Raw genomic sequence first — 56,534 nt, forward strand, 5'->3', positions numbered from 1 at the left:
CCTTGGCCGCAAAGCACCTCAACCTGCCGTAACTTCGTGACAATCTCTTCAGGCTTGTGTCGTTTGATTCCCATATCTGATCCTCCGTTTCCTAACTATAGGGGCGGACCACTTCAGTGGGGGAGGATCAGGTCGACCAACCGAAACCTCAGACTTTACAGTCATTTATAGCAAATGATTATGTTTTGAGGGGATTACACTATGCGCCAGGCACAAACACTCAACGAAGCCCAGCTGCGTCGAGTTTTACACTACTGCCGTAGCCGCCGTCATCCAACTCGCGACGAAACCATCGTCCTGTTCAGCTTTTACGCAGGACTAAGGGCCAAGGAGCTGGCAGCACTCAAACGCGGTGATGTATTTGATGAAGAGGGCAATGTGCGTGAGCAGTTCATCCTGAGCGCGGCGCAGAGCAAAGGCGGCAAAACGCGAACCGTGTATCTCAACCAACGTTTGCGCAAAGCATTGGCAGAGTTTGCTGCTGGACTAAACCTCAGTGATCCAAATCGGGCTCTGTTTGAAAGCCAAAAAGGTGGACACTTCTCGGCCAATACCATGTGCCAGCTGTTCTTGGATATCTATAAAGCAGTAGGGCTAAAGGATGCATCAAGTCACTCGGGACGCAGAACATATATCACGCGGCTAGCAAACAAAGGCGTTGGTGTGCGCTTGCTGGCTGAGCTTGCCGGGCATTCTCATATCTCAACAACACAGCGCTACATTGATGTGAATGCGGAGCAACTCAGTGCAGCGGTGGAGCTACTTTGATTGTCACTTACGGCCCAAAGCTGCCGTTCGGTCTCTGGCCGATCGCTGCGCCGCAGCTTCTCAGAAGCGTACAAGGCTCTCCTCTATCTGCGTAGCAGCCCCATTTGTACGTCAAACAAGCGCAATCCTTCATCAACGAGAGAAAAGCCACGTGCTCCAAGGGTCCATCGGATTGCGATACCCTGCACAAGCGAGGTTAGCAAAATGGCGATGTCTTCGGGACTTTCGTCACCCTGCAGATCCCCAGACGCCTGCTGATCTCGGATCGCAGAAACCAATCGACTTTGATACGCGCTGAGAATTTCGCGAAACACATTGCGCAAGCCAGGATTTTCTACCTGCAATTCGCGGGAGAATAAGATTGATGGCAAGGCCGGCGTGTGGGCAATTTCTGATAGCTGCGCTTCGATCAAAGCCTTCAATCGATCATTCGGCCCATTAGCAAAGAGTTCTGCTGCGCTCCAAGCTGTATTTAGCTGTTCCGCGATATACTCGGCCACTTCCAGCCAGAGTTCGTTTTTGGTCGGGAAGTGGCGAAAGATCGCAGGCTGGCTGAGGCCAATGGCGCGTGCGACATCTGTTGTACTTAACCGATCAGGGCCAATCTCATCGGCTAATTTTAACACCGCAGCCACGATCTGCGTCTTTCGCTCTTCAGCACTCTGACGGCTGGACATTTGTCACCTCTTGTTAGTTATAACTCACTAACATATAAGGGAGGCGCCAACAACTACTATCCCGAGTCTTCAGTCCAGTTACAAAGGTCCCTGCCATGAATGTCAAAACTGTCCCCTCGGGCTATTCTCGCCTGCAAATAGTTTTACACTGGCTGGTCTTTGCGTTGATCGCCCAGCAATACCTCTTCAAGGGTGCGATTTCGGCAGCGTGGGATCGCGTGACTGACGGGATGGAAATCGGCTTCGATCCGCTCGTCTTTACCCATGTCGGGGGCGGTGCCCTCGTCTTGCTCTTTGCACTGTGGCGAATATCTCTGCGCGCCCGGCATGGTGTGCCGGAAGCAATTGAAGCCAACAAGCTTCAGGGGGCGCTCGCCAAACTCACTCATTTTGGCCTCTATGCGTTGATGATCCTGATGCCGGTGAGCGGATCTGTCGCGTGGTTCGGAGGTGTTGAGGCCGCTGCGCAGGGGCACAACGTGATGAAAATCGTGCTGTTGGCGCTAGTGGCCCTTCATGTCGTGGGTGCATTCTACCACCACTTCGTGCTGCGCGATGGCACGTTGGCGCGGATGCGCGTAGCGAAAGGATGACCTCATGCGTATAGCACCGCTCTTTGCTGCACCACCCATCGCGCTTGGTATCGCTGTCGCCGTCTGGTTGATTTCGTCTGCTCCCGGCCCAGATCGGATTGAGAGTGCAGCGCCTGCTCTGCCAGTCCGGGTTATTACGGCCGCGACAGAAATTATTCGCCCCACGATCAATGTTTGGGGAAACCTGCGTGCGGCCGATACCTGGGTTGCGGTTGCTGAGGTGCAGGGGGAGGTGATCTGGCGTCACCCCGACTTGGAACCCGGACGCTTGATCCCGGCCGGGACCAAGGTGCTGCGTATTGATCCTGCCGATTACGAGCTTGCTTTGGCTCAGGCCCAGGCAGACCTGTTGGCTTTTAACGCTGAAAGCGCGCAATTGGCTACTGAAGCGACCAACACTGCCCGGATATTGGAATTGGAACGCGAGCGGCTCGTTCTTGCCGAAGCTGATCTGGAGCGCATTAGCACGTTGGCCGCTCAGGAGACGATTTCCCAGTCCCGCGCTGATGATGCTGAGCGCGCAACCCTACTGGCACGCCGCACTGTTGCCGAACTGGAAAACAGCCTCGCATTGATCCCGCCTCGTGAGGCTCGGATCACAGCACAGATCGCACGTAGCGAAGCTGCAATTGCGCGGGCCTTGAGGGCACTGGAGCACACCGAGATAAGGACGCCTTTCGATCTAAGAGTCACCGAGGTCGCTGCCGAGCGGTTTCAAACCGTCGCACCCGGTCAGGTCGTTGTCCGGGCAAATGGCATCGCTGCCGCTGAGGTCGTCGCGCATCTGCCGATCGATAGCTTTCGTGGCTTGTTTGGCGACACGTCTGATACAATCTCTGTTTCAGAGATGATGCGCGCCATGCCCTTCACGCAAGTTGATGTGGTTCTAAGTCCGCTGTCAGATCCATCGCAGATCTGGTCAGCCCGCATTAGTCGGGTCGAAGGGGCGCTTGATGCTCGCGCTCGGACCGTGCCGGTCGTGGTGGTCGTTGATGATCCATATGCTGGAGCTAACCCACCAAGCCGCCTGCCGCTGGTTCCAAACATGCAAGTGCTGATTTCCTTTGAAGGCGAGCCTCTCACCGACGCAGTTGTACTTCCTGAAACAGCGCTCCACGGCGGAATGGTACGCGTCTTGGGTCATGGTGGCCTCTTAGAATTGCGTCCGGTCTCAGTTGCCCTTTCTCAGAACGGGCGCATCGTCATCGCCGACGGGATCGAGCCGGGCGACATTGTCGTCATCGACGACATCGCTCCTGCTATTCCTGGAATGGCGCTGACCGCGATCGAGGTTCATCAATGATACGTTGGTTCACGGGCCATCCGACGGCGGGCAATCTTCTATTGCTTCTTTTTCTTGCTGCAGGTTTCTTTGCGGCGCCTGGACTTTTGCGCGAGACCTTCCCTGATTTCCGCGCAGTGGAAGCCGAGATTGTCGTACCCTACAGAGGGGCGGCTGCCGAGGATGTGGAAACAGCTATCTGCGCGCCCCTGTGGGACGGTGTGCAAAGTGTCGAGGGGCTAGAAACCTTCACCTGCACCGCACAGGCTGGTCGCGCGCGAGCAGTAGCCACAATGGCGCCTGGCAATGATGCTTTGCGCTTCGTTAACTCTCTGCGGACCGAGGTTTCGGCCATCGACACCTTCCCAGAACGCGCAGATCCGGCTGTGGTCCGTGAACTACATCGCACCGATCCTGTCACATCAGTTGCCATCTCGGGCGATCTCCCCTTAAGCGAGTTGGATTTCTACGCAGACGGACTGTCGGACCGCTTGACAGCTCTGCCTGGCGTTGCCCGTGTTACACGCGGAGGGTTGGGCACCCGCACCCTTACAATTTCTGTCTCGCGCAAAGTAATGGAAGGCCACGGGCTCACACCCGCGGCACTTGCTATGGCTATCGCTGCGCAAAACATTGACCTGCCTATCGGAACGCTTGAGGGAGATGGTGCCGAACTTACTGTGCGCTTCACCGCTGAACGTGACACCGCTGCTGAGCTGGCCACGATCCCCGTTATGGTGCTACCGAATGGTGCTACTCTGACGCTGAGCGACGTTGCGTTGATCGAGGAGCGCTTCGAGCCGCCGCACGATCGCGCCTTCGTCGATGGCGCTCCTGCTATCGTGCTTGACGTGGCGAAAGCGCTCAATGCAGACGCATTGCGCGTGCTGGACGGCGTGGCAACGCTTGTAGTTGAGGAAACGGATCGCCTACCTGCCTCAATCAAGGTTGAGGTCGTTCAGGACGTGACATCCATCATCCGCGATCGATTGGTGATGCTGGTGCAGAACGGGGTGATCGGCCTTGTTCTAGTCGTCATCGTCATGAGTTTGTTTTTTCGCCCTGGCTTTGCGATCTGGGCGGCAATGGGCTTGCCCGTTGCTTTTGCCGGTGCATTCCTCTGGATGGCATTGACTGGTCTCAGCTTGAATATGATGACGTTGGTTGCGCTTCTTATGGCTATCGGCATCGTAATGGACGACTCTATTGTGATTGCGGATTCCATTGCGGTGCATGCCGCTGAAGATCCGACAGTCGAAACTGTAACGAAAGGCGTCAAAGCTGTAGCCCCTGGCGTTATATCGTCATTCCTAACGACGTTGGCAGTATTTCTACCTCTGGCTTTTTTGGCAGGTGAATTGGGAGCCGTGCTCGAAGTTCTGCCTGTCGTCTTGTTGGCGGCCCTCGCCGCTTCGCTTATCGAAGCCTTTTTTATATTGCCACATCACCTAAAAGGCGGAATGAAAAAGACCACTCCGTCTCGTTTCCGGACTCGATTTGATGCAGGCTTCGATACCTTGCGTGAACGTGGTGTGGGCCGTCTGGCTGACGCAGCAATCAAGGCGCGCTGGCTGGTTGCAGGTCTCGCTATTGGGGCCCTAATCCTGACAGTTGGCGCTCTCGTGGGAGGGGTGGTCAAGCGGGAGGCTATGCCTGAAATAGATGGCGATGTTCTTGAGGCGCGATTGATGCTGCCTGCCGGTACCCCACTGGCACGAGCGACAGAAGCCGTTGTGCAGGTTGAGGCTGCTCTTGACCGCGTAAATGAACGCCTTTCCCCCGAACAGCCTGCGGCGCAGACACTCGTGATCCGTCGCATTACCCGACTTGGCCGCAACCTTTCGACAGGCGAAAATGGCGCTCATGTAGCCACTGTTGCAGTGGACCTTCTTGGCGCTGAGACCCGAGCAAATTCTTTGGATGAGATTGTCACTCTATGGCGAGAAGAGATCGGCTCATTGGCCGGGGTATCATCGCTAATCCTGACTGAGCCGGGGATTGGCCCTCAGGGTATCGCTGTTGAATTGCGCCTCACACACGTTGACCTTGTCGCGCTCGAAGCGGCAGGGCGTACTACTTTGGCTGAACTCGAAACCTACGCCGGCGTACGCAACGCGATCCTCGATCTACGACCCGGCGCAACTGAGTTGCGACTGACCTTATTGCCAGGTGCAGAGGCGCTTGGACTGACTGCCACTGATGTCGCTGGCCAACTTCGTGCCGCTTTTCTTGGTACCCAACTTTCTGAAATCTGGCGCGGTGATCTTGCTTGGGATCTTGAAGTGCGCCTGCCGGATATTGAGCGCGTTACCCGCGCCGACCTAAATGACTTCAGAATTGCCCTACCCGACGGAGTGACCGTGCCGCTATCGAGCATCGTTACCATTGACGAGGCACGTGGATGGGGAGGCATCACACGGCGTAATGGTTTGAGGACACTAACCATTGCTGCTGACGTAGACGGTCGCATCGGCAACGCTGACGCTATCACCGCTCAACTGGTCGATGGTTTTCTTCCTGATTTGGTGTCTGCAACCCCAGGCCTTGACTTCGAAGTTGGAGGACAAGCCGCAAATTCAGCCGAGACCGTCGCCTCGATCCTGCGCGGTTTTTTGATCGGCTTGGTAGGTATCTACATTGTTCTCAGCTTCCAGTTCCGAAGCTATGTTGAGCCGATCATTGTGATGATCACCATCCCACTTGCTTTTCTAGGCGTGATTTGGGGCCATGTCCTTATGGGCTACAATATTTCCATGCCGTCTCTCGTTGGGGCCGCGTCTCTTGCCGGTATTGTTGTGAACAACGCGATTTTATTGGTCGGCGTCATCAATGAACGCCGCGCCGAAGGGCTTTCTGCCGCACTGGCCGCAGGAGAGGCTGTCAGGTCGCGCTTCCGACCGATTTTTGTCTCGGTGTCAACGACCATCATGGGAATGGCACCTTTACTGTTCGAAACTTCGACGCAAGCCCAGACGTTGAAACCACTCGTTATCTCGGTTGTTTTTGGCTTGCTGGCGGCAACGGTTTTGATCTTGCTGGTGTTGCCTGCGTTCTATGCTGCGCTCGAGGATATCCGGCCGCGGAAGCCGTTTGACATCGAGAGGTGAGCGGAGACTTGAAGCCAGTTTGGCAAGTGTAAAGCAAAGGGCTAAGACCGAATGTGAGCTCAAATTTTGAGTGGAGTGTCCGGCCCAAACTGAACATTCACGCTTCAGATATCGCGCGTCCAGTTTGGGTGACGAATGGTTAGCTGTCACTCACTGGGAGAAGCAAACTCCGCTCGGAAATCTTCCAGCTTACGACGCTGTTGGCCGTGTTCATCAAAGTTATCTTCGGACAGCCACGCATCATAGGCGGGGCGCAGTGCTGCCCAATCCTTATCGAGCATCGCGAACCATGCGGTATCGCGGTTGCGGCCTTTGACGATCAAATGCTGATGGAACACCCCTTCGTGACGGAAGCCAAACCGTTCAGCAGCGCGTCTGGATGGGAGGTTTTCGTTGTTACATTTCCATTCGAAACGTCTGTATCCCAGATCGTCAAAGATATGTCGCGCAAAGAGGTAAAGCGCCTCTGTCGCGGCGGGGGTCCGAGAAACGAGAGGGCCCCAATAGATATGGCCGATCTCTACAACGCCATTGGCGGGATCGAGGCGCATCAGGGTCTGACGGCCAGCCACTTTACCCGTCGCCTTGTCGATTACAGCGAAAAAGATGGGGTCTTCGCTTGCGGCGACGTTCTCGACCCACCCGTAAAACTCCGCGCGATCGTTGGGCGGAAAATCGGGCAACCAACGGAAACGTTCTTCACCGTCGGGCTGTGCAGAGGCGTCAAACAGACCATCGGCATGTTTGTTGGCGTTGAGCTTTTCGAGGCGCACGAAGCGTCCTTCAAATACATCGGTTGAGGGTCTGGGGCGGGGTGTCCACTTTGAGAGATCTTCGATCATATCAGTCACTTTGGTCTTAGTATTTCAGGATGTCTTAGGCGTCAGGGCCGTCGACGTTTTCCAAGGTTTCGCCTTTACCAATGCGAAGGAAGACGTAGCGCACATCGTCATCCCCTTCGAGAATTTGGCAGCGATGGATCAGCCGGCGTGGGAAATACGCGTAGTCACCAGCACCCAACTCAAACGACTCCTTGCCGCCAGAACCATGATCAACGCGAATACGCCCTGATAGCATATACATTACGCTGTCAAAGTCCTTGTGGTGATGCCACTGGCTTGGCTCATCAAGCGCCGTTACGTGACATTCGCCAACCCAGAGGTCGCCCGCTTCCAAAGCCTTGCGGCGGATTTGACCCGGGGTGATCGGTCCATCTTGAAGTTCATGGGATCGGATCACGCCGATTTCTTTGAATAGTTCAACAGTCATAGGCTGTTCCCTCATGCTATATCGTTCTGCGCTTTTCAAAGCACAGTTCGGGCCGAAACAGATGGACAACCTTTGTTGTGAAACTGACAAAATTGATGGCTTAGCCCAGATGTAGCGTCCGAGCCTGCGCTGGCGTCAGGCCAAAGGTTCGTTTGAAGGCGACCCCGAACGCAGACTGACTGCTGAACCCAACCTTTTGTGCCACTTTGGAAATGTCACCGTCAGTTGCCAGCATGATGAACGCTGCATTTAGGCGCGCCTGCAACCGCCATTGTCCAAAGGTCATGCCCGTTTCCTTGTAGAACAGCCGCGCTAATGTGCGCCCCGAAGCGCCGCAGGTTTCTGCCCAATCTTCGAGGGATCGTGGATCGGACGGCATTTCCAAAATTGCGTTTGCGACACGAGATAGACGTGCTTCTTTCGGCGAGGGGAGCTTTGTGAACAGTGTTTTAGCTGAGGCGATCTCGCTCAGGATCAGCGCTACAATATGCGGTGTCCGTCCGCTTTCATCCCAGTCCACGGGCTCGTCGCAAAGGGCAACAATCAATTCACGCAGTAGGGGCGTCACTGCGAAAACCCGAGCCTCGGTTGCTACTTTTTCAGCGAAAGTTGGCTCAATGAACAACTCACGCATCGCAACCGCTCCTTCCATCAGAATGGAGTGCTGTTCATCTGCGGGTAAAAACAACGCCTTCGTGGGTGGCAAAACAAAAAACGCATCGGTCGTTTCAATCCGCATGACCCCCGAAACCGCATAGATCAACTGAGCCTTTGGGTGGCAATGCATGCCCGAAGAAAGACCGTCGGGATAGTCCATCGAGAACCCAACGGCCGACCGGTCAGATCGATCGTAGGTGTCCAAAAGGGCCTGTCTCTCTGGCGATATAAATGTATTTTCGGTTGTCATATAGACACATTAGCTGCGTGTAGATTTGCACGCAATTACAAGGTGTTTTCAAAGCAGACGTTTGTGGAACGCACAGCGAATGCCCGCTTTCCGCCCTTAACCGCCAAGTACGCGCGTCAAGCCATCTTCACTGAGCCTCTCGGCCTCAAATGTCATCAATGCTCTTAGCCGCAGCTCCTCGCTTGGATCATAGCCCGCACGCGACACGCCTAGCGCAATCAACAAAGCACTTTCACTGAGTTTACCAGCGTCGAACAGATCAAACGCTTTTGCCGCGGCAGATAGGGCAGGGGCCTGGTCAGTCCTACTGAGCTTAGCAGTAACGAGATCGGGTTCAGCAAGTAATGACTCCTGCTCCTGCATGGCCGCAGTGTTTCGACGCTCAAGCTGCTCGTTCCGCAAATCACGCCCCGAGTGCAGGCCTGGGTTCATAAAGGGCGATAGCTTGCTGTAAAACCGGTCAAGCACGCCTGTGCTATTGCCCATTTGACGGCTGAGCACATGCGTACTGACGCCGCGCTGTAGGTCCAGTGTCGCGTAAAAGTGCCGCCAGCTGTAGAGCGTACGTTTCTTGCCATCTGCCCCGTAGACCAGCCCGAGCTTTTCCAAGAGTTTTTCAAAATTGCGGGATAAATTGGCACGTGCAACGCGCTGTCCAAGTGGTGTGACAAACACATAGTCATCCAGCTTGGCTTCCAGCACATCGTTCAAACTCATGTCTTTGAGTTTGGGGTTCATTTCAACTTGGCGTTCAAATGGACGTATTGCGCGATCTCGAGCGACCAATGGGCGCTGACCTGTCTTGCCGTCTACATAAAGACCTAGATAGGTCTGATCATCTTCGCGCAGCCACAGCAGGTTCTTCCATTTGAGGTCTAGGGCTTCAGTGCCATGCCGCATGCCTGTGTTGGCGAGGATCAGCACATAGTTGCGCAGTACTTCGCGTGTACCAGACGTGATGGGTTTGTCTGTGAGTTTGTGGAACTCCCGCAGCTCTTCATAGATCATGCGGTATTCTTCACGGGTAAAGCTACCCCGGCTTTTGGTCTTTATGCCGTCATTGATAGGCTTTGGACGTATAGCATGTGTGATCCAGCCACGCTGCTCTGCTTCATCCAAAACTCGGTTCAAAGCTGTGTTGTGCGTATTGATGGTGCTGTGATGCGCTTTGCGTCCCAGCTTCTCTGTACGCCACTTGCCAAAATCCACCAGTGCCTTGGCATCAATGCTAGAGACATCATGGCCGCCAAAATAGGGCACAAGGTATTTGTCGATGGCGGTGATATAGTCTTTGAACACAATGTGCCCGCCGCCCGCATCTAACTCTTCCTGCATACGATCCCGTGCAAACTCAGCCACACGCTTAAACTTGCGAGTGCTCTGAGGGAGGTTGTTCTTGGCGCGATCTTCAGCTGTGTAGAAGAACTTCATCGCAATATCAGTCGCGCGATTGACGTCCTCAGTTTTTGTAGAGAAACGGTGCCACGAACCGTCAGCCAGTTTGACGCGCGCCTGCCATTTGGCACTCCGTTCACGCTTGTCCAAGCGCACGTATTCGCTGATGTGGATGGTTTGGGCATCCTGTGACATGAGCACAGCATACAGCTCGCGCAGCCTTAGGAAAACTCTGCAGATTTAGTATTAGAAAAATCTTGAGCTTTTGTGTGTGGCACACAGCAATTGCGCTCATAACGAGCTCAAAATGCCGCCGACTCAGCTGAGGCTCAAAACGCTCTGTTCAACACCGCAAACACACTCAGTTTGAGGTGTGTATAGTGTGTATCAAGTGTGTATCGCTATTTTGGAGTGGAAAAATCAGCTAAGTCATTGATTTTATTGGAGGCGAGTAGGAGAATCGAACTCCTGTACACGGATTTGCAATCCGCTGCGTCACCACTCCGCCAACTCGCCATCCGTGGTGTTGGGGTTCTCTAGCGCGGGTCTTGGGGGGATGTCCAGCCCGGTTTCGTGCTTGGATGTGTGATTTTCCGGCACAAGTTTCAGAAAACGCCAGATCCGGTGCTCAATAAGGTCGCACCACCTTGCAGGATTGCAGCCATCGGCCTAACTGTGGCAGAAGATAACAAAGATCCCAGAACCATAGGCCCGCCATGACTGATTTCGCCGCACGCCGTACCATGATGGTCGACACGCAGGTGCGTCCCTCGGATGTTACCAAATTCCCGATCATTGATGCGATGTTGACTGTCGCGCGCGAGGAATATGTTCCGGATGGCAAACGCGAGGCTGCTTATGTCGGTGAAAATATCGATTTGGATGATGGTCGCGTGATGCTTGAACCGCGCACTCTGGCCAAGATGCTGGATGCGTTGAACGTGCAGCCGAACGAGCTGGTATTGGATTTGGGCTGTGGCCTGGGCTACAGCGCCGCCATTTTGGCGCGTCTGGCGGATTTCGTCATTGCGGTGGAAGAAACAGAAGACCGCGCCAACGAAGCACAGGGCATTCTGTCGGCTCAGGGTGTGGACAACGTGGCTGTGGTCGCAGGTCCGCTTGTCGAGGGCAACGAAAAGAACGGTCCTTATGATGTGATCATGGTTGAGGGTGCAGTGGAAACCGTACCCGCAACCTTGTTGGATCAGCTCAAGGATGGCGGGCGCATTGCCTGCATCTTTGCCGAGGGGATGTTGGGAACTGTAAAAATCGGGTATAAGATTGATGGGGACATGGTCTGGCGGCCGAATTTCAACGCCGGCGCCCCCGTTGTGGCTGGATTTGAAGCGCCACAAGAGTTCGCGCTTTAAGATCGACGACACGCCCGCACTGAATTTGAGAGGCAGGAGAGCAATATGCGTATTGGGTTTAAATCGAAGCTGACCGGGCTGGCCGTAGCCTGCGCGCTTGTCGCCACGCCGGCGGCCCATGCTGAAAGCCTCTCGGACGCGATGGCGTCGGCCTATAAGAACAGCGGTCTACTGGATCAGAATCAAGCTCTGCTGCGCGCCGCGGACGAAGACGTCGCGATTGCGCAGGCCAGACTTCGCCCCGTTCTAAGCTACGCGATTCAGCACACTTGGATCGACCCGACCACGCTTGTACCAAATGACGACTATTGGCGCACGTCGGCAACGCTTACGGCCTCGGTCCTGTTGTTCAACTTTGGCCGTGGTAAAATGGCGGTTGAAGCCCAGAAAGAAGCCGTGCTTGCGACGCGTGACAGCCTTGTCGGTGTCGAGCAGAGCGTGCTTCTACGCGCGGTCAACGCGTTCCTGAATGTCCGCTCGGCAAGCGAGAACGTTCAGCTTCAGGCCAACTCGGTCCGTGTTCTGACGCAGGAGCTGCGGGCTGCGAATGACCGCTTCGAAGTGGGCGAGGTCACGCAGACTGACGTCGCGCTGGCGCAGGCGCGTCTTGCTGCCGCGCGATCAGGCGAGGCTTCGGCGCAAGGCAACCTTGCGATTGCGCGTGAAGAGTATCGTGCCGCAACCGGGCATTACCCAGGCACTTTGTCGGCACCGCCGCGCTTCCCTATGACCGCAAAAACGCTGGATGCCGCGAAGGCCATTGCGCGCGAACGTCATCCTGATCTGCTTGCCGCACAACACAATGTGCGCGTAACCGAACTGGCTGCAGAGATTTCGAAAGCGTCGATGAAACCGTCCTTGGTGGGCTCGGCCAGCGCGACTTGGATGGACCGGACCTCGGCTTCGTCCAGCGCGGACAGCACAAACACCACCGTCGGCATCGCGCTGCAGGGCGATATTTATTCCGGCGGTTTGAAATCCGCTGAGTATCGCAAATCGATTGCTCAGATCGACGCCGCAAAGGCAGGCCTGCGTCAGGCGCGCATCGCCGTTGATCAGGGGGTTGCAAACGCATGGGCGCAACTGGCCATCGCATCGGCTTCGCTTGAAGCGACAGATCGTCAGATCCGCGCCAGCCGCGTTGCTCTGCGCGGTGCACGGGAAGAGGCATCTCTGGGCTCGAGAACCACGTTGGATGTTCTGAATGCCGAGCAAGAGCTGCTCGATGCAGAAGCCGCCCGCATCACCGCACAATCGAATCAGTACCTTGCTGTCTATTCTCTGTTGTCCTCGATGGGTCTTCTGACGGCCGAGTACCTGAATCTCGGCGTCGTCGCTTTCGACCCCGAAGCCTACTACAACACCGTCAAATCCGCGCCGATCTACCGCGTCAGCCCTCAGGGCCAGCGTCTGGACCTCGTGCTCGAGGCGCTGGGTAAGAAGTAAAGCACTTTCCGAGACTTGCGCAGCGTGTGTGATTTGCCTCGCTGTCGCAGGTTTCTACTTGTGGCTGTTGTCTGGTTGGACTGAACTGGCTAGTCTGACATGAAACACACCGGGATTCCCGCGGTGTGTCGCAGTCAAATAGGAAGTGCCATATGTCGGATCCGGTCTCGAACGCAGAAATTGAAGATGTTCTGTCCTCGATCCGTCGTCTGATTGCTGCCGGTGATCCCGACCAAAAGGACGAGGTTCAATCGCCCGCGCCTGAAGATGACAAGTTGATCCTGACGCCTGCCTTCCGCGTGTTCGGAGGCGACCCTGAGAACGCCGTCAATGACGACACGCCGATCGTCTCGAAGCATGCCCCAACAGGGCGCGATATACCTGTTGAGTTGCTGGAGCAGGGTGATCCATCTGCCGCTGAAGTGGTTGAGCTGTCCGACGATGCCGACGCGACCCCTCCGTTTGTTCTGTCCTTTGACACCAACATGGCCGAGCCCGGGCTGCAAAGCACGTCGGATATGCCGATGCCCCCTGCGGACACACAGGTTGATTTCGAGGATAACTGGGACAGCGACGCATTGGGTGAAACCGCACAGGTGGCTTTTCTCCATCAGCGCGTGACGAGCGTGGCGGCGCATTCGCCCTCTGACGAGGTTGAACCGGAAACAGCTGTTGAAGACGCTGCCAAGCCCGAGATTATGGTCGAGGAAGAGGTTTCCACACTTGAAGCCGAAGCATCCGCGATCGACGCCGTGGCGCCCGCAGTTGAAGATGCACCTGAGGTCGAAGGCGTGGTTGGGCTGGCCTCTGGCGACGACGCCATCGACGACGAAGATCCCAAGTTTGTCGAGGTCGAGCCGCTTCAGGCCGACGGTGACGTCCCGCCAGAAGACGAGGCCGAAGACCAGCCTATTCTCGCCGAGGCCGACGATAATGATCTGACGGATGAACCGGCTGATGACAGCCTAGGAACCGAGGTCATGGCCGCAAGCGTAGATGACGCGCCCATGGCCGAGATCGTCGATGACGACAGCGATTTCATCGACGAAGACCACCTACAAGAGATCGTCTCGCGGATTGTGCGAGAAGAGCTGAAAGGCGAAATGGGCGTGAAGATCACCCAGGCCGTCCGCCGGATGGTGCGTCGCGAAGTGACCCGCGCTTTGTCTTTGGAAAAGTTCGACTAAAGCTTTCCACCTTTGACCCGAGATCTAGAGCGACACGAATGCGCCGAGCGCGTGTCAGGGTATTCGTGTCTTACGAAAAAGGCAGAGTGTTCTGAGGCTTAGTGGGCTAACGCCAGTAGGGCATCAATATCCAGATGGGTTTCCAGATGATCGGCCAACGCGTCTAGACTGGTCTCGATCTGCGCGTCGAAACTAACGTCTGAGGTTTGCGCGCCCAGCCCGTTCAGGAAATGACGCCGGAAGCCGTCTGCTGCGAAAAGCCCGTGCAGATAACAGCCCTGAATGCGCCCGTCGCTGCTGCTAGCGCCTTCCGGGCGGTCGCCGACTGACAGCCAGGCCTTGTCACAATCCGGGCCTTCCGTGCGGCCCAGATGGATCTCGTACCCTTCAACCACTTTGCCCGAGGGCAAGTGGGTGGCTTGGGTCAGCGCCAGCGTTTTGCGGGGTTCCAGATGCGTGACAACGTCCAGATGCCCCAGCCCGGCCACGCGCCCCGCCGGGCCTTCGATGCCGTCGGCGTCGATGATCTCGGTTCCCAGCATCTGATAGCCACCACAGATGCCCAGAACGTGCCCGCCGCGCCGGATATGGGCGGTCAGGTCGATGTCCCAGCCCTGCGCGCGGAAGTCCGCTAGATCGGCGATGGTGGACTTCGAACCCGGGATCAGCACCAGATCAGCATCGCCGGGCAGGGGGCGGCCGGGCTCGATGATCTCGACCGTGACATCTGGTTCATTCACCAGCGGGTCCAGATCGTCGAAATTGGCAATTCGGTTCAGACGCGGCACGGCAATCTTGAAGGCGCCGCCTTTGCGGGTGGTGATGTCCATCACGTCCTCGGCGGGCAGGCGCCACGCATCCGAGAACCAGGGCAAGGTGCCCAGATCGTGCCAGCCGGTCAGGCGGGCAATCTCGGCGGCACCATCGGCGAACAGGGTGGGGTCTCCACGAAACTTGTTGACCAGAAAGGCTTTGATCCGCGCGCGGTCCTCGTCGGGCAACACGGCATGGGTGCCCACCAGCTGGGCAATCACGCCACCCCGATCAATGTCACCAGCCAGCACGACGGGCAGGTCGGCAGCTTCGGCAAAGCCCATATTGGCAATGTCGCCCTTGCGCAGATTGACCTCGGCAGGGCTGCCTGCGCCCTCGACCAAAACCAGATCGCGGCCCCTGCCCAGACGGTGAAAGCTCTCCAATACGCGCGGCATCAGCTCGGCCTTGGCCTTGCCATAGTCGCGGGCTTTCATCGTGGCAAAGCGCTTGCCCTGCACAATGACCTGCGCCCCGGTGTCGGTCTCGGGCTTCAAGAGAACCGGGTTCATGTCCACAATCGGGTCCAGCCCACAGGCCCGCGCTTGCAGCGCCTGCGCGCGCCCGATCTCGCCCCCATCCACGGTGACGGCCGCGTTGTTTGACATGTTCTGCGGCTTGAATGGGGCCACATTCAGCCCGCGCTTCACAGCCGCCCGCGCAATCCCTGCCACCAGCAGGGATTTCCCAACATTCGAGCCCGCGCCCTGGATCATAATCGCCTTGGTCATGGCCCAGACTTAGGCGCTTTTCAAAGCACGCTCCAGCCCTGTTCCGACATTGGGAAGGGCTGAAACGAAAAACGCGCCCCAAACGGGACGCGCTTTCCTTGGAGTATTCTGCGTATGTACCTTAGGCGGCTTCCGCGGTGGCGGCGTTGCGACGCTCGCTTTCCTCGCGGCTCAGCGCAACCGAGGTACGAATGCCTTTGGAGACGAAGTCCATCAGACCGCTGACGACACGCTCGTTCGGGTCGATGCCAGCACAGCTCAACACCTCGCGCCCATCGCGCGAGCGGGCCCAGCGGGCGATCTGATCGGGGCCGTTGCCGTATTTCTTGTCATCAGCAATGGCGTCGTCCAACGCAGCCAGCACGACAGCAGCAAACAGCTTGCGCGCGCGGTTGCCTTGTTCGTTGTTGAAAGCGGTACCGTCTACGGAGTCCAGCATGGTCGTCCTTTGTTATTCTTGCTCTTGCGGTTTCTGGCGTAGCGGCCAATATGGCTTTTTCTGCGTGATTCGGTATCCCCTGGATCACATGGCAGCCATGCACTTGTTGCATAGCTGTTACAATTGGCCGTTTCACTCGTGCTTGCCAGGGACAAGCCTGCAAGATATAGGATCGGGCCAAGAAATTTCAACCTTTTGTGAAGGTTTCAGGATATGCCCAAGATCAACGGAAACGAAATTCGCCCCGGCAACGTGCTTGAACACAATGGCGGCCTGTGGGCTGCTGTGAAGGTCGACCACGTCAAGCCCGGCAAAGGTGGCGCATTTGCTCAGGTCGAGATGAAGAACCTGCGCAATGGTTCCAAACTGAACGAACGCTTCCGCTCGGCGGACAAGGTCGAGCGTGTTCGTCTGGAACAAAAGGACCAGCAATTCCTTTATGAAGATGACGGCATGCTGATCTTCATGGACACCGAGACCTATGAACAAAACCAGATCCCGGCCGACCTGCTGGGTGAACGCCGCCCCTTCCTGCAAGACGGCATGACCATCGTGGTCGAGTTCTACGACACCGAGGCCCTGAACGCGACCCTGCCGCAGAAAGTGACCTGTGTCATCGAAGAGACCGAGCCAGTCGTGAAAGGTCAGACCGCCGCCAACAGCTTCAAGCCGGCCGTGCTGGACAATGGCGTACGCATTTCGGTGCCGCCCTTTGTGGCACAAGGCGAGGCCATCGTGGTCAACACCGAAACCATGGAATATTCGGAACGCGCCTAAGCGCTTGGCGATACCCCAAAAGAGGGCAGGGCGCAGGCTCTGCCCTTTGTGTTTGAGGCCCAGATGACCACGATCCTCTTCAATAAGCCCTTCAACGTTCTGTCGCAGTTCACCGACAAGGGGAACGACGGCAGCGACCGGCAAACCTTGTCGGACTATATCGATCTGCCGGGTGTTTATGCGGCGGGCCGCCTTGATCGCGACAGCGAAGGGCTTTTGGTGCTGACGGATGATGGGAAGCTTCAGGCGAAACTTGCAAACCCGAAGCATAAGCTTGCAAAAACATATTGGGTGCAGGTCGAGGGCACTCCGGACGAGACCGCCCTTCAAGCGCTGCGCGACGGCGTTGACCTAAAGGACGGGCGCACTCGCCCCGCAAACGCCCGCCGGATCGACGAACCTGCCGGGCTATGGATGCGCAATCCGCCCATCCGCGTACGCAAATCCATCCCCGATTGCTGGATCGAGTTGAAGATCACCGAAGGTAAAAACCGTCAGGTTCGCCGCATGACCGCCGCTGTGGGCCACCCAACCCTGCGCCTGATCCGCTATGGCGTCGGCGCCTACACGCTGGACGGCATTGGCCATGGCAAATGGCGCTACGCCTAATCCGTTTTTTCTTGTCTCAAGTATCCCGGGGGAGCATGACTTTCCGCAGGAAAATCATGCGGGGGCAGAGCCCCTTAGCCCTTCCAGCTGACCACCGCGTCCCCGGCCTGCATGTCGGGACCTGCGCGATCAAAACGCAGATAGGCAATCGCCTGACCACTTGATTGGGTAAACAAAGTCCCCACAGGTTTTCCGTCTCGTGTGATGTCTGTGCCCACAGGGGCTTCCCCCTCGACGGATACCGTCGCCAGACCCTTTTTCAACTCGGTCTTGTGCTTCATCCGCGCTGTCACTTCCTGCCCGACATAGCAGCCCTTGCGGAAGTCTACGCCGTTCAGCCGTTCGAAACCCGCTTCCAGAAGATAGCTGTCGCCGGTCAGTTCCACTCCGCTTTCCGGGATGCAGTGCGCCACGCGAATGGCGTCCCAGTCGGCGCTCGTGTCACCGTTGCGCCCGTCATAGGCACGCCACCCCAGCGCCGCATGGCGGGGATCAGCGAAGGCGCCCTCGGGCGTTTCACCCAACCCACGGGCAGGCACGATATCGGTCGCCTCGATCGAGACATCCGCACGCAGCTTGTACATCGTCAGACGCTGCGCCAGCGAGCGTGCCAGATTCGTGGATACGTCGATCAGAATGGCATCCTCGGCCGGGACCAGCAGGAAATCGGCCAGATACTTGCCCTGCGGCGTCAGAAGGGCCGCGTAGACCAACCCGTCCTTCAGCCCCTTCACGTCATTGGACACCAGCCCCTGCAAAAAGCTTTCGCGATCTGCGCCCGAGACCTTCAACACCGTGCGGTCTGTCATGTTGCTCTCCTGTGTGTCCAAGGGTCAGTCCTTGCGCTTGCGCCACAAGCTGCCCGACAGAATGCCGCGGAACGACCAGCGGGGCGGCTCCTTGGCTTCCTTCGGCAGATAGATCTTATCTTTGCGCGTGGTCGTAGTATCTTGCACGTCGCCGCCGCCATCCTGAAACTGCAGATTATACAGCTGAGCATACAGGCCCCCGCGCTCCAACAGTTGGTCATGGGTGCCCTGATCGACCACACGGCCATGATCCATCACGACGATCTTGTCAGCATCTCGCACGGTGGACAGACGGTGGGCAATGACCAGTGTGGTGCGGCCCTTGGACAGGGTGTCCAAAGCCTCTTGCACCAGCTTTTCCGATTTCGTGTCCAGTGCCGAGGTCGCCTCGTCCAACAGCAGCACCGGGGCATCGCGCAACACGGCGCGTGCAATGGCAACCCGCTGGCGCTGCCCACCAGACAGGTTCGACCCGCGCGGGCCGGCGGGGCTGTCCAAGCCATGTTCCAGGCGTGGGATGAAATCCGAGACATGCGCCGTGTCCAGCGCGTGTTTCATCGCCGTCTCATCCACGCCTTCGCGCCCCATCAGAATGTTGTCGCGCAGGGTCTCGTCAAACAGAAGTGCCTCTTGGCTGACCACCGAGAATAGCCCGCGCAGCTGATCCAACGGCAGGGCAGTTACGTCGGTTTTCCCGATTTTGACCTTGCCGGACTTGGCGTCAGCAAGACGGGTCAGCAAGTTGAACACGGTGCTTTTCCCGGCCCCTGAGGCGCCCACAAGGGCGGTGGTCTTTCCGGCCTCGGCGGTGAAGCTGGTACCGCGCAGGATCGGCGTGTCGCCATAGGCAAAATTCACATTGTCCAGCACGATATCCGCCTGTGCGGCTTTCGCAGGCAGGGCGGCTGGTTTGGTCGGGGACAGGATCGACGGGCGCTGGGCGAACACGTCACGGATCCGCATCATGCTGGCAATCGCCGCCTGCCAGCCGCCGGACACTTTGCCCAGATTGCGCAGCGGATCAAAGACCAGCGCCATCGCGGTGAAGAAGCTCATGAACTCGCCCACGGTCTTCACGCCCGCATTGATCTGCAGCCCTCCATAGACCAGTACGCCGAAAAATCCGATTGCGGCGATGATGTCGATCAGCGCAACAATGGCCCCCTGATTGGCTTGGCTTTGCAGGTGGGTCTTCGCGAAGACGTCGATCTCGCGGTCGACGCGGGACTGTTCGTGCTTCTCGGTCCCTGACAGTTTGATCGAGTTGATGCCATGGAAGATCTCGTCCAACCGGGTCGAAATCTGGGCCGCAGCCCCCCGGCTATCCGTCGTCGTCTTGCGCACGCGTTTTTGCAGGATGCCCATCGGATAGGTCAGGACAGGCGCCGCCGCCACGGCCACCACGACCCACAGCCAGTCAATGGACATCGCCACGCCCAAAAGCGCCAGCAAGGACACCACGTCGCGGGCGACAGCGGCCAGAACGACCTCCCAAATCGTGGCGATCGCCTGCGCGTCGCCGCGTACGCGCTCCATCAACGTACCGGGCGAGTTGTCGCGGAAATAGTCGCTATCCAGTGTCAGCATATGTGCAATCATGTCAGATTGCAGTTTAGCGGCCACACGTTGGCCCACATGGACCATCAGCACGCGGTGCCCGAAGGCGGCAAAGGCGCGTGTGACGAAGATGGCGGCCACGATCAAAGCGACCCCGATGATGGCCTGTGTCGACCCGGACGAAAACGCCACGTCGAACATCGGCTTGATCATGTAGCTTAGACCACCCAGCGCCAGCCCTTCGGTCAGCATCAACAGCATCGCCAGCGTCAAGGGCAGGCGATAGGCGCGCATATAGCCTTTCCACAGCCAGCGGATCATTTCTTTCTGGTCGGTGCGGGCAGTCTCAGAACTCATTACTTTTTCCGTTTCGCCTGAAAGGCTTGGGTCGTTGCCTCGGGGTCATAATGCTGTGTCAACCAATCGCGGACCGAGATCGGGTCGTCCTTGAAATGGTCGGCATAGGCGTTGATCATCGCAGTTAGAATACCCGCTTTCGACCAGCGTTGGTGGGCGTATTTCAAGGACAGTTGCGCGCGCGCTTCGTCAATCGTCGCGCCACACTGGTCCAGCAGATAAAGCGCAGACGCGATGCCAGTGCGATCTGCGCCAGACTTACAATGGACCAGAAATGGCTTCTCGGCACGTTCCATGATGTCCAGCAGTTCCAGATAAACTTCGCGCTCTTTCGCGGCATATGCGGTCATCTGGTGGTTGATCAGCGTCATGCCATAGTCGCGACACGCTTCGACTTCGAACAGGTAGTGCGAAAATTGGCTCTCACCGCGCAGGTTGATCACCGTCTTGATTCCTGCAGCCTGAAGCGCTGGAAAATGCACCGGATCGGGCTGGTTCGACCGCCATGCATCTGGCGACAGCTGATAGCGATTGGGCAGGATCCGGCGAATGAAGGAATGATCGATGATGTTGCTGCGCAGCCGTGCCGCACGCCGTGCTTCTGGGGTCGAGATATCCATCCCGAACCCGTTCTTCCACGCACGTTCGCGTTGTTTGATCTTGGCATACAAGCTCTTGAACATGCGGTCTCGATCCAAATTCAAATTTCCGCCCAAAGGGGTACTTACCGGATGTAGCTTGTCCACGCGCCACAAACAAGCAGGCGACCCTGACAACGACGTTGACGCAATCAGGGTCGCGCATTACCGCTTAAGGCCGGAGAAGTTAAAGAGCAGCCCATGTCCCTATCCTACGGTCGTTCCCATCTGGCCATTCCCGGTCCTTCCGTCATGCCTGATCGCGTGTTGCAAGCGATGCATCGCGCCGCGCCCAACATCTATGCGGGCGAGGTTGTGGATATGATGCCCGACTTGATTGACGGGCTGAAATCGGTCGCACGCACGCAACACCATGCGGTGATCTATATCGCCAATGGTCATGGCGCATGGGAAGCTGCGCTGTCCAATACGCTGGCCCCCGGAGACAAGGTGCTGTCGCTCTGCACGGGGCGGTTTGGGCATGGGTGGCACGAAATGGCTTCGGGGCTGGGCATTGAGCCAGTCATCGCAGAGTTCGGCCTGAAGGCCCCTGTCGATCCAACACGTGTCGAAGAGCTTCTGCGCGCGGATGCTGCGCATAAGTTGAAGGCGGTTCTTCTGACCCATGTGGACACCTCGACCTCGATCCGGAACGATGTGGCGGCGGTACGCGCGGCGATGGACGCTTCCGGGCACCCGGCGCTGTTGATGGTCGATTGCATTGCGTCCATGGGCTGCGATCGTTTTGAAATGGACGATTGGGGCGTGGATGTCGCCGTCGCGGCGTCGCAGAAGGGGCTGATGGTGCCGCCGGGAATGGGCTTTGTCTTCTTCAATGACAAAGCCGCTGCCGTCCGCGCCGTCCATCCGCGCGTGTCGCGCTATTGGGATTGGGAGCCGCGCGCCAACCCGGACCTTTTCTATCAGTATTTCGGCGGTACCGCTCCGACTCATCACCTTTATGGCCTGCGCGAATCGTTGGCGATGATTGCCGAGGAAGGCGGAATGGATGCCGTCTGGGCGCGTCACGCGCATCTGGCCCGCGCGATCTGGGCCGCGTTTGATGCGTGGGGCTCGGATGGTCCGCTTCAGATGAATGTGACCAATCCTGCGCATCGTTCGAATGCCGTGACCTCGCTCCATATCGGCGCACCGCATGGCACTGCGCTGCGCGACTGGACCGAGCAGAACATGGGCGTCACCCTTGGCATCGGCCTTGGCATGTCGACGCCCGAGGACCAGAAAGGCGACGGGTTTTTCCGTCTGGGCCATATGGGCCATGTGAACGCGCCGATGGTGATGGGCGCGCTATCCGCAATTCAGTCGGGCTTGACCGCGCTGGGCATCCCGCATGGCGCGGGCGCGTTGCCCGCCGCTGCACAGGTGATGTCCGAGGTTTAGGCGCGGGCGGCGGCCAGTGCTTTGGGCAGGGCCGCTGCGAAGACATCCAGTTCGTTCGGCTGCCCAGCTGAAATGCGGATGCACCGGTTTTGCGGGGCCGCAAAGGGCATGCGCACGAACACATCCTGCGCAATCAATTGATCCAATACGGCCTTGGCGAACTCGGCGTCCCGCCCGCAATCCACCGCCACGAAATTGGTGGCCGAGGGCAGGGTGGTCAGGCCGTTATCCCGCGCGATCTGGTCGATCCGGGCGCGCGCCTGCGCCACATTCGCGACCACCTGCGCCAAATACTCTTGGTCGTTCAAAGCGGCCAACGCCCCCGCCTGGCTGATCCGGCACATGCCGAAATGGTTGCGGATTTTATTGAAGGCGGTGATCAGCTCGGCCTGCCCAACGGCATAGCCCACCCGTGCGCCTGCCATCCCGTATGCCTTCGAGAACGTGCGCATACGGATTACGCGTGGGTCATTCGTGTTCAGAGCGGGCGCACTGCCTTCCGGGGCAAATTCGATATAGGCTTCGTCCAGCACCAACAGGCAGCCATCGGGTACCGCGTCGATCATGCTCTGGATGGTCTCGGCATCATGCCATGTGCCCATCGGGTTGTCCGGGTTCGCGATGTACACAAGCTTGGCCCCGACCTCGGCCGCTTTGGCGATCAGTGCCTCGGGATCCTCGTGGTCGTCTTTGTAGGGCACTGTCTCCAACACGCCGCCAAAGCCGGCCACGTGATAGTTGAAGGTCGGATACGCGCCCTGCGAGGTTACGACTTTGTCGCCCGGCCCAATGATCAGCCGCACCAGATAGCCAAGGATTCCGTCGATCCCTTCGCCAAACAGAATATTCTCGGGCGCGATGCCGTGGTGATCCGCCAACGCGTGGCGCAGATCGAAGTTTTCGGGGTCGCCATACATCCAGACATCCCCTGCGGCCTCGGCCATCGCGGTGATTGCGCTGGGCGACGGCCCAAAGGTGTTCTCGTTCGCGCCCAATCGCGCCGCAAAATCACGCCCACGGGCGCGTTCCTGTGTCTCTGGGCCAACGAAGGGCACGGTTGCAGGAAGGCTGTCGGCAAGCGGGGTCAGGCGGGCATGGGTCTTGGTCATGCCTTTGTTAGAGCAGGGCGCACGCAGGCGGGCAAGGTTGAAATGACGCACCAAAAGAAAAGGCCGGGTCGCCCCGGCCTGTCCTTTAGATTTCTTTCAAACGGGCGAGGGCGCCGTTCAGCGTCGCCTCTTCCTCTTCGCGGGCAGCAAGGTTTGCCTGCGTTTCGGCCAAAACCTCGGGTGGGGCGTTTTCCGCGAATTTCGGGTTCTTCAGACGCCCGCGCAACCCGCCCAGCTCCTTGGCCAGCTTGCCCAGCGTCTTTTCAAGCCGCGCAATTTCCTCGTCCACGTCGATGATCTCGGCCAAGGGCAGAGCAAAGATGCCACCAGCGACCGCAACGGTGATGCAGCCCTTGGGCAGCTCGGCCATTTCCGTGATCGAGTCGACACGCGCCATGCGCATCACCAGCGCTTGGTTGTTCTCCAGCGCGGTGCGGCCAGCGGTGTCCAGTTCCTGCTGGATCACCGGGATTTTCAGACCTGCAGGGACGTGCATCTGCGAGCGCGCCGAGCGGATGTTTTCGATCAGCGAAATCACCCAGTTCATCTCGCGCGCGGCGTCTTCGTCCAGCAGTTCATCGCCATATTCCGGCCAATCGGCGTGGATCAGCATCTTCGGACGCTCGGCGATCTGGCCCCACAGCTCTTCTGTCACGAAGGGCATGATCGGGTGCAGCATGATCAGACACTGGTCGATAACCCAAGCCATGGTCGCACGGGTTTCGGCCACCACGGCCGCGTCATCCGAGTTCAGAAGCGGCTTCGAGAATTCGACATACCAGTCGCAAACCTTGCCCCAGACATAGGCGTAAAGCCCATGCGCCGCGTCGTTGAAACGGTATGCGGTCAGCGCGGCGTCCACATCTTCGCGGATCTTCGCGGTTTCCGAGATGATCCAGCGGTTCACGGTCTGCGTTGGGCTTGTTGGGTCGAAATCCGCGACCGGTTTACAGTCGTTCATTTCCGCAAATCTTGCAGCATTCCAAAGTTTGGTGCCGAAATTCCGGTATCCCGCCACGCGATCCTTGGACATTTTCAACACGCCCCCGATCGAGGCCATGGCGGTGTTGGTAAACCGCAACGCATCCGCGCCGTATTCGTCAATGATCTCGAGCGGGTCGATCACATTGCCCGTGGTCTTGGACATTTTCTTGCCCTTCTCGTCACGGACAAGACCGTGCAGATAGACCGTGTGGAACGGGTTTTTATGGCAAACGGCCTGAGACATCATCATCATGCGCGCAACCCAGAAGAACAGGATGTCCTGACCGGTGATCAGCACGTCACCCGGGAAGAAGCGGTTAAGCTCGTCCGTGTCCTGAGGCCAGCCCAGCGTGCCGAAGGGCCAGAGACCGGACGAGAACCACGTGTCGAGAACGTCAGGGTCGCGCCAGACAGGGTAAACCAGCTTGGTCGGATCCTGCGAGGTCTCATAGGTTGCAAGGGTTTCGGCCAACATGTGCATCGCTTCGGCGCGGGTGGCCACTTCGACCACACGGGCGTGGTTGAGCGGCGCAGGCAGCGTGACCAGAACCTCACCAAACTTAGGCGCAACCGCGTCGAAGTCATGGGCGCAGTGGCTGTGCTCGTGACCCGGCAGCAGGTCTTGGTCCAGAAGCAGGCGGCCCATTTCGACCAGATCCAGCTCGCCGTCGTTCTCGTCGTCCTTGAAGCCTTTGCCAGACAGATCAAGGCCGTACCACACCGGCACTTGGTGTCCCCACCACAGCTGGCGCGAGATACACCACGGCTCGATGTTTTCCAGCCAGTGATAGAAGGTCTTCTCGCCGCTTTCCGGCATGATCTTCACGTCGCCATTGCGCACAGCGTCCAGCGCGGGGCCGGCGATCTTCTCGGCATCTACGAACCACTGGTCGGTCAGCATAGGCTCGATCACAACGCCCGAGCGGTCGCCGAAGGGCTGCATGATCGGTTTGTTTTCGACGTAAGGCACGGTGCCGGTGACGTCCTCGCCGTCGACGTCGACGGTTTTGGTGATCATCACGGCCAGACCCTCGGCAGTGATCTGATCGACCACCAGCTTACGGGCCTCGAAACGATCCAGCCCGCGGAACTCATCCGGGACAAGGTTCATCGCGGCGATCTTCGCCTCGTCAAAGCCTTCTTCGCCGTTGGCGATGCGCTGGGCGGTCGCGGCTTCGTCTGCGTAGGGCAGGCCATCGGCCCGCATCGCACCGCGGGTGTCCATCAGCGAATACATCGGGATGCCGCCGCGCTTGGCGACCTGATAGTCGTTGAAGTCATGCGCGCCGGTGATCTTCACGGCCCCGGAACCGAAGTTCATATCCGGGTATTCGTCGGTGATGATCGGGATCAGGCGGCGATGCTCTTTCGGACCCACGGGGATTTCGCAAAGCTTGCCGACGATGGGAGCATAGCGTTCGTCATCGGGGTGCACAGCAACGGCGCCGTCGCCCAGCATGGTTTCAGGGCGGGTCGTCGCGATCGAGATGTAATCACGCTCTTCTTCCAGTGTGACATTCCCGTCCTCGTCTTTCTCGACATAGGTATAGGTCGCGCCACCGGCCAGCGGGTATTTGAAGTGCCACATGTGGCCGGGGGTCTCGATGTTCTCGACCTCGAGATCCGAAATCGCGGTTTCGAAATGCGGGTCCCAGTTGACCAGACGCTTGCCGCGATAGATCAGGCCCTTGTCGTACATATCCACGAAGACCTTCAGAACGGCATCGTGGAAATCGGCCGAGTTCTCGTGCCCCGTACGCGGATCGCCCGGAGCACCTGCCATGGTGAAGGCGTTGCGCGACCAGTCGCAGGTCGAGCCAAGGCGCTTCAGCTGTTCGATGATGGTCGAGCCGTATTCGCCCTTCCATTCCCAGACCTTGTCCAGAAAGGCTTCGCGGCCCAGTTCACGGCGACCGGGCTGCTGCGTTTCGGCCAGCATCTTTTCGACCTGAAGCTGGGTCGCGATGCCTGCGTGGTCCTGACCAGGCTGCCACAGCGTGTCGAACCCGCGCATACGGTGCCAACGGATCAGGATGTCCTGCAGCGTGTTGTTGAACGCGTGGCCAAGGTGCAGCGCGCCCGTCACGTTGGGGGGCGGGATCATGATGGTGAAGCTGTCAGCACCGGGTTTGGCGTTCGCGCCCGCCTTGAAGGCGCCGGCCTCTTCCCAGGTCTTATAGATGCGTGCCTCGGCGGATGCTGCGTCGAAGGTCTTGTCCATGGCCATGGTGGTCGTCCCAAATCTCATAAATCAAAGACCGTTTACCCAAGTGGGCGGCAAAGGGAAACCCCGCCTGCACCGGTAGACGAGGGGAGTGGCGAAAATGATCGGACAGGTGGCGAAATCGGAGCCGATCCAAAAAATGGTTAACTTTGGCAACGGTTGGAAAGGGTTTTGACAAAATGATGCCATATTCAACCCGTAGCAGTTCGGGCCACGCGACGGATCAATCTATGCTGTCTGACGGAAACCCGGATCAACAGGCGAATACAAATGAAAAAAGCACTCCTTCTTTTGGCTTTCACCCCCACCATGGCTTTGGCACAGGAACGGACGTTCAACTGCGAAGTTCCGAACGGAAATCTGCCCGAGATGGCGGTGACCTTGGTGTCTATTGATAATGGTCACGATGGCTATCTGATGATGGGTGGCGAAAAGAAGACCGCCAGCGTGTATCCCGGTCTGGACTCGGTGACCTACCTGATGTTCAGCGACGACTACAGCTATACGCTGCACTACAATTTGAACCTGAAAGACGGGCATTATGACTTCTCGGCGTCGGGCGCCAAGTCGGGCTGGGGGCGCGGGACCTGCACGGAAGTCACCGGCTAACCCATTATTAGAATTGACAAACGCCCGGGCAAGTCCTGGGCGTTTTGCTTTTGATGCGCGTCACCTGTGCCTGTGTTCAGCTGATCACATCCGGCCCAGTGCGGCCCAGCATGTCTTTGATGTTGGCCACTTGCGAGGTGGCTGAAATGACATCCGCGAGCGCCTCTTGCGTATCGCGGGTCAGGTTGTTGTCTGGTGGGGCGTATTGCTCCAGATAGATGCGTAATGTCGCGCCCTCGGTGCCGGTGCCGGACAGACGCAGCATGGCGCGCGCACCACCTTCGTAGGCCAAAATGATGCCTTGCCCGGTGGCGACAGAGCCGTCGATCGGGTCGGTGTAGGAAAAATCCTCAACGGCACGCACAGTCAGACTTGCGGCAGTCTGGCCGGGCAGGGCGGGCAGTTTCTTCTTCAGGTCAGCCATGACTGCATTCGCAGCGGCGGTGTCCAAACCCTCATAGTCATGGCGTGAATAATAGTCCCGGCCATAGGTCTGCCAGTGATCCAGCAGGATATCAGCCACGCCCTCGCCACGTACGGCAAGGATGTTCAGCCATAACAGTACGGCCCACAGCCCGTCTTTTTCACGCACGTGATCCGAACCGGTGCCCGCACTTTCTTCACCACAGAGCGTGGCGCGGCCTGCGTCCAGCAAGTTGCCGAAGTACTTCCAGCCGGTAGGAGTTTGAAATGCTTCGATCCCCAGCTTCTCTGCCACACGATCCGATGCGGCCGAGGTCGGCATCGAACGTGCAACCCCAGCAATTCCCGCAACGTAGCCCGGGGCGAGATGCGCATTTGCGGCCAACACCGCTAGGCTGTCGGACGGGGCCACATAGATCCCCTTGCCGACGATCATATTCCGGTCGCCATCCCCGTCCGAGGCCGCCCCGAAATCGGGTGCGTCCGGTCCGTGCATGTGATCGAACAGCTCTTTCGCCCAGACTGGGTTGGGGTCCGGATGCCCGCCGCCGAAATCCTCCAGCGGAATGGCGTTTACGACCGATCCCCGTGCGGCCCCAAGGCGGCGTTCCAGAATCTCCGTCGCATAGGGTCCGGTGACCGCGTGCATCGCGTCAAAGCGCAGGGTAAAGCCTGCGTTGATCAACTTGCGAATGGCATCAAAGTCGAACAGTTCTTCCATCAGCGCGGCATAGTCTTCGACGGGATCGACGATCTCGATCCGCATGTCGCCTAGAGTGTAACTGCCTAGATTGCTTAGGGTTTTCAAAATCTCGGGTAAGTCGCCGGTGATCCGGTAACTGGAAATCGCTTCAGCGCAGGCCACGATATGGTCCGTGATGGCTTCCGGTGCGGGGCCGCCATTGGCTGTGTTGTATTTTAGGCCAAAATCGCCGTTCGGACCGCCCGGGTTATGGCTCGCCGACAGAATAAAGCCCCCATCTGCACCGCGTTTGCGGATCAGGTGGCTGACCGCCGGGGTCGACAGGATGCCGTTCTGTCCAACGATGATTTTCGCCACGCCATTCGCAGCGGCCATGCGCAGGATCGTGGCGATGGCTTCGCTGTTGAAGAACCGCCCGTCGCCGCCCAGAACGAAGGTCTTTCCGGCAGGCTCAATCGCGTTGAAAATCGCCTGCGTGTAGGTTTCCAGATAGCCCGGTTCGGAAAACACCGCGACTTTCTTGCGCAGCCCCGATGTCCCCGGTTTTTGCCCCGCGATCGGAGCCGTTTCAATGGTGTGAACGTCGTTAGACTGCACGATCTTGGTCCTTAAAATGGATTAAGCTATATCGCGACAATCTTAGCCCAGCCGGTCGATCCGCGTCGAGAGGTGGATCAAGCTTTCTGAACCTTTCACCCCGTCGATCTCGCCGATGGCGTCCAGCACCTCGTCCAGCAACGCTGTCGACGGCGCGGCCAGTTGCAACACCATATCCCAGCGCCCCGAGGCCGTGTGGGCGGCTTCGACCTGCGTCAGGGTTTTCAGGCGTGCCAGAACTGCCGGGGTCGAACGTGGTTCGATGGAAATCAGCACGGTCGCGCGGATACGGTCCCCGCGTGCCGCATCCCCCAGTCGAAGCGCGTAGCCCGCGATAATGCCTTTCTCTTCAAGGCGTTCGATCCGCGCTTGCACGGTCGAGCGTGCAAGCCCCAACCGTCGTGCCAAGGTTGCCACCGGCAGTCGTGCGTTGCCCTCAAGTTGGGCCAGAAGCTCGCGATCAGTATCGTCCATTTGTCAGGTCTTCCATTCAATCTGACGACATTTAACCGGCATTTTGCCCGGAGTGCCACTGGAAATCGACGGCGCGGATTGAGATTCTATGGTTAGCGTCAACAGGATCCCGGAAATACGACCATGAGCAGACAACCCTCGATTTGGCTGACACCACTGTCCCACCTCAAGACCGAGCGCCCGATGGAGCCGGTCATGTACTTTGCGCCTGCCGTGTTGCAGGCAACCGCGCGTCGCTTTATCGCCGGATTCGATGGGTTGGTAACCTACGCGGTCAAAGCCAATGATGCGCCTATGGTCCTCGAGAACCTCGTGACGGCTGGTCTGCAAGCCTTTGATGTGGCCAGCCCAGCCGAGATGCTCGCGCTGCGTGCCGTGTCCCGCGATGTCGAGATGCATTACAACAATCCGGTCCGCTCCCGGTCCGAGATTGCGCAAGCGGTGGCGCTGAACGTGCAATCCTATTCCGTGGACAGCGCGCGTGAGCTGGACAAGCTGATCGAACAGGTGCCGCCGCAAGGTGTTGAAATCTCGGTCCGTTTGGCACTGCCGGTCGATGGCGCCGCCTATAATTTTGGTGCGAAGTTCGGCGCGGATCCCGATCAGGCGGTGGCGCTGCTTCAGCACGCGCAGGCGGCGGGCTTCACGCCCTCCATGACGTTCCATCCCGGGACGCAATGCGCCGATCCCTCGGCGTGGGTCGCCTATGTTTCGCAATGTGCCGACGTGGCAAAACGTGCTGGCATCCGCTTGCATCGCTTGAACGTGGGCGGAGGGTTTGCCGCCAATCGTGGCATCGCGCCCGATCTTGAAGCGATCTTCCACGCCATTCACGCGGCCGTCGCGGTCGAGTTTGGTGAAGACGCGCCCGAACTGGTATGCGAACCGGGCCGCGCCATGGTTGCCGAGGCGTTCAGCCTGGCCACCTGTGTGAAAGCCATCCGCGAAGACGGCGCCGTCTATCTGAATGACGGGATCTACGGCGCATTGTCGGAAGCGCCGTCTATTGGTGTGCCGGACCGGTTGAAAACCGTGCGCGCCGATGGAGAGTCGCATCAAGGTGCGCTGGAAAAGCGCGTTGTATTCGGGCCGACCTGCGATTCCATCGACCAGTTGCCCGACCCACTGTCGCTTCCTGACGATTTGGCCGAGGAAGACTATCTCCTGATCGCGGGCATGGGGGCTTACAGTTTTGCGACCGTCACCCGGTTCAACGGCTATGGCGCGATTGAAACCGTGACCGTGCAGTCGCTGGCGCTTTAGGCAACTTTCATGATGATACAGGTGGTCGAGCCGGTGGCATAAAGTTTGCCATCCTCGACGCCTCGGATCTCGCCATTGGAAATCCCGGTGGAACGCCCTGCATGTTGCACCTGTGCCGTGGCCTCGATCAATGTGCCGGGCAGGATCGGGCGCAGAATATTCACCTTGTATTCTAGGGTGGTGTAAACTGAACCCTTGGGAACGCGGGTCATCACCGCGCAAGCCATCGCGCTGTCCAGAAGCGTGCCGTACCAGCCACCATGAACCGTGCCCATGGGGTTGCAATGCGCAAATTCCGGGGTGCCGTGGAATGTGACCTTCCCATCTTCGACCGCATGCAGATGATAGTTCAGTGTGGCCCCAATCGGTGGCGCGGGCATGGTGCCGTTCAGGACGCCTTGCATAAACTCCAACCCCGACATCGAGGCCGTGACGTCAAGGGTTGGCAATTGGTCAAACGAGGTCGCATTCAGCATGAAAAAGCCTTTCCGAAAGGGTGTCCGGAAAGGCTAGGTGGTGAGTGAGTTCATGCAAGACTTACGCCGGGTCACAGGGATTGTGACGTCGTGGCGTGGTCTCGATCAGGCAACTTTTGCCAAGCTGACTTGCGGTGTGACGCCCAATGCGTGGGCCACATCGCGGGTCAGGCTGGGTTTGTTCAGCGTATAGAAATGCAGGTTCTCGACGCCACCATCGATCAGATCCGAGCACAGCTCGGTGCAGATTGCGGTGGCCAGCAGGTCGGTGCGGTCGTCACGTTCTGCCTTGTGGAAGGCATCATCCAGCCATGTGGGGACCGATGCGCCGCAGCGTTCAGCAAACTTGCGCACACCCTTCCAGTTTTCGATGGGCAGGATGCCGGGGATGATTGGCACGTCGATCCCGGCCTTCTCGCATTTGTCGCGGAAGCGGAAGAACGTGTCCGCTTCAAAGAAGAACTGCGTAATCGCGGAACCCGCACCCGCATCCACCTTGCGCTTCAGCCATGCGACATCGGCGTCCAGATCGGCGGCCTCGGGGTGGGGGTCAGGATAGGCGCCCACGCGAATGTGGAAGTCGCTGGTGTTTGCCAAGGCTTCGATCAGCTCGACCGAGCTTGCGAAACCGTCTTCGCGGGCGGTGAAGCTATCCGCGCCTTTCGGGGCGTCTCCACGCAGGGCCACGATTTCTTTCACGCCAACGTCGGCATAGCTTTTCGCAATCGCCAATGTCTCTTCGCGCGAGGCCTCGACGCAGGTCAGATGCGCCGCGACGTTCAGGCCATAGTGCTTGTGGATCGTGCCAACCGCATCATGGGTCAGTTCACGGGTTGTCCCACCAGCGCCATAAGTGACCGAGACAAAGCTGGGGTCCAGCGGAGCCAGCTGGCGCACGGTTTCCCACAGGCGGAACGAAGCGTCCAGCGATTGCGGGGGGAAGAACTCGAACGAGATATTAGGCGTGGTCATGGCATCCTCAGCGGCTGTTTGGCGAAGTTGCCCCCTTGTGCCTCATGTGTGTTTGTGAGACAAATTCATAATTCTCACAAAGAACATGAGGATCATGCATGTATATCGAGTTCCGGCATCTGCGCACTGTGCGCGCCATTCACCATGCGGGGTCTCTGGCGCGGGCCGCGGACATTCTGCACATCACGCAATCCGCGCTAAGCCACCAGATCAAGGGGCTGGAAGAACAGGTCGGGATGGAGCTGTTTCACCGACGGACCAAACCCATGCGCCTTAGCCCGGCCGGAATGAAGCTGCTTCGGCTGGCCGAGCAGGTATTGCCCGAGATTGACCGCCTTGAAGAGGAATTTCGCGCGCTGAAGTCAGGCCGCTCGGGCCGGTTGCATATCGCGATTGAATGCCACGCCTGTTTCGACTGGCTGTTTCCGGTGCTGGACAAGCTGCGCCACGCCTGGCCGGACGTGGATCTGGACATCCGTCAGCGTTTGGCCTTTGACGCGATCGAAGCGCTGCGGCGCGAGGAAGTCGACTTTGTCATTTCATCGGATCCGGTGGATATGGCGGGCATCACCTTTTCGCCGCTCTTTGCTTACGAGCCGCGGTTCGTCGCTGCGGCAGGACATCGACTGGCGGATGAGGACTTTATCGTTGCTGAGGACTTCGAGCAGGAACTTTTGCTGACATACCCGGTAGAGCGCTCGAAAATTGACGTGTTTACAGGGCTTTTGACGCCCGAACGGGTCGAGCCGCGAGGCCTTAGACAGGTTGAGATGACCGAAGTGATCTTGATGCTGGTCGCCGCCGGACGCGGTGTCGCGGTGTTGCCCGACTGGGTTTTGGCAGATGTGAAACGCAACCCAGATTTCATCACCAAACCCCTGACCGAAGGCGGTCTGCGCAAGCAGATGTATGCTGCAACCCGGGACGAAGACACGATGGTGCCCTTCATGGCGCACATGATCCGGTTGTGCCGCTCGGAACCGGTAAAACTTCAGCGCGGCTGACGTCCTTTCAGGCTTGGCAAACAAGGCTTACGGGCGTATACGCGCCGTTTGAAACATCAGGAGTCCTTTCCATGCAAGGCAGTGCAAATCTGAACGTTATGATCAAGGCAGCCCGCAAGGCTGGCCGCAGCCTTGTGAAGGACTTTCGCGAGGTCGAGAACCTGCAGGTCTCGATGAAGGGCGCTGGCGACTTTGTGTCTAAAGCTGACATTGCTGCCGAACAGATTATCCGTGACGAACTGATGGAAGCGCGTCCGAACTATGGCTGGCTGGCTGAAGAAGGCGGCGCGGCCGAGGGCAAGGACCCGACCCGTCGCTGGATCGTGGATCCGCTGGATGGCACCACCAACTTCCTGCACGGCCTGCCGCACTGGGCGATTTCCATCGCGCTGGAGCACAAAGGCGAAATCGTCGCCGGTGTGGTCTATGACGCTGCCAAGGACGAGATGTTCTATGCAGAAAAAGGCGAGGGCGCCTGGCTAAACCAAAGCCGTTTGCGTGTGTCGGGCCGTTCGCGCCTGATCGAGTGCATCTTTGCAACCGGTCTGCCCTTCGGCGGCCGCGCCGATCTGCCGGTAACACTTCAGGATCTGGCTCGCATTCTACCCTCTTGTGCCGGTGTACGCCGCTTTGGCTCTGCCGCTCTGGATTTGGCCTATGTCGCCGCCGGGCGCTATGACGGCTACTGGGAACGCAGCCTGAATGCGTGGGATATTGCCGCCGGATTGCTGATCGTCAAAGAGGCAGGTGGGATGGTTGAGCCGGTTGAGGGTGAAACAATCCTGGATAGTGGAAGTATTGTTGCTGCTAACGAACCAATTTTTGAGAAATTCGACAATTTGGTGAAAAACCTATAATATGATCGAGCTCTGGGCTCGGATTTAATGTAGCCTGACATATTTGTGCCGTAAACTTCGCTAAAGAGTAGATCATGTTTATGTTGCCGCTCATATATCCCAGATTCGCGCGCTTTGCTCGCAGCGAAGATGGTGCCGTGACCGTCGATTGGGTTGCGCTGACTGCTGCCGTCCTGATGATTGGTCTGTTTGCCGGGTTTACTGTTAGTTCAAGTGTACCTGAGCTCGCGAACAAGATCAGTGAAGTCGTGTCGAAACAGCCGGTTGGCCCGAACTAAGTCTCACGCGCATTTTCTCACTTAGCTAAGCGCAGTATAGCTGGGCGTGTTCGGCTGGCCACATTCGCTTTACATTCAACGCTTGCGTCGTCCGGTCCGGGGAATGCTGGTCCGGGTTAGCTTGTATTTCGCCTCGGGATGATCGGGGTGGCCATCTGTGCGCGACCAGAAGCGCTGAGCGCCAAGCCGTAGCCAGAGCGGCAGGATCAAGGCAAACCCAGCGATAAAGCCTCCGGCATGGGCCCAGTGCGCAACACCTCCGCCTTCGACCCCAAGGGTTGATACGCCGTTGAACAGCTGTAATCCAAACCAGACCAGTAGGGCGACCCAGGCGGGGATGGGGATGATCTTGAAGATGATCACGATGATGAACAGCACATCGACCTTCGCCTTGGGAAACAGCAGCAAATAACCTCCCATCACGCCGGCAATTGCTCCTGACGCGCCGATCATGGGCACAGAGCTGCCCGGATCCGTTGCGAATTGCAGAAGGGCTGCGGCAATTCCTGTGGCCAGATAAAACAGCAGGATGAGGACATGGCCCAGCATGTCCTCTAGATTGTCCCCGAAGATCCACAGAAACAGCATATTGCCCGCGAAATGCATGAAGCCGCCATGCAGGAACATCGAGGTGATGAGTGTTTCCAGCCCAAAGCCATGTAACAGGCGGGCGGGGATCATGCCGAAATCGATGAAGACCTGCGTCGCGGCTGCGGTTTCATAGAGCGGCCACATATAAAGAAAAACCACCGTGTTCACCGCCAGCAGGGCATAGGTGACAAAGGGTACACGCTCGGATGGGTTGTGATCGCGAATGGGGAACATGGGCTGACTTGACCCGATGCACGTCACCGGGTCAAGTCGCTGGCGTGTCAGGCCTTGGTTTGGGCCAGCATCAGCAGCTCGGCATTGCCGCCCGAGGCGGTTGTGTCGACGCAGAGGTGACGTTCATGGGTCACCGTTTCGGCCGTTGGCATGCCGGTGATCAATGGCAGGATTGCACCGGGACGCTTGGCTAGCGCGGTGACGATCTGACGAGCCACCTCATCGGTTCCCCAGAAGATCACGCCGCCGATTCCGTCGATCCCTTCCAGTGTGTCGCGAGCTAGATTGGGGGCCAGAACGGCGGTGCCGCCAAGGGCTTCGATGGCCTGTTTCTGGGCTTCAGCCGCCGCAACGCCCGGTCCTATGCACAAGAACGGTTCACGTGGGTGGACGGACAATTGGTTCAACTCTCCGGTCGGGCCGGGCAGGCGGGAGGACGAGAGGGTCGCGTTGCTCTGCGCTTGGGCGATCAAATTGGCCAGCTTGTCTGCGTCGGGCGCAGCCGTGCCGTCTTCTTCATGCCGATCGGCCAAAGCCGCTTGGCAAAAACGATCCATATACATCGGGCCACCCGCTTTCGGGCCGGTACCCGACAGGCCTTCACCGCCGAAGGGCTGCGAGCCAACAATGGCACCAATCTGGTTGCGGTTCACATAGGCGTTGCCCACATGCATCCGGTCACAGACATGCTGCACGCGGTCGTCGATGCGGGTGTGCAGGCCGAAGGTCAGGCCGTATCCCGTGGCGTTGATCGCGTCGATTACCTGATCCAACTCATGTGCCTTGAAGGTGGCGATGTGCAGGACCGGGCCAAAAATCTCGCGCTTCATGTCCTCGATCCCTTTCACGCGGATCAGGGTCGGGGCGATGAAGAAGCCGCCTTCGGGCGCGGTCAATTCGTGCGCGATGCGGCCCTCGGCTCGGGCGGCGTCCACATAGGTCTTGATGCCTTGGAAGGCTTCGTCATCGATCACCGGGCCAAGGTCAGTGTGCAGATGCCACGGATCATCCTGCTTCAGTTCGTTCATCGCGCCGACCAGCATGTCAGTCATGGCTTCGGCCACATCTTCTTGCACATAAAGGCACCGCAGGGCCGAACAGCGCTGGCCCGCCGATTGGAAGCTCGAGGCCACGATGTCGCGCACCGCTTGTTCGGGCAGGGCGGTACTGTCCACGATCATCGCGTTCAAGCCGCCGGTTTCTGCGATCAAAGGGGCCGAGGGCGCCATGTTTGCCGCCATGGCGCGGCGGATGATCTGCGCGGTTTCGGTCGAGCCGGTGAAGGCCACACCGCCAATGCGCGGGTCCGAGGTCAGGGCCGCGCCGACCGTTGCGCCGTCACCGGGCAGAAGCTGCAGCACGTCAGTTGGAACACCCGCCTGATGTAGCAGTTTCACCGCCGCGTGGGCGATCAATCCGGTCTGTTCGGCAGGTTTTGCCAAGACGCCGTTGCCCACGGACAAGGCCCCTGCGATCTGACCGGTGAAGATGGCCAGCGGGAAGTTCCACGGTGAAATGCAGGTGAACAGGCCCACGGGCGCGCGGGTGTGATCCTCCACGCGGCTGGCGTAGTAGCGCAGGAAATCAACGGCTTCGCGCAGCTCTCCCATACAATCCAGCCAGATTTTCCCCGCCTCACGCGATAGGAGCGCAAAGAAGAGGCCGAGGTTCTCTTCGTACAGATCCGCCGCGCGGTTCAGCACTTTGGCGCGTTCGGACGGGGTGGCGTCCCACGCCTTGGCAGAGGTCAAAGCCGTTTCCACATCCTCGGCGCTGGCCGATGTGATCTGGCCAATTGGCGCGTGGGTCGAGGGGTTTTTGACCGTGACAACCGGCCCGCCGTTCGGTGTGCCCGCGATCAGCGGTGCACCGGCGAAGTCCGTGTCGGCAAATGCTCCGCGCGCGGTCTCGATCTGAGCCAGATGCGGGTCATAGGTCAGGTCCAACCCCATCGAGTTCTTGCGCGCGCCGAAAAGCTCGGGCCCGGTGGGGACGTGCGGTGCATCAACGGCGAGGGTATCGAACGGGCAGGCGGCAACTTCCTCGGGTGTGACGCTTTCGTCAACGATCTGGTTTACGAAGGAACTGTTCGCGCCGTTTTCCAGCAGTCGGCGTACCAGATAGGCCAGCAGGTCGCGATGCGCGCCGACGGGGGCATAGATGCGGCAGCGGGTGTCGTTTGCGTCCATGATGATCTGGTGCAGACGCTCGCCCATGCCATGCAGGCGCTGGAATTCATAAGCCTGCGTATCAACGCCCGAAGTTTGCGCAATGTCCAGAATGGCCGCGGCAGTATGGGCGTTATGGGTGGCGAATTGCGGATAGATACGGTCGGTCAGGCCCAGAAGCTTCTTGGCGTTGGCGATATAGCTGACATCGGTGGCGACTTTGCGGGTGAAAACCGGGAAACCCTCCAACCCCTCAACTTGGGCGCGCTTGATCTCGCTGTCCCAATAGGCGCCTTTCACCAGACGGACCATAATCTTGCGATCCAGTCTGGTGGCAGTCTGATGCAGCCAGTCGATCACGGCGCCCGCGCGGTGGCCATAGGCCTGCACCACGACGCCAAACCCGTCCCATCCGGCCAGCGCCGGGTCTTCCAGAACCTTCTCGATCACGTCCAGAGAGATTTGCAGGCGGTCGGCTTCCTCGGCGTCGATGTTGAAGCCCATTCCAGCCGATTTCGCCAGCTGCGCAAGGGCCGAGACGCGGGGAACCAGCGTCTCGATCACCCGCTTGTGCTGGGCACGCTCATAGCGGGCAAAGAGCGCAGACAGCTTAACCGAGATGCCGGGGTTCGACCGGATGTCGTCCGAGGTGCAGGCGCCCGCGATCTCGGAAATTGCCTTGGCATAGGCCATCTGATAGCGCCGCGCGTCGCTGTCTGTCAGGGCCGCTTCACCCAGCATGTCGTAGGAATAGGTGAACCCTTTTTCTTCCATCTTGGACCCGCGCTTCATCGCGGCTCCGATGGTTTCGCCCAGCACGAATTGGCTGCCCATTTCCTTCATGGCGCGGCCAACAGCGGTGCGGATGACGGGTTCGCCCAGACGTTTCACGGCCCCACGCAGGGCACCGGCGATGCCCGGCTCGCGGTCTTCAAGAACCTTTCCGGTCAGAAGCAGCGCCCAGGTCGAGGCGTTCACCAGAGACGAGGACGAGCGGCCCAGATGCTTGCCCCAATCGGACGGCGCGATCTTGTCTTCAATCAGCGCGTCGATGGTTTCGGCGTCCGGTACGCGCAGTAGAGCCTCGGCCAGACACATCAGCGCGATGCCTTCGTCGGTGGACAGGCCGTATTCGGCCAGAAAGACCTCCATCAAGCCGGGATCCGAGCTTTCACGGATGGCGCGCACCAGCTTGGCACCACTGTCGGCAATCCGCGCGCGATCAGTGTTAGACAGGTTGGCCGCATCCACAAGGTCGGCGATATGGCGCTCTTCATCCGTATAGGCGAGGTCATCAATCAATGTGCGCAGATCAGTGGTCATGCGGATCTCCATGCTTACCGTTGTGACCATCATATCCCAAAATGACTAGGCGAAATGACTAAATTTGTGCTAGAGGGCAAAGATATAATCTGAATGGAGCGAAAAATGCAGGACGAATGGAAAGCCGAGTTTGATCGCTTCGATCGTTTGATTCTGGATATTTTGTCGACGGATGGGCGGATTTCGATCACCGAGCTGGCAGGGAAGATCGGTTTGTCGAAATCACCGACACAAGCCCGCTTGAAGAAGCTTGAGAAGACCGGTGTGATCACCGGCTACCGTGCCCAGATCGACCCGATCCGGATGGGCCGTGATCACGTGGCCTTTGTGGAAGTGAAACTGTCCGATACGCGCGAAGCCGCGCTGAAAGCCTTCAACGAAGGGGTCGCCGCCATTCCCGAGGTCGAGGAATGCTATATGCTCGCCGCCCATTTCGACTACCTTCTGAAGGTGCGCACGCAGGATATGCGGGATTATCGCCGGGTGCTGGGCGAGAAGATCAGCTCGCTTCCACACGTGGCGCAAAGCTCGACCCATGTGGCGATGCAGGCTGTGAAGGAAGATGGCACTTCGCTGTGATCTGCCGTTGCCCCTGCCCGACTTTAGGGTTAGGCAAAGGAGGCTTTGCCCGCGTGGTGGAATGGTAGACACAGGAGACTTAAAATCTCTAGGCCGGATAGGCCGTGCCGGTTCGAGTCCGGCCGCGGGTACCAAGCAACTGACAAGCTGCCCATACGCAAACGGCGCACCTAAATGGCGCGCCGTTTTCTGTTTTGTATCAGGGAATTACTTCAGTGCAGCATCGGTGATGGCGCTGGTCCAAGCCCCTTCAGGTGCTTTTGTGATCACCGGATCTGAACCGCCGCCCAACAGAGTGGCCACGGTGCGCTCGTAGGCTGCGACGTCCAGCGATCCGTCCGACCCTGCGGTCAGCTTGCCGATCTCGCCGATCATGCGGATCTGGTGGGTCTCGGTCTGGGCGCCAGTTTCGTCATAATCCAGGATGATCCCGGCTGCAGCTTCGGCGTTCTCTTCGGCCCATTTCCAGCCCTTCATCGAGGCGCGCACGAAGCGTTCCATCTTATCGGTGAAGGCGGCATCCGACAGGTTCTCTTCCAGAACATACAGACCGTCTTCCAGTGTCGCGACGCCTTGGTCTTCATACTTGAAGGTCACCAGTTCGTCCGGGCTGACACCTGCGTCAATGACCTGCCAGTATTCGTTATAGGCCATGGTCGAAATGCAGTCGGCCTGACGCTGCAACAGGGCGTCAACGTTGAAGGCCTGCTTCAGCACTTCAACCCCGGTTTCGCTTTTGCCATCGGTCGACAGGCCCAGCTTGGACATCCAGTTCATGAAGGGGAATTCATTGCCGAAGAACCAGACACCAAGGGTGCGGTTGGCAAGATCGGCAGGAGACGAGATGCCAACGTCGCCCCAGCAGGTCAGCATCATGCCCGAAGACGCAAAGGGCTGGGCGATGTTCACCAGCGGAAGACCTTTTTCGCGTGCTGCAAGGGCTGCGGGCATCCATTCGACAACAACATCTGCGCTGCCGCCAGCGATCACCTGCGTCGGGGCAATATCGGGGCCGCCGGGCAGGATGGTGACGTTCAGGTCTTCATCGGCGTAATAGCCGTTTTCAAGCGCCACATAATAGCCAGCGAACTGGCCCTGTGTGACCCATTTCAGCTGAAGCGTGACGTCATCTGCCGCAGATGCCGCGCTTGCGCTTACGGCAAGGGCAGCTGCGCCGATCATTGATTTAAGTTTCATGGTTCTCTCCTTGTTGAATCATTTTTTGTTTGGTTTTGCGGGCTGGTTTGATCAGCCTCGTTGTGATGGGTGCCAGAAGGTCACCTTTTTCTCGATAAATGCGACGATGCCGTAAAAGGCAGTGCCCGCAAGGGCGGCGACGACGATCTCGGCCCAGACCAGATCAATCGACAGGCTGCCGACACCGGTTGAAATCCGGAACCCCATCCCGCGGGTGGGTGATCCAAAGTATTCAGCCACAATTGCCCCGATCAGGGCAAGTGTCGCGGCCACTTTCAGCCCGTTGAAGATGAAGGGCATGGCGGCAGGGATGCGCAACTTGAGCAGCGTTTTGAAATATCCCGCTGCATAGGTTTTCATCAGGTCGCGCAGCATCGCGTCGGTCTCGCGCAGGCCTTGCACGGTGTTCACCAGTACCGGGAAGAACACCATGACGACGACCACGGCTGCTTTGGAGTGCCAGTCGAAGCCGATCCAGCTGACCAGAATGGGGGCAACGCCGACGATGGGCAGGGCGGCCACGAAGTTCCCGATGGGCAGAAGCCCACGCGTCAGGAAAGGTGAGCGGTCGATCAGGATTGCTACAACGAATGCCGCAAGCACACCGAAGATGTACCCGCGCAGGGCGCCTTTCAGGACGGTTTGGACAAAGTCCTCCCACAGCATACCGGTCGAGTTTACAAACCTGTCCGCCACCGCAGACGGGGCGGGCAGGATGGCCGGTGAGATGGCGAAACTGTGGACTGCGGCCTCCCACAGGACAACGATGGTCAGGCCAAACAGGATCGGCACCGTGTATTTCACCGCCGTCGTGTCGGACAGCCGCGAGCGCACGAGCGCGATATTGGTGCCCCAGGCACCTATCCAGAAGACAAAGGCAAAGATCATCCAGCTCATGTGCGCATCCCCATCTTGCGCAACAGAACATGCTGCGTTCGGTCAAGAAGTGTAACCAGAACGCCCGCCAGAATGGCTGCGGCGAACAGCGCCGACCAGATCGCCAAAGGCGTTCCGAACTGGTCTCCGATCAGGATCCGTGCACCCAGCCCACTGATCGCACCCGTCGGCAGCTCGCCCACGATGGCACCGACCAGCGCGGCGGCGATGCCGATTTTTAGCGAGGTGAAGAGGTAGGGAAGGGACGCCGGAACACGCAATTTCAAGAACTGCTGCTGGCCCGAGGCCGAGTAGGTTTTCAGAAGGTCCAGCTGCTCGGCATTGGGGGCACGCAGGCCCTTGATCATGCCGACCATGACTGGGAAGAAGCACAGATAGGACGAGATCAGCGCTTTGGGAAAGCCACGCCCTTCAATCCCCGCCTGAGATGACAGGACGATGATCATCGGCGCCAGTGCCACGATGGGCACAGCTTGCGAGATGATGGCCCAAGGGACCAATGACATCTCAAGCACGCGCGATTTCACCACCAAAACGGCGCCCAAGATGCCGACCGAGGTGCCCAGAAGGAAGCCCCAGAAGGTTGATTGCAGAGTGATCCAGCCGTGATAGATGAGCGATCGTTTCGACCATGTGCGCCCTTTCAAGATCATGGCGCCAGTGGTCTTCCACAGCTCTTGGCCGACCTGCGTCGGTGTGGGTAGGCGCGGACGATCAAGGTCATAGCCGCCCGCGATATAGCTTTTATTGTTCAGCAGAAGCGACAGGGTCGAGGCATTGCGCCGTTCCACGGCTTCGGTTGGGAAGACATCACCACCAGCGCGTACGGCCTGATCCAGAGTGACGCGGATGTTCATCGGCGCCACGGCCAGAAACCAGATCACCAGAATGCCGAACAGCACAGTCAGGACAGGAAACAGCGTTCTAGTCATAGGAATGCCCCGCGCGCAGCCCCTCGCGAACCCGATGGGCGACGTCCAAAAACTCCTGCGTGTCGCGAATGTCCAGCGGGCGTTCGGCGGGCAGGGGGCATTCAATCACGTCGGAAATCCGGCCGGGACGCGGGGACATGACGACGATCTTGGTCGACAGGTACACGGCCTCGGGGATCGAGTGGGTGACGAAGCAGATCGTTTTCTGCGTCTTGGCCCAAAGCTTCAAAAGCTGCTCGTTCAGGTGATCGCGGACGATCTCGTCCAGCGCGCCAAAGGGCTCGTCCATCAAAAGGATGTCGGCGTCAAAGGCCAGTGCGCGGGCAATAGACGCCCGCTGCTGCATGCCGCCCGAAAGCTGCCACGGGAACTTCTTCTCAAATCCTTCCAAATCGACCAGCTCAAGCACCCGCTTGATCCGCTCGTCTTGGTCGGCCTTGGAATAGCCCATGATTTCCAGCGGCAGGCGCACATTGCGCCCGATGGTTCGCCACGGATACAACCCTGCGTGCTGGAAAACATAGCCATAGGCGCGCGAGCGGCGGGCTTCGTGCGGGGAGACGCCGTTCACCGTGATGTCGCCCGCCGTTGGTGTCTCCAAATCCGCCATACAGCGCAGGAAGGTGGTTTTGCCACAGCCCGAGGGACCGATGAAACTGACAAAATCACCCTTCTTGATGTCCAGCGACACGTCTTTCAACGCATGCACAGGCCCGTCATTGGTCTGAAAGGTCAGAGAGAGGTTCTCGGCCTTGATTACCGTTTCTGCTGTCACGTCAAACCCCCGTCGCCGGAATGCCGGTGCGTTGCACAGGTTGCGGAGCCGTCAGTTCTTTCCACTTGGATAGCGCGGTGTTGACGGTCGCGTTGGGTTCCCGGGCGACAAACTGTCCATGACCTTCCTGCGTGCGGATCTCTCCGTCATGCACAGCCACTTGGCCGCGTGTCAGGGTGAAGCGCGGCAGGCCTTTGACCTCGTGCCCTTCAAAGACGTTGTAGTCGATCGAGGATTGCTGCGTGCCTGCGGCAATGGTCTTGGACTTCTCGGGATCCCAGACGACAAGGTCGGCATCGGCACCAACCAGAACGGCCCCCTTGCGTGGGTAGCAGTTCAGGATCTTCGCGATATTGGTCGAGGTGACGGCGACAAATTCGTTCATCGTCAGACGGCCCGTGGCAACGCCGTGCGTCCACAGCATTGGCATCCGATCCTCAAGCCCGCCGGTCCCGTTCGGGATCTTGGTGAAGTCGCCCACGCCATAGCGTTTCTGCTCGGTCGTGAAGGCGCAGTGGTCGGTGGCTACGACGGACAGCGAGCCCGACTGCAGACCTGCCCACAGGCTGTCTTGGTGTTTCTGATTGCGGAAGGGGGGCGACATAACGCGACGCGCAGCGTGGTCCCAATCGGTGTTGAAATACTCGCTTTCATCCAGCGTTAGGTGCTGGATCAGCGGCTCGCCCCAAACGCGCTTACCCTGCATACGGGCGCGGCGAATTGCTTCGTGCGCTTCCTCGCAAGAGACATGCACCACGTAAAGCGGTGCGCCTGCCATATCGGCGATCATGATCGCGCGGTTGGTGGCCTCGCCTTCGACCTGAGAGGGGCGGGAATAGGCGTGTGCCTCGGGCCCGGTGTTGCCTTGGGCCAGCAGTTTGGCGGAAAGCTCGGCAATCACGTCGCCGTTTTCGGCATGGACCATTGGGGTCGCGCCCAGCTCGGCCAGGCGGGTGAACGACGAATACAGCTCGTCATCATTCACCATCAGCGCGCCTTTGTAGGCCAAGAAGTGCTTGAACGTGTTGATGCCGCGCTCCTGCACGACGGTCTGCATGTCGTTAAACACCTGCTCGCCCCACCATGTCACGGCCATGTGGAACGAATAATCACAGTTCGCGCGGGTTGATTTGTTGTCCCAACGCTTCAGCGCATCCAGCAGGCTTTCGCCTTGGTTGGGCAGGCAGAAATCCACCACCATCGTGGTGCCGCCCGCCAGACCGGCGCGCGTGCCGCTTTCGAAATCATCCGATGAGTAGGTGCCCATAAATGGCATCTCGAGGTGCACATGCGGGTCGATCCCACCGGGCATGACATAGCAGCCGGTGGCGTCGAGCACCTCGTCGCCTTTCAGGTCCGGCCCGATTTCGATGATCTTGCCGTGGTCGATCAGGACGTCTGCTTTGTAGGTCAGGTCGGCTGTGACGACGGTTCCGTTTTTGATGACTTTGGTCATTTTAGTTTCCTCCACACCCAGCCGAGCGCGAGCCCAGCACTGTTGGTAGCCCCTTAAGGGCGTTGAATGCGGCAAACATGATCGGATGATCCTCGATTGGTCCGCATTGGATTTTAATTAGTGTTCGAATTGAAGATGCATCGATGGCCGATATGTCAGCCCGTTCAGCGCACAAGTCAGTGCCGCCTAAATATAGGTTGGCGCCAGTCCAATAGCCTTGCACCCAATTGGTCAAGTCCTGGTCAGACACTGTCTGCAATTCCTCGCACAGGGTCATCCCAATCCCAGTTGCCCAGTCCAATCGAGATTCAGCAACGGCATCTCCAATGGGCAAAGTTGCAATTACAAAAGCTATCGGAGCAGTGAGTCTCACTTCACAATCTCCGCCGTCGCCAACACAGCATGCATCAACACATCCGTGCCAGCCGCAGCCCAGTCCTTGGAAATGTCCTCGGCCTCATTATGGCTCAGGCCATCCACACAGGGGCACATGATCATTGCGGTTGGATAGATCTCGTTGATCCAGCAGGCGTCGTGGCCCGCGCCGGACACGATATCCATGTGGCTATAGCCCAGCTCTTCCGCCGCATCGCGGACCGCTTTCACGCAGCCCTCATCAAAGGCGGGTGGGTCGAAGGTTCCGACCATTTCCCAGCTCATCTCGACGCCAATGTCAGCACAAAGCTTCGGCGCGCGCTCGTCAAACTCAGCGATCATTGCGTCGATGACCTCTTGCAGGTGCGAGCGGAAATCGACGGTGCAGACAACCTTGCCGGGGATGATGTTGCGCGAGTTCGGATAGACGTCGATATGCCCGATGGCCCCCACCGCGTTGGGCTGGTGCTTCATCGCGATCTCGTGCACCAGTTCAGTGATCAGCGCCAAGCCACGGCCGGCGTTGATCCGCATGGGCATGGGGGTCGAGCCTGTGTGGCTTTCCTTGCCGATGATGGTCACTTCCAGCCAGTTCAGCCCTTGGCCGTGGGTGACGACACCGATGTCTTTGCCTTCGGCCTCCAGAATGGGGCCTTGTTCGATGTGCAGTTCAAACATCGCGTGCATCTTACGTGCGCCGACTTCCTCGTCACCGACCCAGCCAATGCGTTTCAGCTCGTCGCCGAACTTCTTGCCCTCGGCATCTTCGCGGTCATAGGCCCAGTCCTGCGTGTGCTTGCCAGCAAACACGCCCGAGGCCAGCATGGCCGGCGCAAAACGCGTGCCTTCTTCGTTGGTCCAGTTGGCAACGACGATCGGGTGCTTCGTTTTGACGTTCAGGTCATTCATCGTGCGGACTGCTTCCAATCCGCCAAGCACGCCAAGCACGCCGTCATATTTGCCACCGGTGGGCTGCGTATCCAAATGCGAGCCCATATAGACGGGCAGGGCGTCCGGGTCTTCGCCGGGGCGGGTGGCAAACATGTTGCCCATCGTGTCGACGCCCATGGTCATGCCGGCGGCTTCGCACCATGTTTGGAACAGCGCGCGCCCTTCGGCGTCTTCATCCGTCAGCGTCTGGCGATTGTTGCCGCCTGCGATGCCGGGGCCGATCTTGGCCATCTCCATCAGACTGTCCCACAGCCGATCCGCATCGATGCGCAGGTTTTTCCTGTTGGTCATATTCATCTCCCTTTGGGTACACATGAATGTGTATGCGGAATTTAGATTCCGTCTTGTCCTCAGGCTGGATGATTTCTGCACGATCGGTCAACATTTTTCTGAACGATCGTGCGAATTGTTCTGTTTTCTGAGGAAATCTCGTGCGAAAAGGTAAAGAACTGCGCGAAAGTTACGCAGAATTAAGGTGTGAAGTGTTGACGTAAGTATGGCGACAAAAGGCATTCAAAGCCGCAACCGGCAAGAAATCACAGCGCGGATTCTGACCGCAGCTGAACGCGTGTTCGCCGAGTTCGGATATGCGGGCGCCTCGATCAGCCGGATCGCGGCAGAGGCGGGCATTCCGAAATCCAACGTGGTCTATTACTTCGAGACCAAGGAGCTTCTCTATCGTCGCGTCGTGGGCGAGATCTTTGACATCTGGCGCGCGGCGGCGGACAGTATCACCGTCGACAATGATCCGATCCAGGCGCTGGGCGATTATATCGACACGAAGCTCGATCTGGCGCGGACGCGGCCCTATGGCTCGAAGGTCTGGGCGAATGAGATCATCCAGCGTGCGCCGATTGTGCAGGACTATCTGGAAGATGAACTGCGGTCCTGGACCGAGGACCGGATCGTGGTGATCGAGGCGTGGATCGCGAACGGAAAGATCCGCCCGATCAGCGCACGCCATCTGCTTTATGCGATCTGGGCAACAACCCAGCACTATGCGGATTTTACCCATCAGATCACCACGCTGAACGAAGGGGTCGAGCTGACGAACCGCCAGTGGGGCGAGACCAAATCTGCGGTGAAAGATCTGCTTCTGCGTGGCGTTGAAAAGCACGGTGATGCGTAATGGCGCGGGCGGGCACAACAGCGCGTAAGACGCGCAATCAGATGGAAAAGCGACAAGCGATTTTTGAGGCCGCTTTGGACGTGTTCTCGGAAAAAGGGTTGCGTGGCGCGACGTTAGAGCAGGTGGCGAAGGCCGCCGGGTTGTCCAAGCAGAACGTGGTCTATTACTTCGCCGGTAAGGATGAAATTTACGCCGAGCTTTTGGAAAGCCTGCTTCAGAAATGGGTGCAGCCGCTGCATGACCTGACGGCGGATGGTGATCCGATGGACGAGATCCTGACCTATGTCTCGCGCAAGGTGCAGATGTCGCGCAATATGCCCCGCGAAAGCCGCTTGTTCGCAACCGAAATTCTGCATGGTGCCCCGCGTTTGGGAGAGGTGCTGCCGACGGATCTGAAGGCTCTGGTCGACGAAAAAGCCGCGATCATTCAGGGCTGGATGGACGCGGGTAAGCTGGCACCGCTCGACCCGCACCACCTGATCTTCTCGATCTGGGCGATGACGCAGCACTATGCGGATTTCGATGTGCAGGTGCGGTCCGTGTTGGGGTCAGAGCGTTCGGCCACGCGGTTTGAGGATGCCGAGCGGTTCATCAAGGATATGCTGATCAGGACGCTTCGGCCCTAAGCAGCATCAGAAGCGCCAGAAGGGTAGCAAAGACACCCAGAAGCAGCATCAGCGGCTGGGTTTTGCCATGCAGCAGCAGATCCCAAAGGACGACCCAGCTGGGCACCAGATAGGTATAGGCCATGACCTTGCCCGCGGGCAGGCGCTGGGCTGCGTATTGCAGCAGGAAGAACGACCCGGCTGTGGCCGCGACAGCCAGATAGACGATCACCAGCCAGACCGCCGGGCGCAGGGCAGCATAATCCGTCGCGATCAGGTCTGGCGCGCCGTAGATCGCCGTGACAATCAGTGCGCCTAGGATGGTCCCGAGCGATGTCTGGACGGGTTTCACGTCGTGGGCCAGCTTGCGGGCGAGGGCTGGCACCATCGCGTGTGCGAAAGCTCCGACGGTAAACAGGGCTTCGCCAAAGCCGATCTCGAACCGCAGAAGCGCGTTTAGATCAGCGCGGAAGATCACCCAGACTGCCCCCACAGCGCCGATGGTTAGGGCGATCAGGGTCCAGCGACTGGCGTATTGGCGGGCAATGACATAGCCGAACCCAGCAGCCATCAGAGGTGTCAGGGTGAAGACGGCGGCGGTGGAGACGGCGGATGTGACGCGCAGTGCCTCGAACATGGTGATGAAATAGACGGCCATCAGCCCACCCATCAGGCCGAAACGCCAGAAGCGGTGGAACACTGGTGCAATCGGTACGCGCATCGCCTTTGCAACGGCCATCAGCAGCAACGCGGCCAAGGCAAAGCGTACGGTGCTCAGCGCCGCCGGGGCCATGTCGCGGGCTACGATATGTCCGAAGGTGAAGGATAGCGACACTAGCATCGAAAAGCTGAGCATCGCCAAATGGCCCTGCCACGCGGGCGGCAGGGCCGAAGGGTTTTTACTCCGCAGCGGCTGCGCTGGGGTTGTTGGGGTGGGTCGTCCAGTTTGCATACTCATCCACAACAGGCTTTCCGGTCCGTTCATCCATGGCGCCGGGCGCGATGGTTTCCATCGTGATACAGCCTTCGACGGGGCAGACATTGACGCACAGGTTGCAGGCAACGCATTCGTCGTCTTTTACATCAAAGACACGGTCTTCGGACATGGTGATTGCCTGATGCGAGGTGTCTTCGCAAGCGGCAAAGCAACGGCCACATTTGATGCAATCGTCCTGACTGATCCGCGCCTTGGTGACGTGGTTCAGGTTCAGATATTGCCAGTCGGTGACGTTTGGAACGGCGCGACCTACAATTTCGTCAATCGAATTGTAACCCTGTTCGTCCATCCATTGGCTGAGGCCCGAGATCATCTCTTGCACCACTTTGAAGCCATAGGTCATCGCTGCGGTACAGGCCTGCACATTACCTGCGCCAAGCGCCATAAACTCGGCCGCGTCGCGCCACGTGGTCACGCCACCAATGCCCGAGATGGGCAGTCCATGCGTGCCGGGATTGCGGGCAATCTCGGCCACCATGTTCAGGGCGATGGGTTTCACCGCTGGACCGCAATAGCCGCCATGGGTGCCTTTGCCATCGATCATCGGTTCGGGCGACATGGCGTCCAGATTGACGGATGTGATCGAGTTGATCGTATTGATCAGACTGACCGCATCCGCGCCACCATCTTTTGCCGCCTGAGCAGGCATCAGAATGTTGGTGATGTTGGGCGTCAGTTTCACGATCACCGGCAGATCGGTGGCTTCTTTACACCAGCGCGTGACCATCTCGATATATTCGGGGACTTGGCCAACAGCCGATCCCATACCGCGTTCGGCCATCCCATGCGGGCAACCGAAGTTCAGTTCAAACCCGTCACAACCAGTTTCCGCGATGCGGGGAATGATCTCTTTCCACGCGGCTTCTTCGCAGGGCACCATGACCGAGGCGATCAGCGCGTGATCGGGATAGTCCTTCTTCACGCGGGTCATTTCGGCAAGGTTGACCTCAAGCGGTCGGTCGGTGATCAGCTCGATATTGTTCAGGCCCAGAAGGCGACGATCCGCGCCGTGGATCGCGCCGTAGCGCGGGCCATTGACGTTGACGACCGGAGGGCCTTCCATGCCCAGCGTTTTCCAGACCACACCGCCCCAACCGGCCTCGAACGCGCGGCGGACATTGTATTCTTTGTCCGTGGGCGGAGCCGAGGCCAGCCAGAACGGGTTGGGAGATGAAATTCCAAGAAAGTTTGATGTCAGATCGGCCATTAGCTTGCTCCCATCAATGAAGTGTGGATGTCCATGGCCGCATCGCGACCTTCGGCAACGGCGGTGACGGTCAGGTCATCTCCGCCCGAGGCACAGTCGCCCCCGGCCCAGACGCCGCCAGCACTTGTGCGCTGCGCATCGTCGACCTTGATCTTGCCGCCCTCCAAGGTCAGCGCGTCGGGCGTATCGCCCAGCTTTTGACCGATGGCTTTGAACAGCTGATCGGCGGGCAGGGTGAAGGTCTCGTCCAGCGTGACCAGCTTACCGTTTTGGGTTTCGGTATACGCAAAGGTGACGCCGGTCAGCGATCCGTTGCCTTCGACACCCACGGGGGTCGCGTTGCAAATCAGGGTGACGCCCTTTTGCTGCGCAAGCTCCTGTTCGAAGCTGGATGCGGCCATCGCCTCTTGCCCACGGCGATAGACGATGGTGACGTCTTCTGCGCCCAAAAGCTTGGCCTGCACGCCCGCATCAATCGCGGTCATACCGCCACCGATAACGACAACGCGACGACCGACGGGCAGGGAGGTCAGATCAGACGCCTGACGCAGTTCTGCGATGAAATCAACGGCGTCCGAGACGTTGTCCTTGTCCTCGCCGTCCATTCCCAATGCGTTCACGGCCGACAATCCCATACCAAGGAACACTGCATCGAAATCGCTTTGCAGCGCGTCCAGCGTGATCCCGTCCCCAAGCGATTGGCCATAGCGGATCTCGATCCCGCCGATGGAGAGAAGCCAGTCTAGCTCGCGCTGGGCGAAGTCGTTGGTGGATTTATAGGCGGCGATGCCGAACTCGTTCAGGCCACCCCCTTTGGCGCGGGCCTCGAATACCACAACATCATGGCCCAGCATGGCCAGACGGTGCGCACAGGACAGGCCCGCAGGACCGGCGCCCACAACGGCAACCGATTTCCCGGTTTTGTCTGCGCGGGTGAAGGGATGCGTGTTTGATGCCATCAGCGTGTCGGTCGCATAGCGCTGCAGACGTCCGATCTCGACCGGCTTGCCTTCTGCGGTTTCTCGTACGCAAACCTCTTCACACAAGGTCTCGGTCGGGCAGACGCGGGCGCACATGCCACCGAGTATGTTCTGGTTAAGAATGGTCTTCGCCGCAGCCTCGGGCGTGCCAGTTGCGATCTGCCGGATGAACAACGGAATGTCGATCGAGGTGGGGCAGGCCGTCATACACGGTGCGTCGTGGCAGAAATAGCAGCGATCCGCTGCGACCAATGCCTCGTGCCCATCATATTCCGGGTGAAGATCTGTAAAGTTGTCGGCAACTTGCGTCGGGTCTAACCGCCCGGCTGCAACGCCGTTTTCCCTGTTGATATGTGCCATAGCTGGTTCCTTGGATTGGCTTTGGTGCAACCAGTAGGACATAGAATCAAAAGTTTTACCAGATGGTAAAATAAATTTCTGTTGGCGAGGGATGTCATATCCGTGCGGAAACATGGAGCGCGGGGACGTGTGCTTCACCCGAAAACGAAAAAGCCGCGACGGGCTGTCGCGGCTTTAGCTGTTTGATATTTAAGTCAGATCAGGCGTTGAACAAGAAGTGCAGAACGTCGCCGTCTTTGACCATGTAACCCTTACCCTCGGCGCGCATCTTGCCGGCTTCTTTTGCAGGGCCTTCACCGCCCAATTCGACATAATCGTCATAGGCAATGGTCTCGGCCCGGATGAAACCACGCTCGAAATCGCCGTGAATCACGCCAGCGGCCTGCGGGGCCATGGTGCCCTCGCGGATGGTCCAGGCGCGCGCCTCTTTCGGGCCGACGGTGAAATAGGTTTCAAGGTGCAGCAATTCGTAGCCTGCGCGGATCAGACGATCCAGACCAGCTTCGGCCAGACCAAGCTCTTCCAAGAACATCTCCATGTCCTCGTCTTCCAACTGGCTGATTTCTTCTTCGATCTTGGCAGAGATTACAACGGATGCGGCACCCTGCGCTGCGGCCATTTCTTCCACAGCTTTCGAATAGGCGTTGCCGGTGGCTGCGTCACTTTCATCCACGTTGCAGACATAAAGGATCTTTTTGGTGGTCAGAAGCTGCAGCAGTTTCCACGCCTTCTTGTCTTCTTCGTCCACCTCGACGGTGCGGGCGGGCTGGCCGTTTTCCAGCACTTCTTGCGCGGCGGCCAGCAGGCGGTCCTGCTGTTGGGCGTCCTTGTCATTGCCCTTCAGCTTGCGCACCAGACCGGCGCGACGCTTCTCGATGCTTTCCAGATCGGCCAGCATCAGCTCGGTCTCGATCACTTCGGCGTCTTCAACCGGGTTCACGCGACCGTCGACGTGGGTCACATCGCCATCATCAAAGCAGCGCAGCACATGGGCAATCGCGTCGGTTTCGCGGATGTTGGCCAAGAACTGGTTGCCCAGACCTTCGCCTTTGGACGCGCCCTTTACCAGACCGGCAATGTCCACAAAGGTCATGCGGGTAGGAATGATCTCTTTCGAGTTCGCAATCGCGGCCAGTTTGTCCAAACGCGCATCTGGCACGTTCACTTCGCCCGTATTGGGTTCGATGGTGCAGAACGGAAAGTTCGCAGCTTGTGCCGCCGCGGTCTTGGTCAGTGCGTTGAACAGGGTCGATTTGCCCACATTCGGCAGACCCACGATACCCATCTTGAAACCCATCACGGCCTCCGTCGTTGAAATACTCGCGCGTTCTAGGGCTTTGACAGGCTGGGCGCAAGCGTGGTGGAGTGGGAAGGCATGAAATGGAGGAGGATGACGTATGCAACCTATTCCCTATGTGTTTTTCAAAGACCAAGCGCGCGCCGCCATGACCCGCTATGGCGAGGTGTTCGGGACCACGCCCGAAATCATGTCGTTCAAGGATATGCCCGAGGCAGATCGCGCCCAAATGCCGGGCGTGCCGGATGATGCGGTGATGCATGCCGGGTTGGCCATTGGCGATGGCTGGCTCTTTGCCAGCGACGATCCCTCGGGCGAGACGCCCGCGATGGCAGGCTGCAATGTTTGCGTGTCCTTGGCGGGCGATGACGAAACCCGTCGCGTGTTCGACGCCTTGGCCGAGGGCGGCGAGGTGCGGATGCCTCTGTCGCCAATGTTCTGGACCTCGCTTTTCGGGACGTTGACCGACAGGTTCGGGGTGCGATGGATGATCATGGCGGACAGTGATTATCAGTGAGCCATTGATTTTCCTGTCCCGCTTGGGCAAACCGGGCTGGACCAAGAAGGGGATCACGCATGACTCGCATCGACGCCAAATTTGCCGCGCTTAAGGAAAAGGGCCAGAAAGCCTTTGTTGCCTACATCATGGGCGGTGATCCCGATATGGAAACCTCGCTTGAGGTGATGAAGGGGCTGCCTGCAGCCGGTGTGGATGTGATCGAGCTGGGCGTGCCCTTCACCGATCCGATGGCAGATGGTCCGACCATTCAGCTGGCCGGCCAGCGTGCGCTTGGTGCAGGTATGACACTGCAAAAGACGCTGGATATGGCTGCCGAGTTCCGCAAGGAAGACGACACCACGCCGATCGTACTGATGGGCTACTACAACCCAATCTATAATCGCGGCGTTGAGAAGTTCCTGGTCGATGCGAAGGCTGCCGGCGTTGACGGGCTGATCGTGGTGGACCTGCCGCCGGAAGAAGATGACGAGCTGTGCATCCCGGCCCAAAAGGCGGGTCTGAACTTCATTCGTCTGGCCACCCCGACCACCGATGACAAGCGCCTGCCGAAGGTGCTGCAGAATACCTCGGGCTTTGTGTATTATGTGTCGGTGACCGGCGTGACCGGCTCGGCCGAGGCGCAAGCGGGCAATGTTGGCCCCGAGGTCGCACGCATCAAGTCAGCTACGGATATTCCGGTGATTGTCGGGTTCGGCGTGAACACTCCGGAAAAGGCCGAGGCGATTGCCAGCGTGGCCGACGGCACTGTGGTCGGCTCGGCCATCGTGTCGAAAATCGGCGCGGGCGAACCTGTCGCCGATATTCTGGACTTCGTGAAGAGCTTGGCCGACGGCGCGCACAGAGGCTGAGGCGCGGCTGATCGCGATTAGATCACGGCGCTCTCGCCAAAAGGGGTGCCGGTGACGATCCGTTCATACCCAAAGGGCGACAGGTCCATGCTGCGATAGCTGCCGTGGACGATTAGTTCGGCTAATCCGCGCCCCATGGCAGGGGCTTGCTGCAGCCCGTGACCCGAAAATCCATTGATAAAGTGGAAGTTTTCCAGATCGGGATGCGGGCCAAGAATGGCGTTCTGGTCCAGCGTATTATAGTCGTAATGCCCCGCCCATTCAGTGACGATCTTCAGCGCCTCGAACTGGGGAATGCGAGTGGCGATATGCGGCCAGACATGGGTTTCCCAAATGCTGTGATCCATGTGGAAATCATCCGGCGCGACGGCGATGTCGTCATGGGGCGCAGCTCCGGCCATATAGGTTCCGGGCCCGTCTTGACGGAAATGGATGCCGCTGGGGTCGATGGTCAAGGGCAGGGGGCGGTCCAGCGGGTTGGCGGCGCTGAAGACCCAAGTAAAGCGCTTGCGCGGCTCGATCGGGACGTCCAGTCCGGCCATTTTCGACAGGAACGCGGCCCGCGGCCCGGCGGCGTTGACCAACTGGCCACATCCAATTTGTGTGCCGTCTGACAGGGTGACCGAAGTGGCGCGCCCACCGTCGGTCTGAATGCCAGTGACTTCGCCCGACAGATACTCCACACCCGCCTCGATGGCTTTGCGGCGGAACCAGTCGAACAGAGCACCTCCGTCCCAATAGCCCTCGTCGACCGCGCCGTGGCTGCCCAGAATGATGTCTTCCAGATCATAGAACGGATAGGCCCGTGCCAGTTCATCACGGGTCAGAATGCGGGTGCTGGCCCCAAGAGCGGCTTGCATGGCTTGGGCGGCCTTCAGCTCTTCGGCGCGGGCTTCACTATCGGCCAGATAGAGATAGCCAAAACCCTGCACTTCGATGTTTTCGATGCGTTCGTCCCCGCCCATATTGGTACGCAGGTCCTTGATGAACTGAAGTGTGAACTGTGAAATCTTCACGTTCAATGCTTCGGAAAACTGCTGGCGAATGCAGGAATTTGTATGGGCGGTTGCGCAGTGTGCAAAGCTGGGATCACGCTCGATCACCAAGACCCGGCCTTTAAAATCGGCATTTTGCGACAACCACCATGCGACCGACGATCCCATGATCGCCCCCCCGACGATCACGACGTCATAGGTGCTGTGTTCGGGTTTGGTGCGGAAAGACCGTTGGCTCACGGAAGGCTCCTGTCGATGTGGTGAGGTCGGCGCGGCGTGCCACGCGTCCCGGCACGTTAGCGCCGGGTTGCACGTCTGGAAAGGTCTTGTGACAGGGAATTGCCGTGGAACGTCAGGTCACTGGCGTCCGGTTGCCGACAGCGCCCAATTCAGCACCGCGTCATGCTCGGGCGTGATTTCCTCCGCCTCGCCCACGAAGGCCATGAACGCATCGCGCACCCCTTCGCTTAGTCCGATGATGGCAGGAATGTCCTGCGCCAATGCTTGCCCTACTGCCTCGCGAAACCCGCGCCCTTCGGCCTCTTGCTTGCCGAATTTGTTGACGATCAGCAGGTCGGCACCATCGCGCAGGCGTTCCTCGGTTTGGCCAACGGCGGTTTCCAGCGCCTCGGGGTTCAGCTTGCAGCCGCGCGCATTGGCGCCAAGATACTGGCTGATGCGGATTTTAGGCCCGTCCGGCAGTACCAACACATCCATGTCGCAGTGGTGTTCCTCGGCCCGTTCGGTGTCCAGCTGGACAGTCCCGCACAGGGTCACACCTTTGTCGGCCAAGGCCTGGGCCACACCCGCCAGCAGAAGGTTCGTCGTGCCCCGACCGGGTGCGATTACGTAAGCAAGTTTCATCGGCTGCTCCCTTTGGGTCTGACTTGGCAATCCTACGGGGGCTTGTCAATTGCGCGGAACGCATGTCTTCATGCGAACACACAATCGGAGCGCCCCATGAAACCCCAGAACCCCGCGCATGCCGCCCCGGCAGATGCTGACGCCCGCAAGGCCGTGAAGCCCGTCATTTGTTACCCGGTCGACAGTCTGAAGGCGCCGAATTTGGAGCTTTACCGCGCTGCCCGTGCAACATCGCAGAAGGTGGACGAGGTTCTGATTCCCGCCCGTGATGCACGTAGTTTCCATGTGCCCGCTGGGCAGTTCTTTCGCATCTCGTCGGTCGAAGGGCCGCAGGTAGGGGACTTGAACCTGTGGAACGCCGATGATCTGAGTGAGCGGTTTTATTCGGGCAAAACCCGCGCCCTGCACGGAACGCACTTATCGGTGGCGGATCGGATGTGGACCAGCTTTCCCGCCATGCGCCCGATGGCGACGATTATCGACGACACGCTGGATTGGTACGGGTTCGACGAATTTGGCGGCTCGGTCCATGATGTGATCGGCACGCGCTGCGATCCCTACACCAACAACCTGCTGTCTGGCGGGCAGTATCATCATTGCTGCCATTCCAACCTGACCCGCGCCTTGGCCGACCATCTGGGCTGTTCGCTGGACGCGGCACAGCCGCATGTGCATGACGTGCTGAACGTGTTCATGTGCACCGGGTTCACCCGCGACACAGGTCAGTATTTCATGAAAGCCAGCCCCGTGCGTCCCGGTGACTACCTTGAATTCTTTGCGGAAATCAATCTTCTGGGCGCGCTCAGCGCCTGTCCCGGCGGTGATTGTTCGGACGAGCATAGCTCGGACAGTGCGGCCTGTTATCCGCTGCTGGTCGAAGTATTTGCCCCGGAAGAGGGCGCGCTGGGCGATTGGCAGTCCCCGCCCGTGAACGGCTATGACCAAAGCCACGGGCGCTAAGGAAAACCCCAACTTGCATGTCGCGCCTCAACCCATAGTGTAGGGGGGTATTGTAGAAGGAGTGTGCCATGCGATCCCTCGGCTGGCGGTTTATTATTGTGGGCGTTTTGTGCCTTGTGATGTTCATCCCCCTAATGATGGTCTCGGACATCGTGAATTCCCGGCGTCACTATTCCTAAGACACCATCC

General features: G+C 58.7%; 51 protein-coding genes, 2 tRNA genes and 1 pseudogene (1 of these 54 running past the window's edge). 23 read left to right on the top strand and 31 right to left on the bottom strand.

Going from position 1 to position 56,534, the window contains the following annotated elements; translation table 11 throughout:
• Positions 1-201 precede the first annotated feature (201 nt).
• Complete coding sequence (locus MWU53_RS13575; protein WP_247094195.1) at positions 202-768, top strand: tyrosine-type recombinase/integrase; 567 nt, start codon at positions 202-204, stop codon at positions 766-768.
• An 83-nt stretch (positions 769-851) separates the two neighbouring features.
• On the opposite strand, the gene MWU53_RS13580 is transcribed toward MWU53_RS13575, so the two are convergent.
• Entirely contained in the window at positions 852-1,445 is a 594-nt protein-coding gene (locus MWU53_RS13580; protein WP_247094196.1) for a TetR/AcrR family transcriptional regulator, read from the bottom strand.
• A gap of 95 nt (positions 1,446-1,540) precedes the next feature.
• Here MWU53_RS13580 and MWU53_RS13585 point away from each other — a divergent pair, with 95 nt between their 5' ends.
• From MWU53_RS13585 to MWU53_RS13595, 3 genes are read left to right on the top strand one after another with little or no spacing between them, the layout of a single operon-like run.
• Complete coding sequence (locus tag MWU53_RS13585) at positions 1,541-2,038, top strand: cytochrome b/b6 domain-containing protein (protein WP_247094197.1); 498 nt, start codon at positions 1,541-1,543, stop codon at positions 2,036-2,038.
• A gap of 4 nt (positions 2,039-2,042) precedes the next feature.
• On the top strand, positions 2,043-3,341 hold the full coding sequence (locus MWU53_RS13590) for a hypothetical protein (RefSeq protein ID WP_247094198.1): 1,299 nt from the start codon (positions 2,043-2,045) through the stop codon (positions 3,339-3,341).
• Complete coding sequence (locus tag MWU53_RS13595) at positions 3,338-6,427, top strand: efflux RND transporter permease subunit (protein WP_247094199.1); 3,090 nt, start codon at positions 3,338-3,340, stop codon at positions 6,425-6,427. Before MWU53_RS13590 ends, MWU53_RS13595 begins: the two co-directional genes overlap by 4 nt.
• A gap of 146 nt (positions 6,428-6,573) precedes the next feature.
• Here MWU53_RS13595 and MWU53_RS13600 read toward each other — a convergent pair whose 3' ends face one another.
• From MWU53_RS13600 to MWU53_RS13620, 5 genes are all read right to left on the bottom strand, one after another.
• A complete protein-coding gene (locus MWU53_RS13600) occupies positions 6,574-7,269 on the bottom strand; it encodes a GNAT family protein (protein WP_247094200.1) in 696 nt (231 codons plus the stop codon).
• 34 nt (positions 7,270-7,303) lie between these two features.
• Positions 7,304-7,696: a cupin domain-containing protein gene (locus tag MWU53_RS13605; protein WP_247094201.1), complete on the bottom strand. Its 393-nt coding sequence runs from the start codon at positions 7,694-7,696 to the stop codon at positions 7,304-7,306.
• A gap of 100 nt (positions 7,697-7,796) precedes the next feature.
• The gene (locus MWU53_RS13610) at positions 7,797-8,513 is read right to left on the bottom strand and encodes a helix-turn-helix transcriptional regulator (RefSeq protein WP_247094202.1); all 717 of its coding nucleotides are present in this window, start codon (positions 8,511-8,513) and stop codon (positions 7,797-7,799) included.
• A 186-nt stretch (positions 8,514-8,699) separates the two neighbouring features.
• Complete coding sequence (locus MWU53_RS13615) at positions 8,700-10,193, bottom strand: tyrosine-type recombinase/integrase (protein ID WP_247094203.1); 1,494 nt, start codon at positions 10,191-10,193, stop codon at positions 8,700-8,702.
• Positions 10,194-10,440: 247 nt separating this feature from the next.
• Positions 10,441-10,514: transfer RNA gene (locus MWU53_RS13620), tRNA-Cys, on the bottom strand.
• Between the two features lie 200 nt (positions 10,515-10,714).
• On the opposite strand from MWU53_RS13620, the gene MWU53_RS13625 reads away from it, so the two are divergent.
• The 3 genes from MWU53_RS13625 to MWU53_RS13635 all read left to right on the top strand — a co-directional run bounded on the left by MWU53_RS13625 (position 10,715) and on the right by MWU53_RS13635 (position 14,001).
• Positions 10,715-11,368 carry a protein-L-isoaspartate O-methyltransferase gene (locus MWU53_RS13625; RefSeq protein WP_247094204.1) on the top strand — a complete coding sequence of 218 codons (654 nt, stop codon included), beginning with the start codon at positions 10,715-10,717 and terminating at the stop codon, positions 11,366-11,368.
• A gap of 45 nt (positions 11,369-11,413) precedes the next feature.
• A complete protein-coding gene (locus MWU53_RS13630) occupies positions 11,414-12,814 on the top strand; it encodes a TolC family outer membrane protein (RefSeq protein WP_247094205.1) in 1,401 nt (466 codons plus the stop codon).
• A 152-nt stretch (positions 12,815-12,966) separates the two neighbouring features.
• On the top strand, positions 12,967-14,001 hold the full coding sequence (locus MWU53_RS13635) for a hypothetical protein (protein WP_247094206.1): 1,035 nt from the start codon (positions 12,967-12,969) through the stop codon (positions 13,999-14,001).
• Between the two features lie 98 nt (positions 14,002-14,099).
• Here MWU53_RS13635 and MWU53_RS13640 read toward each other — a convergent pair whose 3' ends face one another.
• Together MWU53_RS13640 and MWU53_RS13645 are read right to left on the bottom strand one after the other, a co-directional pair.
• Positions 14,100-15,545: a cobyric acid synthase gene (locus MWU53_RS13640; protein WP_247094207.1), complete on the bottom strand. Its 1,446-nt coding sequence runs from the start codon at positions 15,543-15,545 to the stop codon at positions 14,100-14,102.
• 121 nt (positions 15,546-15,666) lie between these two features.
• Positions 15,667-15,984, bottom strand: coding sequence for a DUF6280 family protein (locus MWU53_RS13645; protein ID WP_108856960.1), 318 nt, complete (start codon positions 15,982-15,984; stop codon positions 15,667-15,669).
• A gap of 213 nt (positions 15,985-16,197) precedes the next feature.
• On the opposite strand from MWU53_RS13645, the gene efp reads away from it, so the two are divergent.
• Both efp and MWU53_RS13655 read left to right on the top strand, forming a co-directional pair.
• On the top strand, positions 16,198-16,761 hold the full coding sequence (gene efp / locus MWU53_RS13650; protein ID WP_247094208.1) for an elongation factor P: 564 nt from the start codon (positions 16,198-16,200) through the stop codon (positions 16,759-16,761).
• Between the two features lie 63 nt (positions 16,762-16,824).
• Positions 16,825-17,370 carry a pseudouridine synthase gene (locus MWU53_RS13655; protein ID WP_247094209.1) on the top strand — a complete coding sequence of 182 codons (546 nt, stop codon included), beginning with the start codon at positions 16,825-16,827 and terminating at the stop codon, positions 17,368-17,370.
• A gap of 74 nt (positions 17,371-17,444) precedes the next feature.
• Here MWU53_RS13655 and MWU53_RS13660 read toward each other — a convergent pair whose 3' ends face one another.
• The 3 genes from MWU53_RS13660 to MWU53_RS13670 are packed head-to-tail and all read right to left on the bottom strand — an operon-like array spanning position 17,445 to position 20,776.
• Positions 17,445-18,179, bottom strand: a complete 735-nt coding sequence (locus MWU53_RS13660; protein ID WP_247094210.1) for a folate-binding protein — start codon at positions 18,177-18,179, stop codon at positions 17,445-17,447.
• A 24-nt stretch (positions 18,180-18,203) separates the two neighbouring features.
• Positions 18,204-20,093 (bottom strand): ABC transporter ATP-binding protein, encoded by a 1,890-nt coding sequence (locus MWU53_RS13665; RefSeq protein ID WP_247094211.1) that lies wholly within the window; start codon positions 20,091-20,093, stop codon positions 18,204-18,206.
• On the bottom strand, positions 20,093-20,776 hold the full coding sequence (locus tag MWU53_RS13670) for a tyrosine-protein phosphatase (protein ID WP_247094212.1): 684 nt from the start codon (positions 20,774-20,776) through the stop codon (positions 20,093-20,095). Before MWU53_RS13670 ends, MWU53_RS13665 begins: the two co-directional genes overlap by 1 nt.
• A 156-nt stretch (positions 20,777-20,932) precedes the next feature.
• On the opposite strand from MWU53_RS13670, the gene MWU53_RS13675 reads away from it, so the two are divergent.
• Complete coding sequence (locus MWU53_RS13675; RefSeq protein WP_247094213.1) at positions 20,933-22,132, top strand: aminotransferase class V-fold PLP-dependent enzyme; 1,200 nt, start codon at positions 20,933-20,935, stop codon at positions 22,130-22,132.
• Here MWU53_RS13675 and MWU53_RS13680 read toward each other — a convergent pair.
• Both MWU53_RS13680 and MWU53_RS13685 read right to left on the bottom strand, forming a co-directional pair.
• Positions 22,129-23,241, bottom strand: coding sequence for a pyridoxal phosphate-dependent aminotransferase (locus tag MWU53_RS13680; protein ID WP_247094214.1), 1,113 nt, complete (start codon positions 23,239-23,241; stop codon positions 22,129-22,131). The genes MWU53_RS13675 and MWU53_RS13680 overlap by 4 nt on opposite strands.
• Positions 23,242-23,326: 85 nt before the next feature.
• Positions 23,327-26,452, bottom strand: a complete 3,126-nt coding sequence (locus tag MWU53_RS13685) for a valine--tRNA ligase (protein ID WP_247094322.1) — start codon at positions 26,450-26,452, stop codon at positions 23,327-23,329.
• Positions 26,453-26,719: 267 nt separating this feature from the next.
• Between MWU53_RS13685 and MWU53_RS13690 the strand changes: the two genes are divergently transcribed.
• Positions 26,720-27,058, top strand: a complete 339-nt coding sequence (locus MWU53_RS13690; protein WP_247094215.1) for a hypothetical protein — start codon at positions 26,720-26,722, stop codon at positions 27,056-27,058.
• Positions 27,059-27,134: 76 nt separating this feature from the next.
• Here the strand turns inward: MWU53_RS13690 and MWU53_RS13695 are convergent, their stop codons facing one another.
• Positions 27,135-28,781, bottom strand: a complete 1,647-nt coding sequence (locus tag MWU53_RS13695) for an alpha-D-glucose phosphate-specific phosphoglucomutase (protein ID WP_247094216.1) — start codon at positions 28,779-28,781, stop codon at positions 27,135-27,137.
• A 42-nt stretch (positions 28,782-28,823) separates the two neighbouring features.
• Complete coding sequence (locus tag MWU53_RS13700; RefSeq protein WP_108856949.1) at positions 28,824-29,255, bottom strand: Lrp/AsnC family transcriptional regulator; 432 nt, start codon at positions 29,253-29,255, stop codon at positions 28,824-28,826.
• A gap of 123 nt (positions 29,256-29,378) precedes the next feature.
• Here MWU53_RS13700 and MWU53_RS13705 point away from each other — a divergent pair, with 123 nt between their 5' ends.
• Positions 29,379-30,518: a type III PLP-dependent enzyme gene (locus MWU53_RS13705; protein ID WP_247094217.1), complete on the top strand. Its 1,140-nt coding sequence runs from the start codon at positions 29,379-29,381 to the stop codon at positions 30,516-30,518.
• Here MWU53_RS13705 and MWU53_RS13710 read toward each other — a convergent pair.
• Both MWU53_RS13710 and metF read right to left on the bottom strand, forming a co-directional pair.
• The gene (locus tag MWU53_RS13710; protein ID WP_247094218.1) at positions 30,515-30,994 is read right to left on the bottom strand and encodes a PaaI family thioesterase; all 480 of its coding nucleotides are present in this window, start codon (positions 30,992-30,994) and stop codon (positions 30,515-30,517) included. The genes MWU53_RS13705 and MWU53_RS13710 overlap by 4 nt on opposite strands.
• A 105-nt stretch (positions 30,995-31,099) precedes the next feature.
• A complete protein-coding gene (gene metF, locus MWU53_RS13715; protein WP_247094219.1) occupies positions 31,100-31,966 on the bottom strand; it encodes a methylenetetrahydrofolate reductase [NAD(P)H] in 867 nt (288 codons plus the stop codon).
• A 98-nt stretch (positions 31,967-32,064) separates the two neighbouring features.
• Here metF and MWU53_RS13720 point away from each other — a divergent pair, with 98 nt between their 5' ends.
• From MWU53_RS13720 to MWU53_RS13730, 3 genes are all read left to right on the top strand, one after another.
• Complete coding sequence (locus MWU53_RS13720) at positions 32,065-32,970, top strand: LysR family transcriptional regulator (RefSeq protein ID WP_247094220.1); 906 nt, start codon at positions 32,065-32,067, stop codon at positions 32,968-32,970.
• 71 nt (positions 32,971-33,041) lie between these two features.
• A complete protein-coding gene (locus MWU53_RS13725) occupies positions 33,042-33,827 on the top strand; it encodes an inositol monophosphatase family protein (protein WP_247094221.1) in 786 nt (261 codons plus the stop codon).
• Positions 33,828-33,901: 74 nt separating this feature from the next.
• Positions 33,902-34,105, top strand: coding sequence for a hypothetical protein (locus MWU53_RS13730; RefSeq protein WP_247094222.1), 204 nt, complete (start codon positions 33,902-33,904; stop codon positions 34,103-34,105).
• A gap of 75 nt (positions 34,106-34,180) precedes the next feature.
• Here the strand turns inward: MWU53_RS13730 and MWU53_RS13735 are convergent, their stop codons facing one another.
• Together MWU53_RS13735 and putA are read right to left on the bottom strand one after the other, a co-directional pair.
• Positions 34,181-34,930 (bottom strand): rhomboid family intramembrane serine protease, encoded by a 750-nt coding sequence (locus MWU53_RS13735; protein ID WP_247094223.1) that lies wholly within the window; start codon positions 34,928-34,930, stop codon positions 34,181-34,183.
• Positions 34,931-34,977: 47 nt separating this feature from the next.
• Positions 34,978-38,421 (bottom strand): bifunctional proline dehydrogenase/L-glutamate gamma-semialdehyde dehydrogenase PutA, encoded by a 3,444-nt coding sequence (gene putA / locus MWU53_RS13740; RefSeq protein ID WP_247094224.1) that lies wholly within the window; start codon positions 38,419-38,421, stop codon positions 34,978-34,980.
• Positions 38,422-38,526: 105 nt separating this feature from the next.
• Between putA and MWU53_RS13745 the strand changes: the two genes are divergently transcribed.
• Positions 38,527-39,000: an Lrp/AsnC family transcriptional regulator gene (locus MWU53_RS13745; RefSeq protein ID WP_247094225.1), complete on the top strand. Its 474-nt coding sequence runs from the start codon at positions 38,527-38,529 to the stop codon at positions 38,998-39,000.
• A 47-nt stretch (positions 39,001-39,047) separates the two neighbouring features.
• Positions 39,048-39,134: transfer RNA gene (locus MWU53_RS13750), tRNA-Leu, on the top strand.
• Between the two features lie 73 nt (positions 39,135-39,207).
• Here the strand turns inward: MWU53_RS13750 and MWU53_RS13755 are convergent.
• The 6 genes from MWU53_RS13755 to MWU53_RS13780 all read right to left on the bottom strand — a co-directional run bounded on the left by MWU53_RS13755 (position 39,208) and on the right by MWU53_RS13780 (position 45,874).
• Positions 39,208-40,197: an ABC transporter substrate-binding protein gene (locus tag MWU53_RS13755; RefSeq protein WP_247094226.1), complete on the bottom strand. Its 990-nt coding sequence runs from the start codon at positions 40,195-40,197 to the stop codon at positions 39,208-39,210.
• Between the two features lie 51 nt (positions 40,198-40,248).
• Positions 40,249-41,094, bottom strand: coding sequence for an ABC transporter permease (locus MWU53_RS13760; protein ID WP_247094227.1), 846 nt, complete (start codon positions 41,092-41,094; stop codon positions 40,249-40,251).
• Positions 41,091-42,026 (bottom strand): ABC transporter permease subunit, encoded by a 936-nt coding sequence (locus MWU53_RS13765; protein ID WP_247094228.1) that lies wholly within the window; start codon positions 42,024-42,026, stop codon positions 41,091-41,093. Before MWU53_RS13765 ends, MWU53_RS13760 begins: the two co-directional genes overlap by 4 nt.
• Positions 42,019-42,801: an ABC transporter ATP-binding protein gene (locus MWU53_RS13770; RefSeq protein WP_247094229.1), complete on the bottom strand. Its 783-nt coding sequence runs from the start codon at positions 42,799-42,801 to the stop codon at positions 42,019-42,021. The genes MWU53_RS13765 and MWU53_RS13770 overlap by 8 nt, the downstream gene beginning before the upstream one ends.
• A gap of 1 nt (position 42,802) precedes the next feature.
• Positions 42,803-44,257, bottom strand: a complete 1,455-nt coding sequence (gene hydA, locus MWU53_RS13775; RefSeq protein WP_247094230.1) for a dihydropyrimidinase — start codon at positions 44,255-44,257, stop codon at positions 42,803-42,805.
• Between the two features lie 369 nt (positions 44,258-44,626).
• A complete protein-coding gene (locus MWU53_RS13780) occupies positions 44,627-45,874 on the bottom strand; it encodes a Zn-dependent hydrolase (RefSeq protein WP_247094231.1) in 1,248 nt (415 codons plus the stop codon).
• 205 nt (positions 45,875-46,079) lie between these two features.
• Here MWU53_RS13780 and MWU53_RS13785 point away from each other — a divergent pair, with 205 nt between their 5' ends.
• Positions 46,080-46,712 (top strand): TetR family transcriptional regulator C-terminal domain-containing protein, encoded by a 633-nt coding sequence (locus tag MWU53_RS13785; RefSeq protein WP_247094232.1) that lies wholly within the window; start codon positions 46,080-46,082, stop codon positions 46,710-46,712.
• Between the two features lie 41 nt (positions 46,713-46,753).
• The gene (locus MWU53_RS13790; RefSeq protein WP_247094233.1) at positions 46,754-47,338 is read left to right on the top strand and encodes a TetR family transcriptional regulator C-terminal domain-containing protein; all 585 of its coding nucleotides are present in this window, start codon (positions 46,754-46,756) and stop codon (positions 47,336-47,338) included.
• On the opposite strand, the gene MWU53_RS13795 is transcribed toward MWU53_RS13790, so the two are convergent.
• The 4 genes from MWU53_RS13795 to ychF form a co-directional block, all read right to left on the bottom strand.
• Complete coding sequence (locus MWU53_RS13795) at positions 47,319-48,275, bottom strand: DMT family transporter (protein WP_247094234.1); 957 nt, start codon at positions 48,273-48,275, stop codon at positions 47,319-47,321. The two genes, MWU53_RS13790 and MWU53_RS13795, sit on opposite strands and share 20 nt — an antisense overlap.
• Positions 48,217-49,521, bottom strand: coding sequence for an NAD-dependent dihydropyrimidine dehydrogenase subunit PreA (gene preA, locus MWU53_RS13800; protein ID WP_247094235.1), 1,305 nt, complete (start codon positions 49,519-49,521; stop codon positions 48,217-48,219). Before preA ends, MWU53_RS13795 begins: the two co-directional genes overlap by 59 nt.
• Entirely contained in the window at positions 49,521-50,861 is a 1,341-nt protein-coding gene (locus MWU53_RS13805) for an NAD(P)-dependent oxidoreductase (RefSeq protein WP_247094236.1), read from the bottom strand. Before MWU53_RS13805 ends, preA begins: the two co-directional genes overlap by 1 nt.
• Before the next feature lie 199 nt (positions 50,862-51,060).
• Positions 51,061-52,158 (bottom strand): redox-regulated ATPase YchF, encoded by a 1,098-nt coding sequence (gene ychF / locus MWU53_RS13810; RefSeq protein ID WP_247094237.1) that lies wholly within the window; start codon positions 52,156-52,158, stop codon positions 51,061-51,063.
• Between the two features lie 100 nt (positions 52,159-52,258).
• Here ychF and MWU53_RS13815 point away from each other — a divergent pair, with 100 nt between their 5' ends.
• Both MWU53_RS13815 and trpA read left to right on the top strand, forming a co-directional pair.
• Positions 52,259-52,675 carry a VOC family protein gene (locus MWU53_RS13815; RefSeq protein ID WP_247094238.1) on the top strand — a complete coding sequence of 139 codons (417 nt, stop codon included), beginning with the start codon at positions 52,259-52,261 and terminating at the stop codon, positions 52,673-52,675.
• Between the two features lie 59 nt (positions 52,676-52,734).
• Positions 52,735-53,526, top strand: a complete 792-nt coding sequence (gene trpA / locus MWU53_RS13820; protein WP_247094239.1) for a tryptophan synthase subunit alpha — start codon at positions 52,735-52,737, stop codon at positions 53,524-53,526.
• A gap of 17 nt (positions 53,527-53,543) precedes the next feature.
• Here trpA and MWU53_RS13825 read toward each other — a convergent pair whose 3' ends face one another.
• Together MWU53_RS13825 and MWU53_RS13830 are read right to left on the bottom strand one after the other, a co-directional pair.
• Complete coding sequence (locus MWU53_RS13825; protein WP_348647044.1) at positions 53,544-54,761, bottom strand: FAD-binding oxidoreductase; 1,218 nt, start codon at positions 54,759-54,761, stop codon at positions 53,544-53,546.
• Positions 54,762-54,878: 117 nt separating this feature from the next.
• Complete coding sequence (locus tag MWU53_RS13830; protein ID WP_247094240.1) at positions 54,879-55,385, bottom strand: DUF2478 domain-containing protein; 507 nt, start codon at positions 55,383-55,385, stop codon at positions 54,879-54,881.
• A 96-nt stretch (positions 55,386-55,481) separates the two neighbouring features.
• Between MWU53_RS13830 and MWU53_RS13835 the strand changes: the two genes are divergently transcribed.
• Together MWU53_RS13835 and creD are read left to right on the top strand one after the other, a co-directional pair.
• Positions 55,482-56,345: a DUF1989 domain-containing protein gene (locus MWU53_RS13835; protein ID WP_247094241.1), complete on the top strand. Its 864-nt coding sequence runs from the start codon at positions 55,482-55,484 to the stop codon at positions 56,343-56,345.
• Positions 56,346-56,413: 68 nt separating this feature from the next.
• Positions 56,414-56,534: pseudogene (gene creD / locus MWU53_RS13840) on the top strand (cell envelope integrity protein CreD); it runs 1,355 nt beyond the window's last position.

The sequence above is a fragment of the Aliiroseovarius sp. S1123 genome, from assembly GCF_023015885.1.
GTDB lineage: Bacteria > Pseudomonadota > Alphaproteobacteria > Rhodobacterales > Rhodobacteraceae > Aliiroseovarius.

What these genes read in the sequence shown, in the direction of transcription:
- MWU53_RS13575 (WP_247094195.1), top strand. Translation starts at nt 202, where the DNA reads ATGCGCCAGGCACAAACACTCAACGAAGCCCAGCTGCGTCGAGTTTTA.
- MWU53_RS13580 (WP_247094196.1), bottom strand. Translation starts at nt 1,445, where the DNA reads ATGTCCAGCCGTCAGAGTGCTGAAGAGCGAAAGACGCAGATCGTGGCT.
- MWU53_RS13585 (WP_247094197.1), top strand. Translation starts at nt 1,541, where the DNA reads ATGAATGTCAAAACTGTCCCCTCGGGCTATTCTCGCCTGCAAATAGTT.
- MWU53_RS13590 (WP_247094198.1), top strand. Translation starts at nt 2,043, where the DNA reads ATGCGTATAGCACCGCTCTTTGCTGCACCACCCATCGCGCTTGGTATC.
- MWU53_RS13595 (WP_247094199.1), top strand. Translation starts at nt 3,338, where the DNA reads ATGATACGTTGGTTCACGGGCCATCCGACGGCGGGCAATCTTCTATTG.
- MWU53_RS13600 (WP_247094200.1), bottom strand. Translation starts at nt 7,269, where the DNA reads ATGATCGAAGATCTCTCAAAGTGGACACCCCGCCCCAGACCCTCAACC.
- MWU53_RS13605 (WP_247094201.1), bottom strand. Translation starts at nt 7,696, where the DNA reads ATGACTGTTGAACTATTCAAAGAAATCGGCGTGATCCGATCCCATGAA.
- MWU53_RS13610 (WP_247094202.1), bottom strand. Translation starts at nt 8,513, where the DNA reads ATGGACTATCCCGACGGTCTTTCTTCGGGCATGCATTGCCACCCAAAG.
- MWU53_RS13615 (WP_247094203.1), bottom strand. Translation starts at nt 10,193, where the DNA reads ATGTCACAGGATGCCCAAACCATCCACATCAGCGAATACGTGCGCTTG.
- MWU53_RS13625 (WP_247094204.1), top strand. Translation starts at nt 10,715, where the DNA reads ATGACTGATTTCGCCGCACGCCGTACCATGATGGTCGACACGCAGGTG.
- MWU53_RS13630 (WP_247094205.1), top strand. Translation starts at nt 11,414, where the DNA reads ATGCGTATTGGGTTTAAATCGAAGCTGACCGGGCTGGCCGTAGCCTGC.
- MWU53_RS13635 (WP_247094206.1), top strand. Translation starts at nt 12,967, where the DNA reads ATGTCGGATCCGGTCTCGAACGCAGAAATTGAAGATGTTCTGTCCTCG.
- MWU53_RS13640 (WP_247094207.1), bottom strand. Translation starts at nt 15,545, where the DNA reads ATGACCAAGGCGATTATGATCCAGGGCGCGGGCTCGAATGTTGGGAAA.
- MWU53_RS13645 (WP_108856960.1), bottom strand. Translation starts at nt 15,984, where the DNA reads ATGCTGGACTCCGTAGACGGTACCGCTTTCAACAACGAACAAGGCAAC.
- efp (WP_247094208.1), top strand. Translation starts at nt 16,198, where the DNA reads ATGCCCAAGATCAACGGAAACGAAATTCGCCCCGGCAACGTGCTTGAA.
- MWU53_RS13655 (WP_247094209.1), top strand. Translation starts at nt 16,825, where the DNA reads ATGACCACGATCCTCTTCAATAAGCCCTTCAACGTTCTGTCGCAGTTC.
- MWU53_RS13660 (WP_247094210.1), bottom strand. Translation starts at nt 18,179, where the DNA reads ATGACAGACCGCACGGTGTTGAAGGTCTCGGGCGCAGATCGCGAAAGC.
- MWU53_RS13665 (WP_247094211.1), bottom strand. Translation starts at nt 20,093, where the DNA reads ATGAGTTCTGAGACTGCCCGCACCGACCAGAAAGAAATGATCCGCTGG.
- MWU53_RS13670 (WP_247094212.1), bottom strand. Translation starts at nt 20,776, where the DNA reads ATGTTCAAGAGCTTGTATGCCAAGATCAAACAACGCGAACGTGCGTGG.
- MWU53_RS13675 (WP_247094213.1), top strand. Translation starts at nt 20,933, where the DNA reads ATGTCCCTATCCTACGGTCGTTCCCATCTGGCCATTCCCGGTCCTTCC.
- MWU53_RS13680 (WP_247094214.1), bottom strand. Translation starts at nt 23,241, where the DNA reads ATGACCAAGACCCATGCCCGCCTGACCCCGCTTGCCGACAGCCTTCCT.
- MWU53_RS13685 (WP_247094322.1), bottom strand. Translation starts at nt 26,452, where the DNA reads ATGGCCATGGACAAGACCTTCGACGCAGCATCCGCCGAGGCACGCATC.
- MWU53_RS13690 (WP_247094215.1), top strand. Translation starts at nt 26,720, where the DNA reads ATGAAAAAAGCACTCCTTCTTTTGGCTTTCACCCCCACCATGGCTTTG.
- MWU53_RS13700 (WP_108856949.1), bottom strand. Translation starts at nt 29,255, where the DNA reads ATGGACGATACTGATCGCGAGCTTCTGGCCCAACTTGAGGGCAACGCA.
- MWU53_RS13705 (WP_247094217.1), top strand. Translation starts at nt 29,379, where the DNA reads ATGAGCAGACAACCCTCGATTTGGCTGACACCACTGTCCCACCTCAAG.
- MWU53_RS13710 (WP_247094218.1), bottom strand. Translation starts at nt 30,994, where the DNA reads ATGCTGAATGCGACCTCGTTTGACCAATTGCCAACCCTTGACGTCACG.
- metF (WP_247094219.1), bottom strand. Translation starts at nt 31,966, where the DNA reads ATGACCACGCCTAATATCTCGTTCGAGTTCTTCCCCCCGCAATCGCTG.
- MWU53_RS13720 (WP_247094220.1), top strand. Translation starts at nt 32,065, where the DNA reads ATGTATATCGAGTTCCGGCATCTGCGCACTGTGCGCGCCATTCACCAT.
- MWU53_RS13725 (WP_247094221.1), top strand. Translation starts at nt 33,042, where the DNA reads ATGCAAGGCAGTGCAAATCTGAACGTTATGATCAAGGCAGCCCGCAAG.
- MWU53_RS13730 (WP_247094222.1), top strand. Translation starts at nt 33,902, where the DNA reads ATGTTTATGTTGCCGCTCATATATCCCAGATTCGCGCGCTTTGCTCGC.
- MWU53_RS13735 (WP_247094223.1), bottom strand. Translation starts at nt 34,930, where the DNA reads ATGTTCCCCATTCGCGATCACAACCCATCCGAGCGTGTACCCTTTGTC.
- putA (WP_247094224.1), bottom strand. Translation starts at nt 38,421, where the DNA reads ATGACCACTGATCTGCGCACATTGATTGATGACCTCGCCTATACGGAT.
- MWU53_RS13745 (WP_247094225.1), top strand. Translation starts at nt 38,527, where the DNA reads ATGCAGGACGAATGGAAAGCCGAGTTTGATCGCTTCGATCGTTTGATT.
- MWU53_RS13755 (WP_247094226.1), bottom strand. Translation starts at nt 40,197, where the DNA reads ATGAAACTTAAATCAATGATCGGCGCAGCTGCCCTTGCCGTAAGCGCA.
- MWU53_RS13760 (WP_247094227.1), bottom strand. Translation starts at nt 41,094, where the DNA reads ATGAGCTGGATGATCTTTGCCTTTGTCTTCTGGATAGGTGCCTGGGGC.
- MWU53_RS13765 (WP_247094228.1), bottom strand. Translation starts at nt 42,026, where the DNA reads ATGACTAGAACGCTGTTTCCTGTCCTGACTGTGCTGTTCGGCATTCTG.
- hydA (WP_247094230.1), bottom strand. Translation starts at nt 44,257, where the DNA reads ATGACCAAAGTCATCAAAAACGGAACCGTCGTCACAGCCGACCTGACC.
- MWU53_RS13780 (WP_247094231.1), bottom strand. Translation starts at nt 45,874, where the DNA reads ATGACCAACAGGAAAAACCTGCGCATCGATGCGGATCGGCTGTGGGAC.
- MWU53_RS13785 (WP_247094232.1), top strand. Translation starts at nt 46,080, where the DNA reads ATGGCGACAAAAGGCATTCAAAGCCGCAACCGGCAAGAAATCACAGCG.
- MWU53_RS13790 (WP_247094233.1), top strand. Translation starts at nt 46,754, where the DNA reads ATGGAAAAGCGACAAGCGATTTTTGAGGCCGCTTTGGACGTGTTCTCG.
- MWU53_RS13795 (WP_247094234.1), bottom strand. Translation starts at nt 48,275, where the DNA reads ATGAGTATGCAAACTGGACGACCCACCCCAACAACCCCAGCGCAGCCG.
- preA (WP_247094235.1), bottom strand. Translation starts at nt 49,521, where the DNA reads ATGGCCGATCTGACATCAAACTTTCTTGGAATTTCATCTCCCAACCCG.
- MWU53_RS13805 (WP_247094236.1), bottom strand. Translation starts at nt 50,861, where the DNA reads ATGGCACATATCAACAGGGAAAACGGCGTTGCAGCCGGGCGGTTAGAC.
- ychF (WP_247094237.1), bottom strand. Translation starts at nt 52,158, where the DNA reads ATGGGTTTCAAGATGGGTATCGTGGGTCTGCCGAATGTGGGCAAATCG.
- MWU53_RS13815 (WP_247094238.1), top strand. Translation starts at nt 52,259, where the DNA reads ATGCAACCTATTCCCTATGTGTTTTTCAAAGACCAAGCGCGCGCCGCC.
- trpA (WP_247094239.1), top strand. Translation starts at nt 52,735, where the DNA reads ATGACTCGCATCGACGCCAAATTTGCCGCGCTTAAGGAAAAGGGCCAG.
- MWU53_RS13830 (WP_247094240.1), bottom strand. Translation starts at nt 55,385, where the DNA reads ATGAAACTTGCTTACGTAATCGCACCCGGTCGGGGCACGACGAACCTT.
- MWU53_RS13835 (WP_247094241.1), top strand. Translation starts at nt 55,482, where the DNA reads ATGAAACCCCAGAACCCCGCGCATGCCGCCCCGGCAGATGCTGACGCC.